General features: G+C 29.5%; 60 protein-coding genes (1 of these 60 only partly in view). 32 read left to right on the top strand and 28 right to left on the bottom strand.

All coding sequences use genetic code 11. The features are described 5' to 3' along the window. Both EV195_RS07385 and EV195_RS07380 read left to right on the top strand, forming a co-directional pair. Positions 1–661 carry the 3' portion of an SDR family NAD(P)-dependent oxidoreductase gene (locus tag EV195_RS07385; protein WP_132794292.1) on the top strand. The gene continues 20 nt to the left of window position 1, outside the view, so the window shows 661 of its 681 coding nt (coding positions 21–681); the start codon falls outside the window, past its left edge; its stop codon occupies positions 659–661. A 1-nt stretch (position 662) separates the two neighbouring features. Further along, positions 663–1,196 (top strand): CIA30 family protein, encoded by a 534-nt coding sequence (locus EV195_RS07380; protein WP_243693087.1) that lies wholly within the window; start codon positions 663–665, stop codon positions 1,194–1,196. 13 nt (positions 1,197–1,209) lie between these two features. On the opposite strand, the gene EV195_RS07375 is transcribed toward EV195_RS07380, so the two are convergent. Then, positions 1,210–3,219, bottom strand: a complete 2,010-nt coding sequence (locus EV195_RS07375) for a sensor histidine kinase (protein ID WP_132794291.1) — start codon at positions 3,217–3,219, stop codon at positions 1,210–1,212. Positions 3,220–3,467: 248 nt separating this feature from the next. Here EV195_RS07375 and EV195_RS07370 point away from each other — a divergent pair, with 248 nt between their 5' ends. Then, positions 3,468–3,923: a thioredoxin family protein gene (locus tag EV195_RS07370; protein WP_132794290.1), complete on the top strand. Its 456-nt coding sequence runs from the start codon at positions 3,468–3,470 to the stop codon at positions 3,921–3,923. A 52-nt stretch (positions 3,924–3,975) separates the two neighbouring features. On the opposite strand, the gene EV195_RS07365 is transcribed toward EV195_RS07370, so the two are convergent. The 4 genes from EV195_RS07365 to EV195_RS07350 all read right to left on the bottom strand — a co-directional run bounded on the left by EV195_RS07365 (position 3,976) and on the right by EV195_RS07350 (position 7,341). Further along, positions 3,976–5,073 (bottom strand): OmpA family protein, encoded by a 1,098-nt coding sequence (locus tag EV195_RS07365; RefSeq protein WP_132794289.1) that lies wholly within the window; start codon positions 5,071–5,073, stop codon positions 3,976–3,978. Between the two features lie 176 nt (positions 5,074–5,249). Further along, entirely contained in the window at positions 5,250–5,831 is a 582-nt protein-coding gene (locus EV195_RS07360; RefSeq protein WP_132794288.1) for a Crp/Fnr family transcriptional regulator, read from the bottom strand. 2 nt (positions 5,832–5,833) lie between these two features. Next, positions 5,834–6,520 carry a LytR/AlgR family response regulator transcription factor gene (locus tag EV195_RS07355; RefSeq protein WP_132794287.1) on the bottom strand — a complete coding sequence of 229 codons (687 nt, stop codon included), beginning with the start codon at positions 6,518–6,520 and terminating at the stop codon, positions 5,834–5,836. Next, positions 6,517–7,341 carry a sensor histidine kinase gene (locus tag EV195_RS07350; RefSeq protein WP_132794286.1) on the bottom strand — a complete coding sequence of 275 codons (825 nt, stop codon included), beginning with the start codon at positions 7,339–7,341 and terminating at the stop codon, positions 6,517–6,519. The genes EV195_RS07355 and EV195_RS07350 overlap by 4 nt, the downstream gene beginning before the upstream one ends. Before the next feature lie 193 nt (positions 7,342–7,534). Between EV195_RS07350 and EV195_RS07345 the strand changes: the two genes are divergently transcribed. After that, complete coding sequence (locus EV195_RS07345) at positions 7,535–8,707, top strand: metallophosphoesterase (RefSeq protein WP_132794285.1); 1,173 nt, start codon at positions 7,535–7,537, stop codon at positions 8,705–8,707. A 40-nt stretch (positions 8,708–8,747) separates the two neighbouring features. On the opposite strand, the gene EV195_RS07340 is transcribed toward EV195_RS07345, so the two are convergent. Further along, positions 8,748–10,085, bottom strand: a complete 1,338-nt coding sequence (locus EV195_RS07340) for an alkaline phosphatase D family protein (protein ID WP_132794284.1) — start codon at positions 10,083–10,085, stop codon at positions 8,748–8,750. 179 nt (positions 10,086–10,264) lie between these two features. Between EV195_RS07340 and EV195_RS07335 the strand changes: the two genes are divergently transcribed. Then, positions 10,265–11,113 (top strand): dienelactone hydrolase family protein, encoded by an 849-nt coding sequence (locus EV195_RS07335; RefSeq protein ID WP_132794283.1) that lies wholly within the window; start codon positions 10,265–10,267, stop codon positions 11,111–11,113. An 89-nt stretch (positions 11,114–11,202) separates the two neighbouring features. Here EV195_RS07335 and EV195_RS07330 read toward each other — a convergent pair whose 3' ends face one another. Both EV195_RS07330 and EV195_RS07325 read right to left on the bottom strand, forming a co-directional pair. Beyond that, positions 11,203–12,201: an Ig-like domain-containing protein gene (locus EV195_RS07330; RefSeq protein ID WP_132794282.1), complete on the bottom strand. Its 999-nt coding sequence runs from the start codon at positions 12,199–12,201 to the stop codon at positions 11,203–11,205. Positions 12,202–12,261: 60 nt separating this feature from the next. Then, positions 12,262–13,359, bottom strand: a complete 1,098-nt coding sequence (locus EV195_RS07325; protein ID WP_132794281.1) for a hypothetical protein — start codon at positions 13,357–13,359, stop codon at positions 12,262–12,264. A 168-nt stretch (positions 13,360–13,527) separates the two neighbouring features. Here EV195_RS07325 and EV195_RS07320 point away from each other — a divergent pair, with 168 nt between their 5' ends. Further along, positions 13,528–14,655 carry a methionine aminotransferase gene (locus EV195_RS07320; RefSeq protein ID WP_132794280.1) on the top strand — a complete coding sequence of 376 codons (1,128 nt, stop codon included), beginning with the start codon at positions 13,528–13,530 and terminating at the stop codon, positions 14,653–14,655. A 16-nt stretch (positions 14,656–14,671) separates the two neighbouring features. Here the strand turns inward: EV195_RS07320 and moaA are convergent, their stop codons facing one another. From moaA to EV195_RS07280, 8 genes are all read right to left on the bottom strand, one after another. Beyond that, the gene (gene moaA / locus EV195_RS07315; protein WP_132794279.1) at positions 14,672–15,676 is read right to left on the bottom strand and encodes a GTP 3',8-cyclase MoaA; all 1,005 of its coding nucleotides are present in this window, start codon (positions 15,674–15,676) and stop codon (positions 14,672–14,674) included. 3 nt (positions 15,677–15,679) lie between these two features. Beyond that, positions 15,680–16,585 carry a bifunctional molybdenum cofactor biosynthesis protein MoaC/MoaB gene (gene moaCB / locus EV195_RS07310; RefSeq protein ID WP_132794357.1) on the bottom strand — a complete coding sequence of 302 codons (906 nt, stop codon included), beginning with the start codon at positions 16,583–16,585 and terminating at the stop codon, positions 15,680–15,682. Then, a complete protein-coding gene (locus EV195_RS07305; RefSeq protein WP_132794278.1) occupies positions 16,585–17,022 on the bottom strand; it encodes a molybdenum cofactor biosynthesis protein MoaE in 438 nt (145 codons plus the stop codon). The genes moaCB and EV195_RS07305 overlap by 1 nt, the downstream gene beginning before the upstream one ends. A gap of 74 nt (positions 17,023–17,096) precedes the next feature. Continuing rightward, positions 17,097–17,330, bottom strand: coding sequence for a MoaD/ThiS family protein (locus tag EV195_RS07300; protein WP_132794277.1), 234 nt, complete (start codon positions 17,328–17,330; stop codon positions 17,097–17,099). A gap of 4 nt (positions 17,331–17,334) precedes the next feature. Further along, positions 17,335–18,081, bottom strand: a complete 747-nt coding sequence (locus EV195_RS07295; RefSeq protein ID WP_132794276.1) for a sulfite exporter TauE/SafE family protein — start codon at positions 18,079–18,081, stop codon at positions 17,335–17,337. After that, positions 18,081–19,253, bottom strand: coding sequence for a molybdopterin molybdotransferase MoeA (locus tag EV195_RS07290; RefSeq protein WP_132794275.1), 1,173 nt, complete (start codon positions 19,251–19,253; stop codon positions 18,081–18,083). Before EV195_RS07290 ends, EV195_RS07295 begins: the two co-directional genes overlap by 1 nt. Then, complete coding sequence (locus EV195_RS07285) at positions 19,250–19,837, bottom strand: nucleotidyltransferase family protein (protein WP_165915700.1); 588 nt, start codon at positions 19,835–19,837, stop codon at positions 19,250–19,252. The genes EV195_RS07290 and EV195_RS07285 overlap by 4 nt, the downstream gene beginning before the upstream one ends. A gap of 1 nt (position 19,838) precedes the next feature. After that, positions 19,839–20,855 (bottom strand): XdhC family protein, encoded by a 1,017-nt coding sequence (locus tag EV195_RS07280; RefSeq protein WP_132794273.1) that lies wholly within the window; start codon positions 20,853–20,855, stop codon positions 19,839–19,841. Between the two features lie 292 nt (positions 20,856–21,147). Between EV195_RS07280 and EV195_RS07275 the strand changes: the two genes are divergently transcribed. The 4 genes from EV195_RS07275 to gwsS all read left to right on the top strand — a co-directional run bounded on the left by EV195_RS07275 (position 21,148) and on the right by gwsS (position 23,712). Continuing rightward, the gene (locus tag EV195_RS07275; RefSeq protein WP_132794272.1) at positions 21,148–21,369 is read left to right on the top strand and encodes a hypothetical protein; all 222 of its coding nucleotides are present in this window, start codon (positions 21,148–21,150) and stop codon (positions 21,367–21,369) included. Between the two features lie 65 nt (positions 21,370–21,434). After that, positions 21,435–22,409, top strand: coding sequence for a grasp-with-spasm system ATP-grasp peptide maturase (gene gwsG, locus EV195_RS07270; RefSeq protein WP_132794271.1), 975 nt, complete (start codon positions 21,435–21,437; stop codon positions 22,407–22,409). A gap of 6 nt (positions 22,410–22,415) precedes the next feature. After that, positions 22,416–22,646: a hypothetical protein gene (locus EV195_RS07265; protein ID WP_132794270.1), complete on the top strand. Its 231-nt coding sequence runs from the start codon at positions 22,416–22,418 to the stop codon at positions 22,644–22,646. Further along, positions 22,627–23,712: a grasp-with-spasm system SPASM domain peptide maturase gene (gene gwsS / locus EV195_RS07260; RefSeq protein ID WP_132794269.1), complete on the top strand. Its 1,086-nt coding sequence runs from the start codon at positions 22,627–22,629 to the stop codon at positions 23,710–23,712. The genes EV195_RS07265 and gwsS overlap by 20 nt, the downstream gene beginning before the upstream one ends. A 286-nt stretch (positions 23,713–23,998) precedes the next feature. Here gwsS and EV195_RS07250 read toward each other — a convergent pair whose 3' ends face one another. The 3 genes from EV195_RS07250 to EV195_RS16890 form a co-directional block, all read right to left on the bottom strand. Continuing rightward, positions 23,999–24,502 carry a Dps family protein gene (locus tag EV195_RS07250; RefSeq protein WP_132794267.1) on the bottom strand — a complete coding sequence of 168 codons (504 nt, stop codon included), beginning with the start codon at positions 24,500–24,502 and terminating at the stop codon, positions 23,999–24,001. A 110-nt stretch (positions 24,503–24,612) separates the two neighbouring features. Continuing rightward, entirely contained in the window at positions 24,613–24,759 is a 147-nt protein-coding gene (locus EV195_RS16660; protein WP_165915699.1) for a hypothetical protein, read from the bottom strand. Positions 24,760–24,984: 225 nt separating this feature from the next. Continuing rightward, on the bottom strand, positions 24,985–25,116 hold the full coding sequence (locus EV195_RS16890; RefSeq protein ID WP_262708527.1) for a hypothetical protein: 132 nt from the start codon (positions 25,114–25,116) through the stop codon (positions 24,985–24,987). A gap of 254 nt (positions 25,117–25,370) precedes the next feature. Here EV195_RS16890 and EV195_RS16655 point away from each other — a divergent pair, with 254 nt between their 5' ends. Continuing rightward, complete coding sequence (locus EV195_RS16655; protein ID WP_165915698.1) at positions 25,371–25,532, top strand: hypothetical protein; 162 nt, start codon at positions 25,371–25,373, stop codon at positions 25,530–25,532. A 15-nt stretch (positions 25,533–25,547) separates the two neighbouring features. Here EV195_RS16655 and EV195_RS07245 read toward each other — a convergent pair whose 3' ends face one another. The 3 genes from EV195_RS07245 to EV195_RS07235 form a co-directional block, all read right to left on the bottom strand. Next, on the bottom strand, positions 25,548–26,585 hold the full coding sequence (locus tag EV195_RS07245; RefSeq protein ID WP_132794266.1) for a response regulator transcription factor: 1,038 nt from the start codon (positions 26,583–26,585) through the stop codon (positions 25,548–25,550). Positions 26,586–26,681: 96 nt separating this feature from the next. Then, positions 26,682–27,650 (bottom strand): succinylglutamate desuccinylase/aspartoacylase family protein, encoded by a 969-nt coding sequence (locus tag EV195_RS07240; RefSeq protein WP_132794265.1) that lies wholly within the window; start codon positions 27,648–27,650, stop codon positions 26,682–26,684. Beyond that, positions 27,650–29,062, bottom strand: a complete 1,413-nt coding sequence (locus EV195_RS07235) for an ATP-grasp domain-containing protein (protein ID WP_207899777.1) — start codon at positions 29,060–29,062, stop codon at positions 27,650–27,652. The genes EV195_RS07240 and EV195_RS07235 overlap by 1 nt, the downstream gene beginning before the upstream one ends. Before the next feature lie 194 nt (positions 29,063–29,256). Here EV195_RS07235 and EV195_RS07230 point away from each other — a divergent pair, with 194 nt between their 5' ends. The 20 genes from EV195_RS07230 to EV195_RS07135 all read left to right on the top strand — a co-directional run bounded on the left by EV195_RS07230 (position 29,257) and on the right by EV195_RS07135 (position 48,887). Beyond that, on the top strand, positions 29,257–29,883 hold the full coding sequence (locus EV195_RS07230) for a hypothetical protein (protein WP_132794263.1): 627 nt from the start codon (positions 29,257–29,259) through the stop codon (positions 29,881–29,883). A gap of 255 nt (positions 29,884–30,138) precedes the next feature. Continuing rightward, entirely contained in the window at positions 30,139–30,468 is a 330-nt protein-coding gene (locus EV195_RS07225) for a hypothetical protein (protein ID WP_132794262.1), read from the top strand. A gap of 73 nt (positions 30,469–30,541) precedes the next feature. Further along, a complete protein-coding gene (locus tag EV195_RS07220) occupies positions 30,542–31,033 on the top strand; it encodes a mechanosensitive ion channel domain-containing protein (RefSeq protein WP_132794261.1) in 492 nt (163 codons plus the stop codon). Positions 31,034–31,450: 417 nt separating this feature from the next. Continuing rightward, complete coding sequence (locus EV195_RS07215; protein ID WP_132794260.1) at positions 31,451–32,842, top strand: arginine decarboxylase; 1,392 nt, start codon at positions 31,451–31,453, stop codon at positions 32,840–32,842. 10 nt (positions 32,843–32,852) lie between these two features. Continuing rightward, positions 32,853–33,788 carry an agmatinase gene (speB, locus tag EV195_RS07210; RefSeq protein WP_132794259.1) on the top strand — a complete coding sequence of 312 codons (936 nt, stop codon included), beginning with the start codon at positions 32,853–32,855 and terminating at the stop codon, positions 33,786–33,788. A 50-nt stretch (positions 33,789–33,838) separates the two neighbouring features. Beyond that, positions 33,839–34,552, top strand: a complete 714-nt coding sequence (locus EV195_RS07205) for an RMD1 family protein (protein ID WP_165915697.1) — start codon at positions 33,839–33,841, stop codon at positions 34,550–34,552. A gap of 45 nt (positions 34,553–34,597) precedes the next feature. Next, on the top strand, positions 34,598–35,575 hold the full coding sequence (locus tag EV195_RS07200) for a deoxyhypusine synthase family protein (protein WP_132794257.1): 978 nt from the start codon (positions 34,598–34,600) through the stop codon (positions 35,573–35,575). A 4-nt stretch (positions 35,576–35,579) separates the two neighbouring features. Beyond that, the gene (locus EV195_RS07195; protein WP_132794256.1) at positions 35,580–35,876 is read left to right on the top strand and encodes a hypothetical protein; all 297 of its coding nucleotides are present in this window, start codon (positions 35,580–35,582) and stop codon (positions 35,874–35,876) included. Between the two features lie 10 nt (positions 35,877–35,886). Beyond that, positions 35,887–36,147, top strand: coding sequence for a hypothetical protein (locus EV195_RS07190; RefSeq protein ID WP_132794255.1), 261 nt, complete (start codon positions 35,887–35,889; stop codon positions 36,145–36,147). Continuing rightward, a complete protein-coding gene (locus EV195_RS07185) occupies positions 36,148–36,558 on the top strand; it encodes a VOC family protein (protein WP_132794254.1) in 411 nt (136 codons plus the stop codon). It begins immediately after the preceding gene. 17 nt (positions 36,559–36,575) lie between these two features. Next, positions 36,576–37,001, top strand: a complete 426-nt coding sequence (locus EV195_RS07180) for a TerB family tellurite resistance protein (protein ID WP_132794253.1) — start codon at positions 36,576–36,578, stop codon at positions 36,999–37,001. A 2-nt stretch (positions 37,002–37,003) separates the two neighbouring features. Then, positions 37,004–37,834: a universal stress protein gene (locus EV195_RS07175; RefSeq protein WP_132794252.1), complete on the top strand. Its 831-nt coding sequence runs from the start codon at positions 37,004–37,006 to the stop codon at positions 37,832–37,834. Continuing rightward, a complete protein-coding gene (locus tag EV195_RS07170) occupies positions 37,835–38,233 on the top strand; it encodes a hypothetical protein (protein WP_132794251.1) in 399 nt (132 codons plus the stop codon). Between the two features lie 10 nt (positions 38,234–38,243). After that, positions 38,244–39,299 carry a magnesium/cobalt transporter CorA gene (corA, locus tag EV195_RS07165; RefSeq protein ID WP_132794250.1) on the top strand — a complete coding sequence of 352 codons (1,056 nt, stop codon included), beginning with the start codon at positions 38,244–38,246 and terminating at the stop codon, positions 39,297–39,299. 120 nt (positions 39,300–39,419) lie between these two features. Next, complete coding sequence (locus tag EV195_RS07160) at positions 39,420–41,195, top strand: helix-turn-helix domain-containing protein (protein ID WP_243693086.1); 1,776 nt, start codon at positions 39,420–39,422, stop codon at positions 41,193–41,195. Positions 41,196–41,286: 91 nt separating this feature from the next. Then, the gene (locus tag EV195_RS07155; protein ID WP_132794249.1) at positions 41,287–41,931 is read left to right on the top strand and encodes a hypothetical protein; all 645 of its coding nucleotides are present in this window, start codon (positions 41,287–41,289) and stop codon (positions 41,929–41,931) included. 98 nt (positions 41,932–42,029) lie between these two features. Beyond that, complete coding sequence (locus EV195_RS07150) at positions 42,030–43,163, top strand: serine hydrolase domain-containing protein (protein ID WP_132794248.1); 1,134 nt, start codon at positions 42,030–42,032, stop codon at positions 43,161–43,163. A gap of 168 nt (positions 43,164–43,331) precedes the next feature. Next, entirely contained in the window at positions 43,332–43,931 is a 600-nt protein-coding gene (locus tag EV195_RS07145; protein ID WP_132794247.1) for a DUF6642 family protein, read from the top strand. An 82-nt stretch (positions 43,932–44,013) separates the two neighbouring features. Further along, a complete protein-coding gene (locus EV195_RS07140; protein WP_132794246.1) occupies positions 44,014–45,342 on the top strand; it encodes a DEAD/DEAH box helicase in 1,329 nt (442 codons plus the stop codon). 326 nt (positions 45,343–45,668) lie between these two features. Continuing rightward, positions 45,669–48,887 carry an AsmA-like C-terminal region-containing protein gene (locus EV195_RS07135; RefSeq protein ID WP_132794245.1) on the top strand — a complete coding sequence of 1,073 codons (3,219 nt, stop codon included), beginning with the start codon at positions 45,669–45,671 and terminating at the stop codon, positions 48,885–48,887. Between the two features lie 227 nt (positions 48,888–49,114). Here EV195_RS07135 and EV195_RS07130 read toward each other — a convergent pair whose 3' ends face one another. From EV195_RS07130 to EV195_RS07105, 6 genes are all read right to left on the bottom strand, one after another. Next, positions 49,115–52,189: an efflux RND transporter permease subunit gene (locus tag EV195_RS07130; RefSeq protein ID WP_132794244.1), complete on the bottom strand. Its 3,075-nt coding sequence runs from the start codon at positions 52,187–52,189 to the stop codon at positions 49,115–49,117. An 11-nt stretch (positions 52,190–52,200) separates the two neighbouring features. Then, positions 52,201–53,688 (bottom strand): efflux RND transporter periplasmic adaptor subunit, encoded by a 1,488-nt coding sequence (locus EV195_RS07125; protein ID WP_207899776.1) that lies wholly within the window; start codon positions 53,686–53,688, stop codon positions 52,201–52,203. Between the two features lie 18 nt (positions 53,689–53,706). Then, complete coding sequence (locus EV195_RS07120) at positions 53,707–54,186, bottom strand: hypothetical protein (RefSeq protein WP_132794242.1); 480 nt, start codon at positions 54,184–54,186, stop codon at positions 53,707–53,709. Between the two features lie 20 nt (positions 54,187–54,206). Beyond that, a complete protein-coding gene (locus EV195_RS07115; RefSeq protein ID WP_132794241.1) occupies positions 54,207–55,394 on the bottom strand; it encodes a TolC family protein in 1,188 nt (395 codons plus the stop codon). 59 nt (positions 55,395–55,453) lie between these two features. Then, positions 55,454–55,924: a hypothetical protein gene (locus tag EV195_RS07110; protein WP_132794240.1), complete on the bottom strand. Its 471-nt coding sequence runs from the start codon at positions 55,922–55,924 to the stop codon at positions 55,454–55,456. A 365-nt stretch (positions 55,925–56,289) separates the two neighbouring features. Then, positions 56,290–56,664 (bottom strand): rhodanese-like domain-containing protein, encoded by a 375-nt coding sequence (locus EV195_RS07105; protein WP_132794239.1) that lies wholly within the window; start codon positions 56,662–56,664, stop codon positions 56,290–56,292. Positions 56,665–56,737: 73 nt separating this feature from the next. On the opposite strand from EV195_RS07105, the gene rlmF reads away from it, so the two are divergent. After that, entirely contained in the window at positions 56,738–57,604 is an 867-nt protein-coding gene (rlmF, locus tag EV195_RS07100) for a 23S rRNA (adenine(1618)-N(6))-methyltransferase RlmF (protein WP_132794238.1), read from the top strand. Positions 57,605–57,671: the final 67 nt, after the last annotated feature.

Genomic DNA, 57,671 nt, shown 5'->3' with positions numbered 1-57,671 from the left:
AGGAGGTAGTAAAGGAATTGGAAATGCTATTGTTAATCAATTAAAAGACACTCATAAAATCATTAATTTTAGTAGGAGTGAAGTGGATTCACATCCAAATATAACTCATTATTCTGTAGACATTACAAAAGATGAATTACCTGATTTAAATGAAGATATTCATGGATTGGTGTATTGTCCTGGAAGCATTAATTTAAAGCCAGTTAACAGACTTTCGTTAGACGATTTTAGAAATGATTTTGAAATTAACGTAATTGGTGCGGTAAAAGTGATTCAAAAGTATATTAATCAATTAAAAAATAATGATGCAAGTGTAGTGTTATTTAGTACTGTAGCAACAAAACTAGGAATGCCGTTTCATGCAAGTGTCGCTGCCAGTAAATCGGCTGTTGAAGGTTTAACAAAATCGTTAGCCGGAGAATTTGCAACAAAAGTTCGTTTTAATTGTATAGCTCCAACAGTAACGGATACTTCTTTAGCGGAAAAGTTATTGAGAAATGAAAAGCTGAAAGAAAATATGGAAAACCGCCATCCTTTAAAAAAATATTTAAAAGCAGATGAAGTGGCGAGTTTAGCTTCTTATTTATTGTCAGATGCTTCTACTGCAATTTCAGGACAAGTATTTCCTATTGACGCAGGTATTGTTAGTTTGAAGCTTTAGTATGAAGTACTTTATAAGCCTTCTGTTTATTTTAGTAATGATGCAAAGTAAATCTATAATTTACTCGTTTTCCAAATCAAGTGATGTCAATCAATGGTATATTACCAATGATGATGTTATGGGAGGTATTTCTAACTCCAAAATCTCTTTAGATGAAAACGGGAATGGAAAATTTCATGGAAATGTGTCAACCGAAAACAATGGAGGTTTTGCAATGGTTAGATTGCCTATTCATATTGAACTGAATAATAATTCTAAAAAGATAGTATTAAAAGTAAAAGGAGATAACAAGAAATATCAGTTTAGATTAAAATCACAAAGAAATCAAAGATATTGGTACGTGCAGAGTTTTATTACATCGATTGACTGGGAAACTATTGAACTACCTCTTTCTGATTTTTATCCTTCTTTTCGAGGAAATAAACTCAATATTGAAAACTTCAACTCGAATACAATTCATGAAATTGCTGTTTTAATTAGTAATAAAAAAGATGAGAGTTTTCAACTATTAATCAAATCTATTGAGGTATTATAAGAGTTGAATTGCATTAAATTTTCCAACTAAACTTAATTGTAGTGCCTTGTCCTTTTTCAGATTCAACAGAGATAAAACCGTTGTTTTGAGAAACAAGCTTTTGGACAATAGTTAGACCAATTCCAGTACTGTTTTCGTCGTCTTTATCTAATCTACTAAACATTTCAAATATTTTAGAATGATACTTACTATCAATACCAGGACCATTATCACTTACCGAAAATAGGTATTCATTATCCGTAATTAAGGCTGTAATTTCAATGATGGTTTTTTCCTTATCATTATACTTAATTGCATTGCTTATAAGATTTTGAAACACATGCTCTAATTCAATTTTATTAGCATACACTTGAATATCTTCGTCTGGTATGGTTATTATATTTTGTTTAGAGTGATTAAGTATATCTATTACGTCTTTTAACAAACCATTTAAGCTGAATAGTTCTTTAGATTTGTTTCCTTTAGCAACTTTAGAATATTCTAAAAGACCATTAATCAATGCATCCATTTTAGTAACTCTGTTTTTCAACAAATCAAAGTGTTTTTTAGCATTATCATCCATTACCAACTCTAAGTCTTCTTCAATAAATGTAATTAGCGTATGCATAGCAACTAAAGGAGCTTTTAGGTCGTGAGAAACAATATGATTAAAACTATCCAATTCGGCATTGTAACTCTCTAACTGCTTTAAATTTTCTTTCAGTTCTGTATTTACTTTAGTCAGTTCTTTGGATTGTAAAGAAATCTCTAGTCCTTGGTTTATGGCTAATTCTCTTGATGTTGCCAATTGTTTAAATGAAGTAGAGAAACGATACATTAAAAGCATTGACAATAACAAAAACACTATTATATAACCAAAATTCACATAAATAATAGTGTTTTCTATTTTTCCAAGAAAAACGAATATGTGTAAGAAAAAGACAATGGTTCCTAATAACATACTTACTAGTAATAATATGGAATCATGTTTTTTTTCCTTTATAGATTTAGCAATGATGAAGAATACATACAGAATATTAATAATCATAAATACCAAAAAAGGAACTACAAACTTTGTAAAATAGGGAGCAGGAAGTACAATTACTAAAAACGCTAATAGATAGAATGAATAGCGTAATAATTTAGGATACAATTTATGAGAATAACCTTTAAAGATTTTATCAAAAAATAAACTAGCAGCAGTTCCTGCATAAAACAGAGAGATATATTCTATTTTAGTTATAAATGCCCAACTTATAGTAGGAAATAAATCAGTAAAAGGTGCATAACGACTACTTAATGCCATATAGGACAAACAAAGACAGGCAAATCCTAAGTGTAATATAGCTTTATCTTTATTCCAATAAAAAAAGAAAAACAATAGAAAAAAGATTCCTATAAACCCTAAGCAGCCAATAAAGAGCATGTCTGCTATTATTTTTTTTCTTCCTTTACTGTTTAAATAAGTTGTTTTTCCTAGTCGTAAAGGTTTATCCATTCCTGCTTTTGTGTGATAAAAATTAGCTACTTGAATTACGATTTCAAAGTTTGATTCATGGATATCTAAAGGAATTGTTTGCGAAAATCTTCTATGTAAAGTAGTAGATTTTGTAGTACCTATTTTTCCGATTTCAGCTATTAACTTTCCATTTATCCATGTTTTTGAAGACGAATAGGCAGCAGGAATAAAAATAGAAATACTAGGTCTGTCTAATGGCAACGAAAACTGAAGTCTGTAGGTTGCATACCCAAAAGTAGGAAGTTTCTTGTTTTTTAGAGAAAAGTTTGTCCAGCTTTTTGTTTCTACAATTGTGTCTGGAATTGTTGTTATAGTAAATTCTTCAGGAGCTATAAATTTATTCCAATAAAATTCCCATCCCGAATTCAATAAGATTTCAGAATCATCAGTAATAGAACTATTATGAAGATTTATTTTACCTTGATTATCATTGAATGTATTTAAACCAAAACTTGAAGAATAGTATAAAAACAAATAACTAAAGCAAAGAATAAACTTCAAAAAATGATTGTTTAATCTGTTCATTGGGGAAAATTATGTATAAACAATTATGTTTTTTGCGTTTAGTTTACCAATGTAATTAATATTAATGACTTTTAGAAATATGTTTTTATTCAATATACTTTTACAGAATATTATGTTAATACTATTAAGAATATAAGTTCAGTAAGAGTTAAATGACGATTTGATTTGATTACCAATTTTATATACTTATAAAGTGTTATGTCATTTGGTATTATTTTTGTTACTTTAAAATCTCTAATATTAGCTATATGAGAAAAATAGTATTACTAACGTTTTTTGTCTTTACTAATTTATTGATAGCTCAAGAAAGTATTGATTCAATTGCTAAAAAAAGTATTTGGTCTTTAACTTATAAAGATGCTTTACAACTATCAAAAAAAGAAAAGAAACCATTGTTAGTATATTTCAAAGGTTCCGATTGGTGTGGGCCATGTAAAAAGTTAGATCAAGAGCTTTTTAGTACTGAAAAATTTAAACATTTTTCTGATAACTATTTTATATTATATGAAGCAGACATTCCTTTTAACCAAGATTTGGTTACAAAAGAAAGGCTAGAATTAAATAAAAAATTGGCTAAAAAATTTAAGGTTTCATCTTATCCAACTTTATTGGTTTTAAACCATAAGCAAAAGATTTTAGGAGTTAAAAAAGGACTAATTTTAACCGAATATTATTATCCTTTTTTTGAAAATTATATCAAATAAAAAAACCGTTGTTAAAACAACGGTTTTTTTATGACATTTTAGAGCTCACTAATTATTTTTGATTGATTACTCTAAACTCCGTTCTTCTATTTACTCTATGCTCAGCTTCTGTACAAGTAATACCGTCTGAACATCTATTCTTTAATCTAGATTCTCCATAACCTTTAGCTACTAATTGGCTATCATTAACTCCTTTTGAAATTAAATAATTTGCTACAGCTTGTGCTCTTCTTTCAGATAAATCTAAGTTAGCAGCTTTAGAACCTCTTGAATCTGTATGTGAAGCTAATTCAACCTGAACCCCATCTTTTAATACTGGTAATAATCTTGAATCAATTAATCTTTTAGCAGCAGAAGTAAGAGTAGCACTTCCTAAATTCCAGTTTATTGGTAATGGATTATATGTTAATAATTCACACTCAACTTCTTTCCATGTTGTTAACCCTCCTTTATTAACAAGTACTTCCTTAGTTACGTTTTTATATTTAGCAGGAATAGTAACTTCTTCTTTATAAGCATCTTTTACTAAAACAGTTTTTGTAATTTCTTTATAAACAGCCGGAATTTCTACTGTACGAGTTGTAGGTGGTTTTACCATTACTCTTTTAGTATACGTCTTTTGATACCCAGGAACAGCTACTTTTTCTGTATCAGCGTCGCTATTTAATTTAGTGATAGGAATTGTTACGAAACTCGCAGGAGTTGGTTTATAACACCAGTATCTACAATCATTTGGATCACTAGACTCACAATCTGGAGCTTTTTCGCTCATTTCCCAACGTGCTGAAGCTGCCTTTGTTTCTATGGTTTCTTCATCTGGTCTAAAAGTAGCATTGATTACTCTTAATCTATTAGCTTCTTCTTTTGCTGTGTAACTTACTTCTTTGTTTTCCCATACTGCAGGAACTACTTCTAGACGTTGCCCAGCTTCTTTTACAATAACTCTTTCCGTTACGGTTTTATACTGAGCAGGGTAGGTTACTATTTTTTTATAAGCGGGAGCTATTTCAATGGTTACATCTTCGTTTTTCCAAACTTCTGGAGTTTTACAACGAACATAACACTTTCCTGGTTCTGGGTTTTCTGGTAAATCTTGTGAATACGATGTAAGACTTCCTATTAAGATTGCCCCAAACATTAATTTTTTCATGATGAATTTTAATTTAATTAATAAAATTTTAACTTTTCTAAAAAATATGACACGCAATGTTGTTATAGGTCACAGTAATTAGAATAAAAATTCATTTATTAATAAGAGTGATATAAGTTGTTGTAAGTTAATTTTTCATCATAAGTTTATTTGAAAACTCAAAAAAAAAGAAATCTTTATTTTATATTTTTTCTAATCCTACTCATGTGTCTAGAAGAAATTCCTAAAAAAGAAGCTAAATATTTTACCGGTACTTTTTGTAATAAATCAGGTTCTTGTTTCAGCAATTTAGCATATCGCTGTTCTGGAGAGTTCGTTAGTAAATCAACTCTATAATCATCAATTTTAAAAATTTGATTTTCAAGTAAATTATAATAAAACCTATGAAAAGCACTGTTATTTTTCATTAAACGCTGAAAATTATTATTATCTATAACTTTAAGCTCACAATCACTTAAAGCTCTTATACTTTTATTTGAAGGCGTATTATTTAAAAAGCTTTTTAAGGAAGAAGTACTTGAGTTTTTAAGTGCTAAGTAGGTAGTTTTTTCTTCTTCATTTACTTCGATAGTATGCTGTAAAACACCTTTGTGTAAATAGCAAAAATGCTCACAAATATTGCCCTGTTTAACTAAGTAATAGTTTCTTTTAAGAGTTTTTGTTTGAAAAGAAGCTGCAATTTCAGGTATAAATTCTACAAGAGAATCATCCTTAATAATATCAACTAAATACGATTTAAAATGAATATCAATCTCCATAATTACAACAATTTAGTTAATGCGTTTTTATACATTTTTCCAATAGGTACAATATAATCTTCAATACTAATTCTATTTCCTTCTATTGCCTTAATATGTTTCTTTGAAACTATAAATGATTTATGAACTTGGTAGAAATTGTTTGTTGAAAGACGTTCTAAAAAATCAGAGATTTTTTCGCGTACTTGTATTTCTTCATTAGAAGTAATTATTTTACAGTAGTTTCCTGTTGCTTCAATAAATAGGATTTCATCAAAGTTAATTTGAATGAGTTTTTTATTCGATTTAACAAAGAAGCTATCAGAATGCTTGCGTTCTTCTTGTTCATTTTCTAAGTTGACTTTGATATCAATTTTATTAACAGCTTTTAAAAAACGATCAAATCCAAAAGGTTTTAATAAATAGTCAACAATATTCAGTTCATATCCTTCTAAAGCATGTTCTTGATATGCCGTAGTCACAATTACTTTAGGAGGATGTTGAAGAGTTTTTAAAAAATCAAAACCTTTTAATTTAGGCATATTTAAATCCAGAAATACTAAATCAACTTTATTATTTCTAATACATTCTAAAGCTTCAATAGCATCATAACAACTCTGCACTAATGAAAAATTGGGTAAAGCATCACAATATCCTCTAATAATATCATGTGCTACAGATTCATCATCGATAATTATATATTTTATCATAGCTTTAGTAATAATTTGGTTGTGTACACATCATTAGTAATACGTTCAGTAAACTCGTGCTTTTTTGGATAAATTAGTTCTAATCTTCTTTTTAAGTTGAATAAACCAATACCATTTTCCGTTTTTAACTCAGTGTCGAAATTATTCTCAATACAAAATTTTATGATGTGGTTTTTTTCTGTCAAATTAATAGTAACATAGGCATTATCACGCAATACTTCTACACCATGTTTAAACGCGTTTTCAACTAAAATAATGAACAGTAACGGGGTTAATTTTAGATTTAAACTCTGAACATCCACGTTGAAATTAATATGAATCTTTTTATGATAACGCATTTTATGTAACTCTAAAAAGCTTTGAATAAAATCTATTTCCTGTTCTAAAGTTACCAACTCTTTTTGTCCTTCATATATACTATAACGCATCATATCGGAAAGCTGAAGAATTAATCGTTTAGCCTTTTCACGATCACTATCTACCAAACCATATAAGTTGTTTAGCATATTAAAGAAAAAATGAGGATTCACTTGAGATTGTAGATGTAGTAATTCTGTTTTCTTTTTCTCGTTTTTAAGATTCATTAAAAATCTAATATTAGCTATAAGCCAATAAATAAAATAGCCAGATAAAACAACAACTAGTAATAGGTAGTAAATTAAAACTAAAACTTCAAATATAGAGTTAGCTCCTACATTAATTCTAACGGAGTTTTTATTAGTTATTACTATACTATAACTTAAATACATTAATGGAATAACAATAGAAACTCCTACAATAAAAACAATTGTTTTTTTATATGTATTAAACAGATTTAACATTGACGAAAAGTAATGATTTATTCATTGTAATTAAAGTTTTAGTGATAAACAGATGAATACTGATGATGAACATTTACTTTCTGCTTTTTTAATGGATTTTCTTACATTTAACATCATTGCTATTGCTTTTGTCACAATAATTTCTTGTCTTTTTTCATCCATTATACATTTGAATGAAATTAAACCTAATCAAATGAAAAAAAGAGTAGTTAGATACTTAAAACATGTAATTGTAACGTTATTATTATTGTTAATTACAGGAGCGTCAACATTACATTATTTAAACGGATCTTTAAATTATGGTCAAAATCCTATTGCATATGCATTGGATAATGAAGGACCATATGTATTTTATGAAAATGATAGCATTGTAAGCATCAATTATTTAAAAGGAACTAGAACAAATGGTTTTTTTGTGAAATCAGATTCATGTAATATTAAAAAGAAGACCTCTTTAAGTTGTTATTTTCCATTAGATAGTTCGAGCTTTAAATTTGAATTAAATCATACTATAAAGCCGCCTAAATCAACGTATAACACAGGAAAAAAAGTACTTGCTATTTCCGATATAGAAAGTGGTTTTAAAACGTTCAGAGATTTTTTAATCAGAAACAATGTAATTAATGAAAAACTTGAATGGATATTTAATGACAACCATTTAGTATTAGTGGGCGATTTTGTAGATAGAGGAAACTCTACAACTCAAGTATTATGGTTTATATACATGCTTGAACAAAAAGCTAAGCAACATGGCGGAAATGTTCATTTTATAATTGGAAATCATGAGTTATATAATTTACAAGGACAATATAAATCATCAGAAAAAAAATATTATGCCATAGCCAGTATTTTAGGTAAACTACCGTATCAATTATATAATAATAACTCTTTTTTAGGTAGGTGGTTAGCTAGTAAAAATAGTATAGAACGTATCAATGGAACATTATTTACACACGGAGGAATTCATCCTGAAATTGCAAAAACAAGTATTTCAATAGATGAAATAAATGCGATTAATAGAAAACATTATTTCAAACCGTATTTTCCTAAGCCTAAAAAAACAGTAGAACAGTTAATTACTTCTAATAAAAAAGGAGTTTGTTGGTATCGTGGATATTTTAAAAATGAATTAACACAAGATGAAGTAGAGAAGGGGCTCAATAATTTTAAAGCGAAAAGTATTGTAGTAGGTCATACATTACAATCGAAAGTAAAAAAACTATATAAAGGGAAAGTATATGCTATTGATGTTGTACATCCTAAAGACTATATAAATAGTTGGCCTAATCGAAAATCGGAAGGATTATTAATTGAAGGAGAAAAGTATTACCGAGTATTTCATAATGGAAAAGTAGAACAGCTATAATTAAAAAAGCGAACCTGTTTTGGTTCGCTTTTTTTGATTCTTATCGTCTCTTATATTTTAAGTCGTTGGCTTTAATATTTTTAGTCCATAATTCCTTACCATCTTTATCTACAATTTGAATGGTAAGTACACGTTCTTTTCGTGGGCCACTCACTTTTAACATTCCAAAATTATGTTGTCCTACTAAAGTTTCTTCTAATTTATAAACATTTGATTCTTCTTTACTAGCATGTGCACCAGCAGTTAAAGACGAACAAGTAAGATCGTAAATAGGAGGTACTCTATCATTCTCTTGTATCTTACTTAACACAGTATGATGCCTGTCTCCATCTAGAAAAACGACTCCTTCTATTTTAGCTTCACGTATTTTTTGAATTACATAATTACGTTCATTCTGATAAGTAGCATTATTCTCATACATAGCTTCAGAACTTATGAACTGACTACCAATAGCAATAAACTTAAATGGAGCTCTACTAGAAGACAGCGTATTTATTAACCAATCAATTTGGTCTTTCCCTAACATTTGTCGTTCTACAGTGTGATTATTATTAGCGGTTCTGTAATAGCGGTTGTCTAATAAAAAGAAATCTAAATCTGCCCATTGAAAAAAGCCTGTAATTCCGCCTTTATCAATCACATCATAATTAGGATTTCCCCAGAAAAGTTTAAAAACTTCTGAGGCTGTTTTCTTTAACCAATAACTACCATCAGAATCATTAGGACCGTAATCATGATCATCCCAAATAGCATAATGATGTGTTGAAGCCAATAATGGTTGTAATTCAGGTAAAGAACGTGTGTGTGTGTATCTATGTAAAAAACCTGTTCTAGAATTCCAATCTATTTCTCGTAAATAGGTATTATCACCTAACCATAGCATAAAGTCTGGTCTTTTTGAATGTATTGACTGGAAAATTTCATATTCACTACCATATGGTTTTCCTGGTCTATCGAACTCTGGCTCGTTAACATAATTACAACTTCCCACCGCGAAATTTACTTCAGGAGGGTCAGTTCTCCATTGCCATAATGTTTGTGATTGAAACTCCATGGGATAGTCTCTTTTCACTTTTCTTCCATCAATATACACTTCATATGTATATTTTTTTCCAGGTGAAATTTCATCAGCAATTAATCGGGCTACATATCCATATTTTTTTTCAGTTGTATATTTTTCAGTCTTAAATCGCTTTTTAGGATTAGCTTTATCAAAATATACGAAATGTACTTCAGCAGCTTTCGTTGTTTGTACCCAAAGTAAAGCCTCTTTCATAGTTGAATAACCAACCATTGGTCCAGATTGTAACAAATCTTGTCCGAAGCTCATAAAACTAATACAAAACAAGATAACCGCATACAATAACTTCTTTATCATTTTTATAAGTTTAAATAGTTTTTTTGTTTTCAAACAAATATACTAGTACTTTCTTAACTAATGTTTTTATAATCTATAGAAATCATTAATTAGCGATTAATTACTCCTAGGATTAGTAATAATTATTGAATGTGTTCCTTACAATTAGTATCTTTATCTTTCATATAAAATTAACCATAATGAAACTATTAAAAACAATCTTAGTACTCATTTGTACGTTAGCATTTGTATTTTCTTGTAAAACAGAAAAAGCTTCTAAAACCGAAGAAAAACCTGTTGTTGAAGACTTACCTGTAAAGGTTAAAGGAGAAGAAGTTACTTATGCAACAGACTCTACAAAAATGAAAGGGTACATAGCTTTTGATGAAAATAATAAAGGAAAGCGTCCAGGAATAATTATTGTACACGAATGGTGGGGACATAATGACTACGTTAGAAAACGTGCTGATATGCTTGCTGAATTAGGATATACAGCAATTGCTATTGATATGTACGGTGATGGAAAACAAGCAGGACATCCTGATGACGCTGGAAAATTTGCTAAAAATGTAATGTCTAATTTACCTGTAGCAAAAGCTAGATTTAATGCGGCTGTGGATTTATTAAAAAAACACGAATCTGTTGATGCTGGAAAAATTGCTGCTATTGGATATTGTTTTGGAGGTAGTGTGGCTTTAACTATGGCTAATAGCGGACAAGATTTGGCTGCTGTTGCTGCTTTTCATAGTGGAGTACAACTTCCTGTAATGCCTAATGAGGATTTAAAAGCCAGAGTATTAGTTTGTAATGGTGCTGAAGATCCGTTTGTAAGTCTAGAATCGGTTAAGGCATTTACATCGGCATTAGATTCTTTAGGGAAAAAGTACGAGTACATCGCTTACCCTGGCGCTACACATAGTTTTACATCTAAAGAAGCAGATGAAAATGGTAAAAAGTTTAATTTACCACTAGCATATAATGCTGAAGCAGATCAAAAATCTTGGGAAAGCTTACAACAATTATTAAATGATGTTTTTAAAGGAGAGTAAATAAAATCCATTAAATAACTGATAAAAAAATACGATTACTATCTACTGTAATCGTATTTTTTATTTGATACATGTTTGTATTCAATATGTTAATTTAGAGAAAAAGAAAGTTCTAAAATTGGTGTTTTTACTTCTTTTCGAACATCTCTATCAAATAAACGTTCTAAATTATTTCCAGCCACATCTTCTATTAATTTATTACAATGAATAGTGTAGTAAGTTCTTTTCCAGTTATTATCAGGAGTGAAAACAATTCTTTCTTCATTCGTGCTAATAGAGAAAACTCCTTGAATCTGTTTTCCTTTTTCATCGACGATAACTACATTATTGTATAGACTTCCATAATCTAAGGTATCATTTAAATTGATTACAAGCGAATTTTGGGTATTAGCTTTGGGAAGTTCAAGTTTCCATTTTGTGATATCCGGACTTTCTCTATCATTTTCAATCACTTCAAAAGAATAATTAAAATCAGCATTCATAGAAATTCCTTCAATATCTTTTAAGCTATTAGAAATGAGCAACGTATAAGATTCTCCATTTTGTAAAACTTCTCCGAGTCGTTTATTAGGACCTAAATCTCTTTTTTGTCGGCCAGGTTCAATCCATAATGTTAGAAGTTTACCATCTTCAGAAAGCAAAGGAGTTTCTAATGGTAATAAAGCTCTATCAACTTTTTTACCTGTTTTATTATTGATTAATGAAATATGATTGTAAATGTTAGTAGCGTTTACAGGCTTAGAAAATTCGACATACCATTTCAAAAAATTAGAAGGTAAAGTAGCAGTTCTAGGATATACATCTACTATTTGTAATTGTTTATAATTAGGATTTAGAGGTATCTTGAAAACAAAAATTTCATTTTCGAAAACAGCCGTATACATTTCATTTACCTGAAAAGCTAGTAGTGGAGTAAATCTTATCGATTTATCAGTTCTTGAGATACTTCCTAGTAAAGCTTTTTTATTTGAAACTTCAGCAGTGCTTTTATAAGCTCCTTTATAAACGTTAAGTTCTTTGCTTGAACTAGTAGTTGTAACCTGTACAAACTCTTTTGTAAAAGAAAACTTTGGAGATTGAGAAGACATCTCCAAAGTTGATATTATTAATAGTATAAGCAATAAATGCTTCAAAATGTTATGCTTTAATTATAACCAACGATTGTTACTAGTTTTTAATGATAGTTTACCATTTGCTTCTCGTTGAATAAAAACAAACTCTTTATCATTAAGCTTATCTAATTGTTGCACATTCACGAAAGGTAAGTTTATAAAATTAACACCATCTGTTCCTGCACGTTCTTTTACTCTAGTTGTTAGTGAACTACTGAAAGACTCAATATCAGAAACTTTAAACTTCATTAATGCTCTGTTAGAGTTTGCCATTAATAGATAACGTTCACCATCTTTCGACATTTCAATTATATCTAAAGGAGTATTCCAGTTTCCTAACTCTGCTACTGTTCTACCTTTTGTATGAGAACCCGGAGTTAAACTATTCATTGGAAAAACAACTAAAGGAGTACATGTATAACTAGCAATAATATGTGGTTGATTGTTAATTGTAGTAGTCATAAAGGTTTTAATAGGAGCATGCGTTTCATATTGTCCATGCGCAGCATGATAAATCTCTAAAGAACTGTCTTGTTGTTTATCAGTGAATGGAAAAGGAATTGCTCTAAAAGTAGAAGCAAACTCAGCATTATTTAAACCAGAAACCATTAACTGGCCATTAGCATATTGAATATCTGTAATAGCTAATTTTCGCAAAGGCTTTCCTCTTTTATCTTTAGCATCTGCCTTTACAACGTTTTGAACATTTACTTTAGAAAAAGAAACTTGGTTAAGCGGAATATTCTCTAAGGTGTTATTATTTACTAAAAATAAAAACGATTTTCCAGAACTGTGTTGAGCTGCTACATAAGTATTTTGATTTGCTGGATTTACAACCAAATCAATAATTTGTAATTGGTCGCTATCAGCTCCTAAAAGTTGCGTTAAAAGTGCTTCAATATCTTCAATGTAAAGTTTTTCGTTAACTGCTTTTTTAGCAGTACTCATATCAATAGCAACTATTTGAGAGTTTTTGCTATCACCTAAAAATAATATTCCTTTTGGTCCAAAGGTCATTGTATTTATAGAACCAATTTCAGGATTACCTGTAGTAAAGTTTTTAGTAAGTGAGTTATTAGCAATAATAGGTAGGTAGAATAACCCTATGATTAGCGTAAGTATTAGTTTTCTCATGATTAGATTGTTTCTTTCAAATTTAAAAATTATAAGACTTTATATTCGTGAAAGAAATGTTAACGTTTTGAAATACATTAGATTAAAAAAATAGTAGCGTTCAAATCAATAAGGCGTAGTTTTTAGAATCAAAATCCTATTTTCGTATATCAAGATTTTATACCAAATATGTCTAAACTACCGAACACTTCTGCAAGTATTTTTTCTGTAATGTCGCAATTGGCTAATGAGCATAAGGCGATTAACTTATCACAAGGTTTTCCAAATTTTCCAGTAGATGGGAGGTTACTAGAAATAACTAATCGATTATTAATTGAGAATATTCATCAGTATACTCCAATGGTTGGTTTACCTTCTTTGTTGGAGAAAATTACCACTTTAACTTATAAAAATTACCAAAGAATTATAGATTCAGCTTCTGAATTATTAATTACCACTGGAGCAACACAAGGAATTTTTACTACGATTAACACACTGATTAAAAGTGGTGATGAGGTTATCATTTTAGATCCAAGTTATGATAGTTACGAGCCATCTGTTTTGGTAGCAGGAGGGAATCCTGTACGCGTTTCTTTAAATGATGATTATTCTCCGAATTTCAATAGAATTGAAGAGGCTATTAGTCATAAAACTAAAATGATTGTTGTAAATAATCCGCACAATCCAACTGGTAAAATTTGGAGTGAAGAGGATTATCAAAACTTAGAAACGATTCTAGATAAGCATTCTCAAATAGTTTTGTTAAGTGATGAGGTGTATGAATACATTTCATTTAAACACCAGCATATTTCAGTAAACACTCGCCCAAAATTAAGAGAAAAAGCCATTATAGCTTCTTCCTTCGGAAAATCATTACATGTAACAGGTTGGAAAGTAGGTTATTTAATTGCACCTAAACACTTGATGAAAGAGATTAAAAAAGTACATCAATTTTTAGTGTTTAGTGTAAATAGTATTTCGCAACATGTAATTTCAGAATATTTGAATGTGGTTGATTTTGATGAAATATCAAAGATGTATGCAAAGAAGAGAACACTTTTTCAAGATGCTTTAAGAGAAAGTAAATTTGAAATACTACCTTCTGAAGGCACCTATTTTCAGGTAGTAAACTATGGAGAAATAAGTAAGAAGAATGATACAGAATTTGCCAAAGAATTAATTACGAAGCATGGTGTAGCTGCTATTCCTATTTCTGTATTTTATGAAGATGCTACAGATAAACACATGCTTAGGTTTTGTTTCGCAAAAACAGATGAAACTTTGTTGGCTGCTGCAGAAAAATTATGTGCTATCTAATACAAAACTTTATAATTTAACCTCCAATAGTAATCATACTGCGATTATCATGATTCGTAAGGTTTTTAAAATCATTAATTGAAGTCATGCCAGAACGAACTGCCTTCTTTTTTTGAATAGCTGCTTGAATAATTGGTTCAATTTGTTGGTTTTCTCTAAACGGAGTTAACAAATCTGTTTCTGTAGTAGAAAACAAACAGTTTTTTAATTTTCCATTGGCTGTTAAACGAATTCTATTACAACTATCACAAAAAGGATTGGTTACGGTACTAATAATTCCAAAAGTTCCTGTAAAGCCTTTTATTTTAAAATTTCGAGCTGTAAAATTCTTTTCATTAGTCAACATGGTAACATTAGAAGGTAAATAATATTCTTCAACTTTGTCTAAAATATCTTTGTAAGATACTATTTTACAGGTATCCCAATTATTCCCATCAAAAGGCATAAACTCGATAAAACGAACTGTAATATGTTCGTTTTTAGTAAAATTTATAAAGTCAATTATCTCATCATCATTAAATCCTTTAATCAAAACAACATTTAGTTTCACATTAAAATTATGATTAAGAAGTAGCTTAATATTATCATAGGCTTTGTTGAATTGATCCCTTTTGGTTATGGTATTAAACTTAGCAGGAATTAAGGTATCTAAACTAACATTTATCGCTTTTAGATTGCTTTTTTTAAACGTTTCAATATGTCTATCAACTAAAATAGCATTGGTAGTTAACGATAAATGAACTGGTAATTTAGATAAAGCTGTTATAATTTCTGGAAAATCTTTTCGTAACAAGGGTTCACCGCCTGTAAGTCTGATTTTAGTTACTCCATTTTTAACAAATAACTGTGCAATATCCATAACTTCTTGTGTTGTCATTAATTGCTTTTTTGGACTTAAAACAACGCCATTTTCAGGCATGCAATACGTACATCTTAGATTACACTTTTCAGTTAGTGAAATGCGTAAATAGCTATGATGTCTTCCAAAACTATCTGTTAATATGTTTGATGATTCTTGCATTAATTAATGTCTCGCTCCAGTTAGTACTTTAAAACTATGAAATAAATGCGGTAAAACAGCGTCTAACGATTCAGCCACACCTTTACTTGATCCAGGCAATGCCATTATGATACTATTTTGAAATGTTCCTACAACACTTCTTGACAACATGGCAAAAGGCATTCTATCTTGTCCGTATCTTCGAATAGTCTCTTCAACTCCAGACAAACGTTTTTCTATAAGTGGAAGAACAGCTTCTGGAGTAACATCTTTTGGAGAAATACCGGTTCCTCCAGTAATAATGATAAGATTATTTGTTTTAACTAATTCTTTAACAGTATTTTGAATACTGGAAATATCATCAGGAATAATTATGCTTTCATTAGTAGTTATTTGAAATTGAGCAAGCTTATTTTTAATCACTTCTCCAGATGTATCTTTTCCAACTCCTTGTGAAATGGAATCAGAGCAAACAATAACAGCAGCATTAATACCTGAAGCATCAGCAATCGGGTATGAACTTTTTCCTCCTTTTTTTTCTAGTAACTTAATATTTTCAATCTCTACACCTTTATCAATAGGTTTTAACATGTCATACATGTTTAGCGCTACAACACTTGCACCATGCATTGCCTCAACTTCAACGCCCGTTTTATAGATAGTTTTTACCGTAACTTTTATTTGTATACTCAATTCATAAATTTCATATGCAACTCCAGTAAACTCTATTGGCATTGGGTGACAATCGGGTAGGAGCTCAGGTGTTTTTTTTACAGCTAATAAACCAGCTGCTTTACTCATTGAAAAAACATCTCCTTTAGGAACGGTGCCATTTTGAATTGCGGTTATTGTTTTCTCACTACTTACTTTTACAATAGCTTGAGCCGTAGCAATTCTTAACGTATTTGATTTATGCGTGATATCAACCATTATATATTCTTTTTCCATTGATGAGTTCCTTCTTCAAATAACTCTTTACCAAAAATAGGAACTTCACTTTTAACTCTGTTTACAATATATTCAGTTGCTTCATATACTTGAGGTCGGTGAGGAGCTGATACAAATACAAAAAAACAAACACCGCCTGTTTGTACAGTTCCTAAACTATGATAAATGTGCATGCAAGTAAGATTATACTTTTCAAAAGTTTCCTCTCTTATTGTATGCAATTTTTCATTTGCCATTTCTTCATAGCGTGAAAATTCAATTGCAGCTACTGTCTTATCATCAACAATATCTTTCCTTACTTGGCCTAAAAATATATTGTGTGCACCAATTTCAGTTTTAGTTTGGTGTTTTGCTATCGCATTTGCTATAAAATCTGAGGTAATTTCTCCCTGAATAAATACTGATTTCTTTTTGCTCATTTATGTTGATTCAACAATTAGTTATGAACTAATGTGTTTATTATTTTGGTTGATTATCTTGGTTATATTAAAAACTATCCGCCTGCAAAAGGAGATAGTATAGCTATTTCATCTGTTTCCTTAAACTCTAAATCAGTTTCTTTTGATACTAAGTTATGATTTACAGCTATATGAATATCATTTGATTCGATACCATAAGTATCTTTAAGAAAAGATAGTAGTTTGAATAAACTTTTCTTTTCTAATGAAATATGTTGTGATGTTGTATTTGTTCTTTCTGCTATTTCTCCGAAATATTTAACTTCCATACATCTAAATTAAAAATAATTTCACAGAAGCAATTGTTAAAACTCCCGCTAATACATATTTTAAAACCGTAACATTAAATTTCTGACTTCCATACAAGGCTCCTAAACTTCCACCAATAATGGCTACTGGAATAAAATACCACGCTTCGCTAGGAATTACTCCTCCTTTAAAATGAAAACCAATAATTCCTGCAATAGAATTCACAAAAATAAATAAAGCCGATACTGCTGCTGCTTGTTTCATGGTTCCCCAACCTAAGAGAAGGATTACAGGACTTAAAATGATTCCTCCACCAATTCCTATCATACCAGAAAACAAGCCTATAAAAGCTCCAATTAATAATGAAAGTACTAGATTATTCTCTTTTATAATTGTCAATTCTTTTCCAAAAACATTTAACATTCGTAAAATAGCAACTATTAAAAAAACACCTAAAATTTGTTTATAGAGTGTAGCATTTACAGAAATATAGCCGCCAACAAATGCCATAGGAATTGATGAAATGGCAAATGGATAAAAGAGTTTCCACTTGAAATGGTCATTCTTTCTAAAAAACCAAAATGAAATTCCCGAAACAAAAATGTTCAGTAACAAAGCTGTTGGTTTCATTACTATAGTTGGAAATGCAAACAAAGCCATTAAGGCCAAATATCCGCTAGCACCCCCATGTCCGACACTTGCATATAAAAAAGCTACAATGGCTAAAACGATTAAAAATAGAACGAGAATATTCGTTTGAAGAAATTCCATTAATTCAATTTTATATATTCGATAATTTCTCCTTTTTTTATCAAAGTTACATCATCAGGTACGACTAATAAAGCATTACAAATTGCGAAAGATTTCAACATGGAAGAAGCTTGTCCATCTAATAATGTTGCTTCACCATTTTCTACATTTCCTTTTAAAAATAAGGTCTTACCATGTATATTTTTAATATCAGAAGTAGCTACTGCAGTACTTTTAGGTAAATAAGGATTTTCTACTCCTAAAGATGTTCTTACTAAAGGAAGTACATATACATAAAAACAGCTTAAACTAGAAGCAGGATTTCCTGGTAATGCAAAAACTTTAGTGTTTTCTTTTGAGCCAAACCACAGAGGTTTCCCAGGTTTTTGATTTACTTTATAAAAAATTTCATTTACATCATTATCAATCAGTGCTTTTTGAACAAAATCATAATCACCAACCGAAATTCCACCAGAAATTAAGATGATGTCTGATTTTTTAAGATGTTTACTAATTGCTTTATAAGTTGCTTTGTACGTATCTTTTACTTTAGCTGTAGTTACTTTGTTAATTCCTAATCGTTTTAAAGCTAGTTTTAACGTAATTGAATTACTATCATATACTTGGCCTTCTTGTAGTTGATTTCCAACCTCTTGTAATTCGTTTCCTGTTACTAAAATACTAACTCTAGGTTTTTTATAAACATTAACCTCAGGAATTCCTAATCCAGCTAAAAAACCAATGGCAGCTTCATTTAACAAAGTACCTTTTTTTAATGCGATTTCTCCTTTTTGTATTTGATTACCAATAGGACGAACATTTGCGCCTTTTTCTGGTATTTTATTTATGATGAGTTGATTACCTTTACGAGTGGTATGTTCTTGCATTACAACGGTATCGGCATCATTAGGAATTCGAGAACCAGTAAATATTCTGATTGCTTTGTTTACACTTATTTCAAAATTTTCTGAGCTTCCAGCCGGAACTTCTCCTTTTATTTTAAACTCAGTATTCTCAGAATGAATAAAAGCATATCCATCCATAGAAGATTGTTTAAACGGCGGCATATTTATAGGAGATATTATATCTTCTGCTAAAACAGCTCCTAAAACCTTTTCTATAGGCTTTTTTTTAGCTGGCATTTTATCAGAAGTATTTTCAATAAGTTTTATTGCTTTAGTTACTGAAATCATAATTTCTTTGTAATCAATTTATTGTAATCTGTTATTGTATCTACATCAAACAAATCAACATCATCTTTCATTGTAAAAATAGGAAAATCATTACTGTTTAGAAGTTTTGATGCACCATTATCTCCTTCTAATTCTACTAAATTTTTAAAGTATTTTTTAGGGAATAGGGCAGGAACACCATTTCTACCATGATAGTTTGAAGTTATAATATGATTCTTTTTCTTATGTCCAATTTCTATTAAGTGTTTTAAATATTCAGAGGAAACATTTGGTTGATCCCCTAATACAATAATAACAGCATCAAATGCTAATTTTGAAATAACACCAATTCCGCAAGTGATACTTGTTGATAAACCTTTCTCATAATCATTATTTAAAATGGTAGCTATAGAATAATTTTGAATAGATTCTTTCACCGTAGTTGCATTAGCACCAAGTACACAAAAAACATGGTTATTTGGAATTTGAATAACATTTTCAATTACTTTTCCGAGTAATGTTGTGTTTCCTAGAGCGAGTAATTGTTTAGATTCTCCCATGCGTGAAGAAGATCCAGCAGCTAAAATTAGCGTAGCTATTTTCATGTTACTTTGCATGAATTTTACCAGTAAGAGTTCGAAGAGAAACAGGTGTTTTTTTTCTAGTTTCTGCAAGAATCTCTGAGATAATAGAAATAGCTATTTCTTCAGGGGTAATGGCCCCTATATTCAATCCAGCAGGACTGTATATTGTGTCTAAAAATTCCTCTGATAAATCTGGAGCATAATGAAATAATTCATTTTGTAACTGTTCTCTACGTTTTGCAGAACCTAATATCCCAATATAAAAAGGTTTTAAAGGTTCTAACTTTAAAAGATATTTTAAGTCTTTTACATAATTATGATTCATTAAAACTACTGCTGTATCGTTATCAATTGTTAACTCAGCTAATTCGGGTGATACACCAATAACTGAATTTGCTCCAGGAAAATCGGATATTAGTTTAGGATCTTTTTCAGAGGTAATTACATCAACTTCCCAACCAAGTAAACTCGCTGACATGCATAATTTTACAGCGTCATGTTCTCCACCAATTATCAACAACCTGAAACATGGTTGTAGTTTTTGATTAAATGTTAAATGACTTTCAAAAGTAGATTTGTTAAAAGTAGGAGAGAAGGTATATTCAGAATTTGTGAATCTAATTAGTGAACCAATATTTGCGGTGTAATCATCTTCTTTGAGGTAAGAAGATTCAATTTCAAACGAATCTCTGTTTTTTAAACACAATTCAAAATCATTTAAAAAATCATCTGAAATATTGAAAGGTTCTAATAGAATATATAGAATACCTTCACAGCCTAAACGATAACGTCCATCATACGTCATAACTTTTGCTACATCAGATTCAAAGACCGATTGAGCTCTTCGTTGCACTTCTTTCTCAACACATCCACCGCTAACAGCTCCAACCATTTTTCCGTCAGAAGATAGTAACATTCTAACACCTGGTTTCCTGTAAGACGAACCTTCTAAAGCTACAATGGTAGCTAGTACATTTTTAATTCCTTTTTCTTGATTGCTTTTTGCATGGTAAATAATGTCTTTGAATTCGTGAGTCAAAATAAAAATGGTTAATTAAACCCTTAAAATACATAATTATTGAATAATAAATAATGAAGTATTTGTTAATCTTTATTTCTTTTTTCAAAAGAAAAATCTGCTGGTATCATATCTGATTTACAAAAGGTTAATAATCAAAAGATAGTATTTAATCCTTTAAGAAGTAAAAAAATCTTATTACCATAGTAACAATTTTATTCCAAATGATACTTCCTATAAAGTTATTCAATTTAACAAAGGCGGATACTGAAAAGCCAAAATAGAGTAGGTAGAATATTAAATTTAAATTATTATGTCATTAGAAAAGTTTTCTGGAAAAAAAATTGAAAAAGAATCTTTATCAAGTCTTTATGGAGGACAATTGTTTAATACTGATACAAATTGTAGTACAGCTGCTACCAACAGTATGGGGTGGGATAAAGATACTGACTCAGGTGGTACTTCAACAGATACAGATAAGGAAATTGAAGATACCAATTTTTCTGGAGGATCAGGAGGTACTAACATCGAATAGAGTAGTCTTTAAAAACAAATAAATAATAAGCTAGTTAAACTAGCTTATTATTAAAAATAACAAGCATGAAGCTCATATTTTCTATACAAGGTGATTATACAACAACAATCGTATGTAAATGGCTAAGATTTTATAATAAAGCCTTTTTAAGAATAAATGGAGACAAAAACGAAGCTCAGTTTAACGAATTAAATGCTCCAAATAACCAGATTTATTTTACGGTAAATGGAGAAAAACATGATTTAAATAAATCAGATGCTATATGGTATAGAAAATCAGGATTAGGTTTGCGCCATTTTAAAGCTAATTACATGGTTAATGATAAAGATATTTTACTTGAAGAGGGATACGAATTAAGAAATATAGTAAAAGCCGAGAACAAGACCTTACTAAACTTTATCCATAATAAACTCGAACAAAAAAGAAGTATTGGCAAAAAGTATAATGCGGATTTAAATAAACTAGAAGTACTTGATAAAGCAAGTAAAATAGGTCTCTCTGTTCCTAAAACTTTTATAGTTACAAACAAAAGTCAACTTCAAAAAATAATTAACAAAGAAGGAGAATTAATAACTAAATCTATAAAAGACAACTTATATCATTTTAATGAAAAACATGGATATTATACATACACCGAAAAAGTTAGTTTAGATAATATAAATGAATTTCCCGAGAATTTTTCGCCTACATTATTTCAAAACTTAGTAGAAAAACGTTACGAGTTAAGAGTCTTCTACTTAGAAGGAAAATTTTATTCTATGTGTGTGTTTTCTCAAAATGATAAACAAACTGAATTAGATTTTAGAAAGTACAATAATGCTAAACCAAATAGAAACCTAAGTTTTAAACTTCCGGAAACAGTAGAATTAAAACTTAAAAAACTTTATGAAGAATTAGATTTAGATACTGGTTCAGCTGATATTATGGTGGATAAAAACGGTAACTATATTTTTTTAGAAATCAATCCAGTCGGACAATTCACTATGGTTTCTACCCCATGTAATTATTACCTAGAAAGAGAAGTGGCTAAAATACTTTAGGTTCAAATGGAATTAACAATAAAAAAACTTGAGTTCGATAACTCATCAACTAAAAATCTACCTCTGTGGTATAATTTCATTTTGTATAACGAAATGTTAACAGATGAGCAAGAATTAATAGATGGTATAGAAAATAAAGAATTAGGAGGATATCATTTATATGGAAAATTTAATAAACCTATTTCTAAAATGATTGATTACTCTAACATGAATTTTGATGATGAAAATGAAAAATAATTACTTTTTACTATATACTGATTGCGTTATTGTAAGTGGAATAAAAGAATGCTTAATACATGATTTAACTCGTAAGGACATTTATAAATTTCCTCAAGGGTATTATCATATTCTTCAAAAATTAAAGAAGCAAAAGATATCAGAAATAGAAAGCATATTGAGTTCAGATGATGTATCTAATTTTAAATTATTGCTTAACTTTTTAGTTGAAAATGAACTTGGTGAATATGTTGATGATATTTCACTATTTCCAGAAATGAGTACTGAATGGGATAGCCCACATCAAATTACGAATGCAATTATTGACTACAATGAGTCATCTTATGATTTAAATGATATATTCTGTCAGTTGGCACAATTAAATTGTCAACACATTGAATTTAGATCTTATTCAAAAACAGATTGTAATTTTGTGTCTGACATTATTTCTGTAGCAAATAAGTATTATTTAAATTCAATTGAACTTATTTTAAGGTATGAAGATGAAAATTTAATTGATGAAATGCTTTCGATAATGGAAAGTAATTACATAGTAGAACGAATTACTTTTTATAATGCTCCAAATAATAAAGTAAGAAAAATTAAACGCCATAATGAAAGTATTGGCTATATAGTATCTACAGAACAAGATGTAGTTTCTAATAAATCTTGTGGAATCATTAATTTTAAAAACTTTAATGTATCAGGAATTAAAGAGTATACAGAAGCTAAAAATTATAATTCTTGTTTAAATAGAAAAGTCTCAATTGACATTGATGGGAAAATTAAAAATTGTCCATCTATGTTGAAAGATTATGGACATATAAATTCGGTTGCCCTAACCGAAGTTGTAAACAATAATGAATTTCAAAAGTTATGGTTTATTAATAAAGATAAGATTTCTGTTTGCAAATCATGTGAATACCGTTATATATGCACCGATTGTCGGGCTTTTGTAGAAAATCCAAAAGATTTATATAGTAAGCCCTTAAAATGTGGTTATAATCCTGAAACTAATGAATGGGAAAAATGGTCTACAAATCCTCTTAAAGAAAGAGCAAAAAAATATTATGAATTAGTATTATAAATTCATTTTAAATTTTATTTCTAAATATAAAAAAATCTTACACTGTAAGTGTAAGATTTACTATTAAATGTACAAATGACAATCATCGTACATTTTGACTTCTCCGTAATACGTTTCTCTGTATTTATGGAGCGTGCCGACGGGAAAGAACAGAAAATATTTTTTGATATAAGTTACTCTAGCCATCAGTCTCCCCATTTTTGGTGAAAATATGTTTTCAGTTTTAGTTTTTCTTTTAATGTGAAACAACTTCATTTATTCTATTTTAATTAATTACTAAGTTATGTTATGAAAGAACAATATCTGCTCTTAATTGTTCTACCTTGTTCTTTGTCCATGCGTTTAGCATCCAACTTGTTTTTTCAAGATCTTTAATATATCCACCAATCATATCAATTGTTCCTTCATCATTCACTTTAGTAGCTTTCTTAATAACTAAATTCATTTGGTGTAATAATGTTTTGTGATCTTCTAATAAGATAAAAATCATGTCTTTATCTGTTTGAAATGGAGAGTTTTCAGATATAGTAGCTATTTTCAAGTATCTACTAAACCTACTTACTGGATGAAATTGTAATGTTAGAATTCGTTCAGCTATTTCATCAATTTTTACTCTAGCATCTTTGTACATTTCTTCAAATTTTCCGTGTAATTCAAAGAAATTTTCACCTACAATATTCCAGTGAAAGTTTCTTAATTTTTGATAGTAAATGTGGTAGTCTGCCAATAATTGATTTAATTCTTTAGCTACGATTAAATTTTCTTCTTTATTTCTTGTTAAATAGTCCATGTTTATATGTTTTATGTTAATAGATATGTTTTTTATAAAAAGTTTTGTGCTCAACTAGAGCACAAAACTTATTGTACACTTAGTACACTTTCAATGGTAAACATGAACCACTAGAAGATATTATTTGGTAGTAATAACTTCGATTGAATATTATTTTCATCTACTACTGTTAATACAATGCCTCTGTTATCAGTAAGCTTTGTTTCTCCAGTAAAATCGATGGAATTATCTAAAGTTGCGATTTCATACGTCTCCATGTTTGGCAAATTAGTTGATTGCGTTAATAATGGAGTTTCTTTATTTAATTTGTATGAAGTAATGTAAGCTTGGTCGTAATGGTTGTCGTTATCGACATCTGTCGTTACAATTTTTGTTACCTCAGGAGAAGTATTAACTCTGTCCTGATTTAATTTGTAACGGTCTTTTTCATCAAATTTTACATTCTGTTCTTTTAATGTAACAATTTTTACCTTTTTTGTAGTTCACTTATTGTTTTCTAAGACTTTCATTTTTCCTTCAGTTGAAGTTTTGATAAAGTCTGTTTGATTTACGTTTTGTTGGGCAAATAGTGCTCCAAATCCGAATACGGTTGCGGTTAAAATTAATTTTTTCATGTTGTATATGTTTTTAAATTACAAGCAAATTCTTTTTAGATGCTTACTATTTAACATCTGCAATTCGTGTGTTAAACAAATACACTACAAAAGTATGAAGAAGATGTTCTTTACTTTAACTCATTTAATTGAATGCTTAACTCATTTCAAAAAGTATTAAGTTAAGTGTGTAAAATTTGAAATGAGTCAATCTTATTATTTGGTGAGCTAACTATTTTGTTAATAGTTAACTATTTTTATATAAAGTATAAAAAATGAGACGATTAAACGGAAAAATAAAGATTCGAAGAAAAAGGTCAAAGCCTTTTAAACAAAGAAATTATTCAACAAGTAATATTATAACAACTATTGGTATAGTTGCCATGGCTGGGTTTGTAATATTAGCTATAGTACTAGAATGTTCAGATAAATATTAAAAGGTAACCTCAAAATCAAGCTATTTTTATGTTTGATTCTTTTTTATTATTTAAAAACTCACTAGGAGATAAGCCGTATTTTCTTTTGAAAATTTTTGAAAAATAACTTCTACTGCTAAATCCTATTGCATATACAACTTGAGAGATATTATAATCAGTACTATTTAATAAATCTCTAGCTTTTTCTAATCTAACATGTCTTAAATACTCAATAACTGTTCTTGAAAAAAGAAGCTTAAAACCTTCTTGTAACTTGGCTTGCGTTACACCTAATTCAAGAGCCATATCTTCAACATTATAATCTTCAGATACATTTTTTGATATTTTAGAAGCTAACTTCCTTATAAGATTTATTTCTTTTTTAGTTAAGTCGGTATCTAATTCCTTATTCTTCTTTACATCTTTGTTATGCTGTTGCATGTGTTCAGATAAAATCTGGTAAATAATACCTTCTTTCATCAAAATTCTAATCATCCCTTTTTGTTTGATAGAATTAAGTCGCTTTACTAAGTTCGAAAGTTTAAGGTTATAAGATCCAAAATAAGCAAACGTGTTTTCATGCTGTTTATCATGAAAAATATCATACAATTTTTGATTTAATACAGAAGCGTCATTAAGTCTTTTTCTGATAAATTCTTTACGACTTATTTGAATTAAATTAATATGTACTTTAATGTTTTTTTCAAAATACCCATAATTATAACCTCCATTTTTACTCGTAATAATTACAGGTTGAAATTGATCTAACTTTCTTTTTTGATCTTCTAATTCAAATCGATGAAGTGAATGTCCTTCTAGAGTATATACAAAATGAATTGGATTGAACATAGAAGTATCCATTACCAAGGAAATATCATCAAAAAAAGTGATATTATATTCTAATAAACTGCCTCCCCATTCAAAATTAATGAATGTTATGGTACCAAAAGCTTCTTTATTATTGATAGTAAGCATATATTCTCCCCATCTTTCAGTTATTTCGCCTCCAAGTACATCTTGAATTTGTCTTACAGTACCTTCAGTATCAGTAGCAGTTATGTGAATTTCTTTCATTCTTTAGTTTAATACTAAATCAAATGTAATTTTAATTTAGTTAATGTTCATTCAATTTCTTCTATACAATATATATATCTTAAAATATTGTGTTGATTACAAAATTCCTAAATGAATTATTCTACTTCCTGTTTGTCCAACTGGGTTTATACTTTTACCAATCACAATACCATCTTCTGGAGCAAAATATTCTTTTAATACTCTTCCAAAAACGTCTTTAACAGTGGCAATTAGGTCACCTTTTTGTATCCTTTGAGTTAATTGAGAATGAACCTGTAAGATACCTCCAACATGACTATAAATCCAATAAGATTTCTTACATATGATAGCTTTATCATCAGCTTCTTCAATTTCAGTTTCATACATGTCTAAAAAAGCCAAGGTATTATAAACACCAGTTAAACCTGAGCGAATCATCCCTTTTTGGAATTTATCTGGATCACCAACTTCAACAGTAATGGCATCAATACCTAAATCAGCCGCCGCACCTCTCAGCGTTCCATCTTTTGGAGGTGCATTTAATATGATTTGTGGATTTTGGATTAACGCTAGCTGTTTCGCAATTTTAGAAGATAAATCTGCTCTTACATAATAAGAGTTTATTCTTCCAAAGCTTGCCGTGTGTAAATCAATTAGATAGTCAAAGTTTTTAACGATTCTATTTATAACTCTATTGGCATATACTTGACTTCTATTTCCGTTTTCGTTTCCTGGCATAATTCTATTCAAATCAGCACCATCAGTAAAACGGCGTTCACTTACTAAAATAGAAGGAACATTAACTACTGGAATTCCAATAATGGTTCCAGATAACTTTGTTAAATCGATTGATTTAAACAATTTTTGAATAACAGGCATACCATTAAGCTCATTTCCATGCACAACCGCAGTTACCCCAAGTACAGGACCGTCTTTAGTACCTTTTCCAATAATTACAGGAATTAAAATAGGTTGTCCGACACCGTTAGAAACAATATGTAACCATCTATACGATAGTGTGTTTTTCTCATAAGAATCTAACTTGATTTTTTTGATAATCGGAATTTTTTTAAACTTCTTAGCCATTACAGAATCTCTTTGATTAATAGTTCATCGTCATTCAACGATTTAAATAATTTCTTTTTAAATCCACCTTTACTATTAATTAATTTTATAGCCATTTTATCGATTGCAATAGAAGTCAATACCGTTTGAATATAAGCTTCTACTAAATCGTCTAGTCCAATTCCTAAGTTATTGAACTCTTTTCTTTCCATTAATAATAATCTACTTGTATCAGATCCCCAACCACCTTTTTCATTTTTAAAAGATAGGTTAGTACCTAAAATATCCCATGAAGCTTTACCATCATCTAGGGTATCTTTTAAAGGTGATTTAGCTCTACGAGAATAAATAGATATTGGTTTATATCCATCTTTAGTACCGTGAATCATCATTCTAAAATCAAGTACAAAAGACTGTCCTTTTGCGTTTGGAACTGTACCTACATGATAAAATTTTCCTTCAGAAGTTGTTGAGCTCCAGTTATAATTTCCAACTAAACTTTGTACAATAAATTTATCATAATCAAAATCTAACTCCATAAAATCAGCTAATTCTTTCTCATTAACAATAGTGTATACTCCTTGACCAGCATTGCTATAAGGGTTTTTTACTACTGCTTTTCCTCCCATATTGCTAACCCATAATGGAATTTCATTTTTATTTACATCCCAAATGGTATGTGGTGTAAGAATTTTCAAGTTTTTATGCATTAGTTCGGCATTGTAAAATGAGTAGGCTTTAGAAGCAATCATTTTATTTCTTCCTCCAGCTAAGCAAACAATTGTTGGGTTTACAATTTTAGTTTTTGAGCTAATTGGTAATCTATTCCAAGGTTTTTGAGTTAAATAACGAAAAACTAACCCTAATTTTATCCATTCACCATCTACTTTTAATTGAATGTATTCACCAGATACATCAACATGGCTTTTATCTAAATGATTATAATAAGGAACTAAGTACACATTTTTGCCTAGCATATCTGCCATAGCATGAGCATAACCCGAAGCTTCCATATAATTTTTGTCATAAATAACAGCTACTGCATCAGTAACATTTTTTTTTAACATTGGCTTTATGGTTAGTTCCATGAATTTACGATAACCACCTTGCTCTTCAAATTCGTTAAGTAGTGGCATCGATTTTTGCCCTGATGGACAAGAATTATTTTCTATAATTACCATTTGTCGTTTACCTTTCTCAGTAGTAACGTGTAATAAATCGGCTCCAGATAAGTGGTAATATTGAGGTTTATATTTTAAAATTTCAATTAAATCTGCAGAATTTACTTTAGGATTTAAATGACAATAACGTTTCACTATTCGATCAGTAGATAAGTTTAAAAAGTAGCTTACCATTGGGTGTATCGTTGCATTCAGTGATTTTTCATACCAATGATTTTCAGCTTCAAAGGTACCAGGAAACACTATTTTCATTTTTTCTGACATCTTGTATCTATCTTTTTTGTTTGTTATATCAATATTACATCAAAAAATGATTTGATTTTAAAAAAATGAAATTTATTTTTCAGCTTTTAATACCAAAAACAATGTGACTTTTTTCATTAGATATTGTCTAAAATACATAATCAAAAAAAATATAATTAAACAGATACAAAATTTAATATTTTATGAAATCTACAATAAAAAAAGTAATGCTGTTCGTACTAAGTATTTTTATGTCAAACAGCTTATTAGCTCAGGAGAAAAGTGAAAAATTAGAAGGTTATTATATAGGCTACAAAGATAATCACTATACTTTTTCTTATAAAGAAGTTGCTACTGGTAAAAAGGAAACTATTCGTTTTCAATATGCAACTCCTGAAGTTATTGAAACATTTAGTTTAAAAAATGATTTTTTTGAAGGTGTATTCTTTGAAGTAACGTATTTTACTTCAAATGTAGATGGTAAATATACTTACAGAATAGTAGATTTAAAAGAACGTAAAGTGCCTAAAGTAGAGAGCGAATTAACAGACCAAAGTTCTTCAAAAACGGTAAAGCCTGAAAAATTGGAAGCTTACTTTATGGGATTCAAAAACAATAAGTATGCTTTCTCTTTTACAGAACAAGCAACAGGTAAAAAGGAAACCATATATTTTAATGAAGTTTCAGAGAGAGTTTCAAAAAATTACGACTTGCAACAAGAGTTTTTTGAAGGCGTTCATTTTGAGGTTACCTATATTACCGATACTGTAAAAGGAAATTTAGTCTACATAATAGTAGATGTTAGAGAAATACAAGAAGAGGAGGACTAAATTCAACCACTATTTCGCTTAAAATACCACATTTTAGTAGTAGAAATATTAGTTGAAAAAATATGTTATCAATTCATATATTTATTATTTTTGATTAATACTTGAGCATAAAAATAAAGCCTATGTAATATCATTTTTTCTTTAATGCCACGAGCAAAATTATAGAATAGTTTTTGCTAAAAGAACCTTGGACTTGTAGTGGCAAATATCCAAGAGCAGAGAATAAATACTGTTTATATTAAAATTTAAAGAAAAATGAAATCACAAATTATAAAATCAATATTATTAATTGTTTTAGTACTAGGCTTACAATCTCATTCATATATCGCATCTACAATTAAAAGCGTAAAAGTTACTGCTATGTTTGATGGATTTAATGAAGAGGGATATAATTTTTCATATGAAACGGATGATGATTATGTAACGATAACCTTTGATAAGGTTAAAGAAGATTTAGTAAAAAAATTTGATTTAAAAGGCGACACTTATGTAGGTGAAAAATTTGAAGTAACTTACTCTGTGTCTACAACTGAAGATGATGACGAAATTTATACTTTAGAATCATTAAAGTTAATTGAAGAATAATTAAAAAAACTTACAATATAATCATAACCTCATTCTATATTTAGAATGAGGTTTTATATTAACTAATAAACTGATGTATACTACTATTATTAAAATTTCAATACTATTATTTGTGTTGCTACTAGCAATTAACATTACCAAAAGATTAACTAAGTCATACATCATTAGAAATTCTATTGAACCGCATAGAAGAAAACTAATTTTAAACCTATTTTACCTTTTATATATCCTATCTTCTTTCTTAGCATTGTTGCTAATTTTAGGAATTGATTTTAAACAATTTGGTGTTGTTGCTTCTTCAATTTTAGCTGTAGTCGGTGTAGGATTCTTTGCTCAATGGTCAATGCTATCAAATTTAACAGCAAGTGTAATTTTGTTTTTTTACCATCCTATGAGAATAGGAGATACAATCAGAATATTAGATAAAGATTTTGATTTAACAGGCGAGGTAAAAAACATCACTGGTTTTTATGTTTTACTTTATCTTTCCGAAACAAAAAAGTATGTTACGGTACCAAATATTATTATATTATACAAGGGAATTGAACTAAAAGATAAGGTTTAATTGTTTGATTTACAGTTTTTTATTTTTTTTTGTAAAAAAACGCAAAAAAAATATTTGTATAAAAAAAAAGTATATATTTACCACATCTTATGAGTAAGTCAAATGTTACGTTTAACTTATTTCGTTAGTAACTTTTCTTTGAAGACAGAGGGTTACTTCGTGTTTTGGAAACGCAGCGAAAAAATTAAGGTGTCTTCTTTTCTACTAAGCATTTTTATGCCGCTCAACTTTTATAAACTGAGTGGTGAATGCGTGGCTTTAAGAGTCTAAACACCCTTTTTTATTTAAAAATAAGTATAGATATTTGTAGTAGTTGATCTATTATTAATTATCTGAATTTTTTTCAAATTATGCCTTTTAATACTATTTTGGTGTAGTTTGATAATGGGATTATTTTCCTAAATTTTAACTAAAAAAATGAATATTAAATACAAAGACTTTATAGAGCAAACTTTTGATTTTCCACAACAAGAGTTCAAAGTAGAAAATAACGAATTATTATTTCATGATATTGATTTAATGCAATTAGTAGAAACATATGGTGCACCATTAAAGTTTACTTATTTGCCGAAAATATCTGAAAACATTTTAAACGCTAAAAAATGGTTTCATGATGCAATTAAGAAAACAAACTATGATGGTAAATATCATTATTGTTATTGTACTAAAAGTTCTCATTTTAAATATGTATTAGATGAGGCTTTAAAAAACGATATACATATTGAAACTTCTTCTGCGTTTGATATTGATATTGTGAAGTCCTTAAAATCATCTGGTAAAATTAAAGACGATGCGTATGTATTATGTAATGGATTTAAACGTGACCAATACATTGCTAACATTGTTAGTTTAATAGAAGGAGGGCATACCAACTGTATTCCTATTATAGACAACTATGAGGAGTTAGATTTAATTTTAGATGAAACTAGTAGTAAGTTTAATATTGGTATTCGTATCGCATCTGAAGAAGAACCAAAATTTGAATTTTATACAAGTAGATTAGGAATTGGTTATAAAAATATCGTAAATTTCTACAAGAAAGAGATAGCAGCAAATCCACAGGTAGATTTAAAAATGTTACACTTTTTTATCAATACTGGAATTAGAGATACTGCTTATTATTGGAACGAACTTACTAAGTGTTTAAAAGTATATATTGAGTTAAAAAAGATATGTCCTACTTTAAATTGCTTAAACATTGGTGGTGGTTTTCCAATTAAAAACTCTTTAGCGTTTAATTATGACTATCAGTACATGGTAGAGGAAATTATCACTCAAATAAAAATAGCTTGTGATGAAGCTGGAGTAGATACTCCTGATATTTTTACTGAGTTTGGTAGTTATACTGTAGGAGAGGCTGGTGGAGCTGTTTACGAAGTTTTATATCAAAAGAAACAAAATGATCGTGAAAAATGGAATATGATTAACTCATCATTCATTACAACACTTCCAGATAGTTGGGCTATTAATAAACGTTTTATTATGCTTCCAATTAACCGCTGGAGTGATGAATATGAAAGAGTGTTATTAGGTGGACTTACTTGTGATAGTGATGATTATTACAATTCTGAACAGCACACAAATGCCATCTATTTACCAAAATATAGTAAACAAAAAACTTTATATATTGGATTTTTCAATACTGGTGCATACCAAGAAACAATTGGTGGTTTTGGAGGATTACAACACTGTTTAATTCCAACTCCAAAGCACATTTTAATAGATAAAAACGAAAACGGAGATTTAACAACACAATTATTTAAAGAACAACAAAAAAGCGAAGAATTCTTATCAATTCTTGGTTACTAAAAATTTAAAAATGGACAAAAGAAATTATGCTGGTATTCCAGATCAATATGCAAAATTAGAAAACTCAAAAATTGTAATTATTCCTGTACCATATGATGGAACTAGTACATGGCAAAAAGGAGCAGATAAAGGGCCTGAGGCTTTTTTAGACGCTTCAGAAAACATGGAATTATACGATATTGAAACAAATAGTGAAGTATATAAAGAAGGAGTGTATTTAGCAGAAACTGTTACAGAAAACAGTTCTCCTGAAGCAGTAGTAAAAACTGTTCATGAAACAACAAAAAAATACATCAATAAAAATAAGTTTGTAACCATTATTGGTGGAGAACACTCTATTTCTATTGGAACTATTAAAGCATTTGATGAGTGCTTTAACAATTTAACTGTTTTACAAATAGATGCGCATGCAGATTTAAGAAAAGAGTACGAAGGAACTCCCTACAATCACGCTTGTGCAATGTACGAGGCTAGTTTAAATACGAACTTAGTACAGGTTGGTATCAGAAGTATGGATAAGTCTGAGAGAAATTCAATGAACTTAGACAAAGTATTTTTCGCTCATGATATGGCTGTTAATGAAGATTGGATGGATGATGTAATTGATCAATTAACAGATAATGTTTTCATTACATTTGATTTAGATGCTTTAGACCCATCAATTATGCCTAGTACGGGAACTCCAGAGCCAGGAGGATTATTCTGGTATGAAACGTTAGAGTTTTTAAAAATGGTGTTTGAGCGTAAAAATGTAGTGGGATTTGATCTTGTTGAATTATGTCCTAACGAAATTGAAAAATCTTCTGATTTCTTAACCGCTAAGCTTTTTTATAAAATGTTAAGTTATAAATTCGCTAGCCAAGAGGAAGAAGACGAAGATGCTTTCTCTGATGATTACCAATCAGGATCTAAAATTAAAGACGACGAATACGACGAAGAGTATTAATGAAGGCTAATGTTATAGCATATCACTTAGAAAAAAGACTGGATCTAAATGTGATCAGAACATTGTTTCCTAACCTTTCTATTGTTAAAAGAGAACATACATTTCTTTTATATGAAATAGAAGATGATAGTTACTTATATATTAAGGATTATGGAAGCATTGTTTTCTTTAATTGTAGTGAAGAGTTTAAGAATGTCACTATTAGTTCTATTGCAAGTAAAGAGATACAACCAGAAAGTTTGCCTTCTGAAAGCTACAGTCTTTCAATAGGAAGTGAAACAGATGTTGATTTTAATACCATAAAAGTAAAAGAACTAAATGTTGATACTATTCATGTAGTTTGTTTAAATTTAGGACAATCAGTTGCCTTAATGAATTATGTGGATAAAACATCTGATTTACATGATAAGACTTTAGTATATTCTAAGCAATTAGAGCATACTGGAAATTTTAAATTAACAAAAAAGCAAATGAGAAAATTCATTGGCAAAACTATGAATCTGAAAAATAATATTGCGGAAGATTTATTTGTCTTTGAAGCTCCAGAAGTAGCATGGAATGTAAAAGAACTTTCTCTTTTAGATTATAAACTGAGAGATGAGTTAGATGTTGTAAAAAGGCATCAAGGAATAGAGAATAGTTTAAATGTAATTAAAGAAAATTTAGATTTATTCCGAGATATTCTAAATCACAAATACAGTAGTATGCTAGAATGGATTATTATCATTTTAATTCTACTAGAAGTAGTACAAATTTTTTTCTAACAACCACAATTTTTAAATAATAAAACAAAAAAGAACAAACAAAAAATGAATACGAATACACATCCAATTTCAGAATTCATTGAAAAATATTTTCTTCACTTTAATGCTGCAGCATTAGTTGATGCAGCTAAAGGGTATGAAGCGCAACTTGATAAGGGATCTAAAATGTTAGTGTCACTTGCAGGAGCAATGAGTACAGCTGAACTAGGAAAAATATTTGCAGATATTATTAGAGCAGAGAAAGTGCATATTATTTCATGTACTGGTGCCAACTTAGAAGAGGACATCATGAATTTAGTAGCACACTCACATTACAAACGTGTTCCTAATTATAGAGATTTAACTCCTCAAGATGAGTGGGATTTATTATTAAAAGGATTAAACCGTGTTACGGATACTTGTATTCCTGAAGAAGAAGCTTTTAGACGTTTACAAAAGCACATTTTCAAGATTTGGAAAGATGCTGAAGAAAGTGGTGAGCGCTATTTTCCTCATGAATTTATGTATAAGCTATTACTATCTGGAGTATTAGAAGAGTATTATGAGATCGATTTAAAAGATTCGTGGATGTATGCTGCGGCAGAGAAAAATTTACCAATGGTAGTTCCAGGTTGGGAAGATTCTACTATGGGAAATATTTTTGCTTCTTACGTGTTAAAAGGTGAGTTAAAAGCCTCTACAATGAAATCTGGAATTGAATACATGACATTCTTAGCAGATTGGTATACTGATAATTCAGAAAAAGGAATCGGATTTTTCCAAATTGGTGGAGGAATTGCAGGTGATTTCCCTATATGTGTAGTGCCAATGTTATACCAAGATATGGAAAGAGAAGATACTCCTTTCTGGAGCTATTTCTGTCAAATTTCTGATTCAACCACTAGTTATGGTTCGTATTCAGGAGCTGTTCCTAATGAAAAAATAACTTGGGGTAAATTAGATATCGATACACCAAAATACATCATTGAAAGTGATGCCACGATTGTTGCACCATTAATTTTTGCTTACTTATTAAAAATGTAACTTTATGAAACGAGTAATAGTAACATATGAAAAATTAACTACTGATATATTAGATTTATTAGTAGAAAAATATCCTGACGGATATGACTATGAAGACATTATCTCTTTTAAAAATGCTAAAGGAGAAACTGTTAAAGCGGTTCAAGTAAATACAGAGGATACTATTTATTTAGTTAAAATAAGCTCTAAGTTAGAAAAGAAAATGGAAGATCATGCCGATGATTATGATGATAATGATGATGGGTACGATTTTGATAATGAAAGCTTACCAGATTTCGACGAGGATAATTTTTCTGAGTAATTGAGTAATAATGAAATATTATAATTCTGATCACACGGTTTCTGTTGAAGGAATCTTCAGAAACTATGAAAATGGCTATTACAAATTTGAATTATTAAATGGAGACTTTGTAGACTTTGAACAAATTAATAATAAAGTCTTACATTTATATGACTTAAAGTCAAAAGAGTTTGTTGGTAAAAAGTTTTCAATAGAATATATTGAAATTATCGACGATTTGGATGATGATGATTTTGTAGCTTTCAAATTAAACAATTTAACACTCTTATAAATGAATGTAAATTTTCACATTTCGTTACCATGCAAAAGCATTGAAGAAACTATCAAATTTTACACTGAAAACCTAGATATAAAAAAGGGTAGGAGCACAGATACGTGGGTTGACTTTAATTTATTTGGAAGTCAAATTACTTTTGTACTAGCTGAAGAATTTAGCTTTCAATATCCTTTTTATCTTTTAGAAAATGAAGAGTTACCAACTTTTCATTTTGGCGTAATTTTAGATAGTTACGAATGGGAAAAATTACATGATAAAATAAACCGATGGTCTGTAGATACCATCACCCAAAAAACCTTTTTTGTTGATAAAAATGGTGAGCAAAATTCATTCTTTGTCGAAGATCCAAATGGTTACCACATTGAGTTCAAAACGTTCAAAGAGCACAATGAAATTTTCTTATAATTCTTAAATACATCATTATGAGTATAATCGACCTTTTTGAATCTAGTATTCACAGAAATAATATGGCTCATTTTTCAGCATTAGTAAATATTGCTTTAGTAGATGGTGAATTAAACACAAACGAGAAAGACATTATCAGTCGTTTCGTTAAAAAATTAGATATCAACGAAGAGGAATATAAAGAGGTAATTAAAAACCCTTCAAAATACCCAGTAATTCCTCAAAATACTATTGACGAACGCTTAGAGCGTTTATTAGATTTATTTAAAATTATCTTTTCTGATCATAATATCGATGATCAAGAAAGTAACTTGATTTTACGTTATGCTATTCAATTAGGCTTTAAAGAAGAAGATGCTAAGTCGATTATATCAAAATCGACGAAAGTTTTCTCTGCGAATATCGATTTTGAAGCATACAAGAAAATACTTTCAATAGTATAGCCATGAAAAACATTTTAATACCTTACGATTTCTCTGAAGCGGCTATTAACGCCCTTAATTACACGAAAAAAATCTTTGAAGGAAACAAGATAAATGTTTTCTTACTAGACGTGTACATTGGTGAACGTTCTTATTTGTTAAGCGAAGAGCATAATCAAGAATGGTTTAGCCAGATGGACGACGATATCGAAGATGAATTGTCGTATTTAGTAGGTATTCTAAATGAAGAAGAAAATGGTTTTACCTATCATTCAATTGTAGATTCTAATTCGCTTACAAATGCGGTTAAAGAGGCTATTAAAAAGGAAAAAATAGATTTGGTTATTAGTGGTACCAAAGGAGCTAAAAGTTTAGCACAAACTTTTATGGGAACTAATACTATTAAAATTATCAATAGTATTGATACTACACCGGTATTAGTAGTTCCTACCAGTTACAAATACAAGCCTATTGATCGAGTTATTTTTTCTACTAATTTCAAAAAAACGTATACAAAAGAAGAACTAGAAACTTTAATTGCTATCTGTAAAATGAAGCAATGTGAAGTAGAAGTTGTTAATTTATCTGTAGAAGAAGCTTTAACTGATAATCAAAAGAATCATAAAAATATTCTGAGAGACTTATTAGGAGAAGTAAATAGTAGCTTTAAAAAGCTAGATTGGAATGATTCTGAAACCAAAACGATTCAAACGCATATAGAAGCTTCACATGGGCAATTATTAGTTTTTATCAATCACCATTATAGTTTTTTTAATAAATTATTGAATGAAAACGTTATTAAAAAAATAACCTTTAGCAGTAGTATACCACTATTAATTTTACCCGAATTATAAATGAAAACACATAAGCTCACAAAACCTTTTTACATAGCCATTACACATCTTTTTTACGCATTTTCTATGATTGACAAGAGAATGACGGTTCAAGAAAAAAAAGAAATTGTAGGCTCGGTAAAAGAAGAGTGGGCTACTAATGAGTTTGGTTTTGACAGTGAAGAGCTTATTTATGAAACCATGAGAGATTTGATAAAAGAAAATCTTTCTGCGGATAAAGCTTACGAAAACTTTAAAGCGTATTTCATTGTAAACAAAGAGCTTTTTACCAGACAGATTAACTTAGATTTGTTAGATGCTTGTCATAAAATATGTAATGCTGTAAACGGTAAAAATAAATCGGAATTAATCTTGCTAACCAAACTTCATAAATTAGTACACGAAAGTACACATAAATAAAAATTGCTGAATGAGATTTGTAGTTCATCAAAAAAACAAAAGTGAAATACCTGGTAAACCTATTTTTATAGGAACCAAAAAGCAAGATACCATTCACATTACATTAATGGCTTATGATGATGAACGATTTGTGGAAGTTACTATTGAAACCATTGAGGATATATTAAAATATACCGAGCAATACAAAAATGTATGGGTTAATATAGATGGAATTCATGATGTAGCACCAATTAAGAAAATCTGTACCTTATTTAATATTCATCCTTTAATTGCGGAAGATATTGCCAATACAGGATTGCGTTCAAAATCTGATATTGACGATGATTTTATTTTTACGGTGATTAAAATGATGTTTTTAGGCAAGTATCAACGACTTCATGCAGAGCAAGTTTCTATGTACTTAACCAAAAACATACTTTTTACCTTTCAAGAACAACGTGGTGATGTTTTTGACCCAATACGAGAACGATTAAGAAATAAAAAGGGTAGGATTAGAGCAAATAATTTAAGTTACTTAAAATACTGTTTATTAGATACTATTGTAGATAATTATCATTTATTAGTGGAGATTTTCGGTGAGAATGTTGAAGAATTAGAAGATCGAATTTTATCCAACCCAAATAAAGATATTTTAGAGAGTATCAATAAAAATAAAATAGAGCTTAATTACTTTAAAAAGAATATTCGCCCGGCCAGAGAAGCAATTAGTAATTTTAAAAATTATAAAACTCCGTTAATTACCAAAAGAGAGCAGCATTTCTTTAACGATTTAAACGAGTTAATTGGCAGAGTTTACGAAGCTTTAGAAAACTACAAAAGTATGCTTAGCGAGCAATTAACGGTGTATTCTACACATGTAAATTACAAGCTGAATGAAATCATGAAGCTGCTCACTATTTTTTCAGTAGTATTTATCCCAATTACCTTTATTGCGGGTATTTATGGAACCAACTTCGAATTTATCCCAGAGTTAAAACTTAAATACGGTTATTTTATCATGTGGGGCTTTATTATTGCTGTGGCTTTATCTATGTTGTTGTTTTTCAGAAAGAAGAAGTGGTTTTAAAATAGTTGAAAACTACTTGTGTTTAAAGTTTATAAACTACATTTTTTATTGATTATCTAAATCAGAGTATAATTTTTTATGTTTTCAATCTTTTCTATATTTGATTAAACAATAAATACTTTGATTAACCATAAGTCTATTGCCGTATTGCCCTTTATCAATATGAGTAACGATATTGATAATGAATACTTCTGTGACGGTATTACTGAAGAAATTATTAATGCATTATCCAAAGTACATCAACTAAAAGTTATTGCCAGAACTTCTTCATTTGCTTTTAAAAATAAAGGTATTGATATTAGAGAAATCGGTAAACAATTAGGCGTAAATACGGTTCTAGAAGGAAGTATTAAGAAATCTCAAAAAAGGATTAGGATTAATACGCAATTAATTGATGTACAAGACGGAACACATTATTGGACTAAAAAATTTGATAGAGAATTAATAGATATTTTCGATTTACAAGATGAAATTAGTCTAACCATTGCAGATGAAATTCGAAATAATTTTGGACATTTTGAAATTCAAGAGCAATTAATAAAGCAACCTACAGCTAATGTAGATGCCTATCAATTATTTTTAAAAGGACGTTCTCTACAATTAAAATGGACTCCTGAGAGTTTAAATTTAGCGATAGGGTTTTATAATAAAGCTATTGAGCTAGATAAGAATTATGCGAAAGCGTACTATGCTAACTTACAGTGTTATGGTTTATTAGGTATGTGGGGTTACATGCCTTACGAAGAATCGATTGATTTAGCTATTAATAATTTATTAATTGCGAAAGAGTTAGATACTTCATTACCAGAATATCCATTATCCTTTGTTGGTAAGTTTTTTTGGCAAGAATGGGACTTTAAAAATGCCTATATCCACATTAAAAAAGTTTTAGAAATAAACCCAAATCACATTGACGGCTTGGAAGCTATGGCAGAATTGTTTATTGCTCTTGGTTTTTTTGACGAAGCATTAATATATGCAAACAAACTGTTAGATGTCGATCCTCTTTCTGCTAATAATCATTACACGTTAGCTCACATTTATTATTATCAACAAAAATTTGAAGCAGCACTTGATGCTATAAATTATGCTTTAACTTTAAATCCACAATTAGAATTAGCGCATCATTTAAAATGCTTTTGTCTGATATGGTTAAATAAGAAGGACTCTTTTGAAAAGTTCATAGAAAACACATCATTAATAGAAGAGAAGAAACTATTGTTTGCTATAATCAATGAAAGGGATGTTGATGTATCTCAACAACTTATTAATAAGTGGACTCAGCAAAATAGAGAAAATATGCTAGTTCCTTATGATCTGTTTATTCTAGCTAATTCTACCTATAAAGAAACAGGATTTATTCATTTAAAAGAAATGATAGATAAAAAAAGGGGACAAGTAATAAACTTTAGGCAAGAACCTTTTTTAAAACCTTTACAACATATAAATGGTTTCGAAAATCTACATCATGCTAATTTATATATCAAAGACATTTCTCAATCTAAAAAATTAGTAGAAAAAGCAGTCTCAACTATTTTAGATAATCATCTTATAGAAACTTTGAAAGATAAATTACTAACGTATTTTAATGAAGAAGAACCTTATTTAAATCCGCAACTAAGTTTAAAAATAGTAGCAGATGTACTAGAGTTAAATACCAATAAAGTATCATACTTAATAAATAAAGCGTTTAATCTTAATTTCAATGACTTTGTTAACTCTTATCGACTCAATCATTTCAAAACCATTGCTTTAAATCCTAAAAACGCTCATCTTACCATTCTTGGATTAGCTTATGATAGCGGCTTTAACTCCAAAAGTGTTTTCAATACGTATTTTAAAAAGTCTGAAAATAGTACTCCAAGAGTTTGGTTAAAAACAACATTCAATAAATAACAATAAGTTGGTTTGAAATTATAATTCAGAACGCTTGCCATAAGAATGTTATGAATCTTTGTGTCGTAAATTATTTAAAAGACACATTGAAATGAAAAAAACAGTATGTATTGTATTAATACTTTGTACTCTAAACGTTTTTACACAAAACAGTGAGAAATCATTAAAAGTTACCAATCAAAATCTTAACTATAGAGTTAGTTTTCCAGCCATTATTTTAGGTAATATAGGTAAAGGAGGAGAAAGAACAAATACCGAGCATATAGAGTTTCATGTAAAACGTGAATTAGATGCTAAAAACATTATCGGAATAAAATTCGCTACTTGGAGGTTATTTCAGCCAATGGGAATTCAATGGTGGGACGGACTTTTGGATAAGATAGATTCTGAAAGCGAGTTTTACCCAGGTTATTTGCGAGAAACAGGAATAGGCGTTTCGTATCAGAGAATGCTTTGGAAAGGATTATTTGCTGCCGTAGAAGTATTGCCACAGTATAAAACGTATACGGATTTAAATCATAAAAAAATTGCGAATGGTTTTAAGCTTTACACCTCATATCACATAGGTTATCATATCGCTTTTGGAAAAAAGAAACGAATATTTATAGAACCACAAATTCATTGTCAAAATTGGATGTTTGATACAAATACACCCGCTGAATTTAAACAGTTAGATGCCAAATGGAAATCGTATTTTTTATTTGAACCGAATTTATACATAGGAATAAGACTCTAAAAACAAAAACTAAGAAAAACCATTGCACTATATGCATCTACGCTTGTACTTAAGATGTTACTTTAAAAGTGCTTCACTATATTTAAAAAATGATTTTTATGAAAAAAAACATATTTCTATACTTATTACTACTTGTTTCAATTCCTAATTATGGACAACAAGGATTAAATGAGGAAATTAATAAACTCTTAAAGGAAGAATTAGAAAAACAGTCAATTAAAAATGCTTTTCTGAAAGTATATTCTAAATCTAAAGCGATTGATATTAATATAATTGAGAGTAAGAATAATAAAGAGGTTCTTAGTAAGAATACACCTTTTTACACGGCTAGTATAACCAAAATGTTAACCGCAACAGCTATAGGTATTTTAAAAGATAAGCACATGTTAAATTTTGAAGATAAAATAGCGGATTATCTACCCGAAACTTTACTTAATGGGTTGCATGTTTTAGACAATAAAGAGTATTCAAAAAATTTAACTATTGCACAGTTATTACAGCATACATCGGGTTTGCCAGACTATTTTACAGATGAAACCAATGATGGTAGTCCAAATATTATTAATCAATTACTCATTGATACCGATAAGTCTTGGTCTGCTGAAGAGTTAATTCAGTTTACAAAAGAAAAGATGAAACCTCATTTTATTCCTGGAGAATGTTATCATTACACAGATACAGAATATGTGCTTTTAGGGTTACTAATTGAAAAAGTAAGTAAAGTTTCATTAGCAGAATTCTTTAAACAGCATATATTTCAGCCTTTAGAAATGAATAATTCTTATATCAATCTAAAATCATCACCTGTAAATAGTACACCACCAATAGCTAAATTTTATGTAGATACTACTGAGTTATCATCAATTAAAAGTTTAAGTGCCGATTGGGGAGGAGGCGGTTTAGTATCTACAGCTGAAGATCTTATTCGATTTTTTGAAGCTTATAATAATCATAAAATCCTAGAAAAAAACACACTATTAACAATGCGTAATTGGGTTTTTGAAACTAAAGGAATGGAATATGGTTATGGAATTAGAAAAGTGTCATTCAATAAAATTTATGATAACAATACTGATTTACACGTTATTGGTCATAATGGAAGTACAGCATCGTTTTTATGGTATTGTCCTGAATTAGATACCTATGTAGCAGGAACTTTAAATCAATTAGAGGCTTCGAAAAGCTCGTTAAACTTAGTTTATAAAGTACTTGAATCAATAAAAAACCATTAGTTGTATGTATTTATAATTTAAGATGCAAAGATACGGTTCTAAAGGAATTAATATACAAGGCAAAAGTTTAGTAATAACAATAGAGTAGAAGGATCTAGTGCACTAAATACTATGCAGATTATAAGCTTTGTATTATTTTTGCATGATTTCTTTTTAAATCCCTCAAATTTGTTAGCAAAAAGACCTCAATTACCACAAAACTCATTAGCAACTCCAGATTATTTTATATTCTGTTTGGAAGCAGTTCAAGATATTGAAATAGAAAATGTTACACCAACTCAGCAAAAACTAGAGGAGTTAACAATGGATTTTGGTATTGCGAGTATTTATAAAACCTGTGATACTATTGAAGGCTTAGAAGAAAGTTTAAACACCTTAGTTTTAGACGATCATCATTTTAAAAATTATGAGATTATTTATTTAGTGATGACTGGTGAAGCAAATAGTGTTTGTTTAAATGGTTATTTGTATAATTTACAAGAGATTGCGGAGATTTTTGAAGGACGATTAAACGACAAAATCTTGCATTTTGCAAACTCTAAAGTATTGGATTTAACCCAAGACGAAGCACAATATTTCCTAGATATTACTGGTGCAAAAGCAATTTCCGGCTATGGAAACGTGTTTAATGGAGTTGCTAGCTCAAACTTAGATAAAGTATTCTTTAATTTATTTAATGAAGACGACAATATGTTTGAAGTTGTAGAAGAATTACACCGTAAACACTACAAGTTGTGTAAACTCCTTGACTTTAGGTTGTATTATTGATTTATTAAATCAAATTCAAGTTATCCTCCAATAAACCGTTGTAACTACGATAACACTACGTACCTTTACAAAAAATATTTTCATGTCTAAAAGTTTTACCGACTTAGGAATTAATCCTGAACTTCAACAAAGTTTAACAAACTTAAAAATCTCTGTGCCAACAGATATACAAGAAAAAACGATTCCTATCATCCTAACGCAACATCAAGATGTAGTTGCATTGGCTAAAACAGGAACCGGTAAAACCGCTGCTTTTGGATTACCGCTATTACAGTTAATTGACACAAATAACCCGAACATTCAAGCAGTAATTTTAGCACCAACTAGAGAATTAGGTCAACAAATACACGCAAATTTAACGGCTTTTGCATCGCAAATACCAAATATATCTATTGCATCCATTTGTGGTGGAATTCCTATAAAACCACAGATTGAACGCTTAAAAAACGATGCACATATTGTTGTTGCTACTCCAGGTCGTTTAGCCGATTTGGTAAAACGTGAAGCCATTAATATTAAAAACATCGCTTATTTTATTTTAGACGAAGCCGATGAAATGGTGAGTACTTTAAAAGAAGGATTGGATAGTATTATTAAAGAAATTCCTAAGAAAAGAAGAACGTTATTGTTTACAGCAACATTGTCTGGAGCTATAAAACAACTGATTAATAATTACATGGCTAAAGATGTTATTCAAATTGAAGCCGATATGGAAACTGTCGGACATCAAGGAATAAAACATCAATATGTAGTGGTACAACCGATAGAAAAGCTAGAAGTATTATTACATTTTTTAGCATCAAAAGAAGGAGAGAGAGGAATTATTTTTTGTAAAACGAAAGCAGCTGTAAATAAATTAGCCAAAAACTTAGCGATTAATAAATTCTCTTCTGGTGCAATTCATGGAAGTTTAACACAAGGGATTCGCGATAGAATAATGGAACAATTTAGAGAAGGACATATCAATATTTTAGTAGCTACTGATTTGGCGGCTCGTGGTATCGACGTAAAAGAAGTTTCCTTTGTTGTTAATTATCATTTACCCGATACGTACGAAGCTTATGTACACAGAAGCGGACGAACAGCTAGAGCAGGAGCAAAGGGACTTTCGTTAAGTATTATACAGGAAGAAGAAGTTGAAGATATTCCTGACTTTGAAGCAGAATTAGGCATTATGTTTCGTCAATTTAAAAAAGCAGATGCACAAAGTATCGAAGAAAATAATACGTTCTTGTGGGCAAAGAAGATATTTAAAACGAAACCTAACAGAACAATTTCAGAAGAATTTAAAGAAAAAGTTAAAACTGTTTTTCATCATTTAACTAAGGATGAGTTAGTCGAAAAAATGTTAGCACATCACCTTGCAGAAGTGAATAAAGATAAACTGAAACAAGATTCTAAAAAGAAGTAGTTTATTTTCATACTTTACATATAATCTTTTTAAGAAGTTTTCGTACTACTATTTTCAATATCTTTAAGCTTATTTGAAAAAGTTAAAAAATGACCATATAAATTTTGGTTGTTTTTAGTAATGAATATCCGTTTTAAGTCATAAATAACGTTTTGGCGTCATTCCGAATTTATTTCGGAATCTCATAACGCTGTTAAGCAAATATTTATGATGAGAACCTGAAATAAATTCAGGTTGACATTTCTTTTTTAATATATATTGCAGGTATTCAATTTTAGTTTAAAGATTTATAAATAAGCGTGTACGACTATAATCATAAGAGTATTATGAAATTTAAAGCCTTTAAAAAAAGAAAATTCTGGTTGCGATTTATTGCCTCTGTAATACTTGTGCCATTATTATTTCTCATTGTTACGGTGTTATATATCAATACTAAACAGAATAGTATAATTAAAGATCATATAGCTGAGCTTAACAAAACCCACGAAGGTTTTATTGATATAGGTGATACGCATTTATCACTCTTTAGTAATTTTCCAAATATTTCTTTTAAAGTAGATGATTTAAAAATAAAGGAAACTAAAAGTGAAAACTCACCGGTTATTTTGGACGTAAAAGATATTTACGTAGGCTTTAATTTGTGGGATATTTTGGATGGAAATTATACCATTAAATCATTAATTGTAGAAGAAGGTTTTTTTGATATTGTAATTCATGAAGATAAAAGTCTTAACCTTTTAAACGCACTAAAACCTTTTGATGAAACAGAAAGTGAAGAGCCTATAGATTTTAAACTTAAAAAAGTCAAATTACACAATTTAGATATTCACAAAAAAGATGAAGGTCAAAATACAGACTTAGAAACATTTATTTATGACGCTGATGGTGGTTTCAATATTGATAATGAAGTTATTTCAGGACATATTGATACTAAGTTTGAAATGAATTTAATTAGTAACGGCGATACTACCTATGTAAAACACAAACATTTCGATCTTCATACAGATATTAGTCTTGATAAAGATACTGGATTGCTTACCATTGAACCTTCTGGAGTTACTATGGAACATGGTGATTTTGAATTAGAAGGAAAAATAGACACAAAAAATGATCTTGATCTTGATCTAATAATAAAAGGAGCGAAGCCTAATTTTGATATGCTTATCGCCTTTGCTCCAGAAGATCTTATACCCGTTTTAGAGCGTTATAATAACGCCGGAAAAATTTATTTTAATGCAGTAGTTCAAGGACCTACATTGAATCAACAAGTACCTTTTTTTGATGTAAATTTCGGAGTAAGTGAAGCTTTTTTAGAAAACACCAACAAAGGTAAACGAGTTAAAAATATTGGTTTTAAAGGGCATTTTACGAATGGTAAAGAACGAAGTTCTCGTACAACAACATTCTCCCTAGAAAATATGACTGCCAAACTAGGAAAAGGAAAAATTCTAGGAAATGTCGTAATCAATAATTTTGATGAACCAGAAATAGACATGCGATTAAATGCAGACTTCAATCTTGAATTTGTAACTGATTTTTTAAACTTAAGTGACGTAGATATTGCATCTGGGAATGTTTCCTTAAAAATGAATTTTCATGATATTATAGATATTGATAATCCAGAACAAGCACTCAGTAAATTAAACCAGGCATATTATAGTGAGTTAAAAATTGACAGCCTCAGTTTATCGTCCAAAGATCTTCCTGCGCCATTAAAAAAACTGAATGCGCATGTAGTAATGAATGGTAAAAAAGCGACTATCAATCAATTTGATATGCTTTTAGGTAACTCTGATATTTCAATAACTGGATATTTGTCAGATCTTCCTGCTATTGTGCATCATACAGACACACTAGTCGTTACGCATTTAGATATTAAATCGGACCTATTAGATATTGCTGAACTTACCCGGTTTTCTGCGACAGATAGCATAAAAAAAGGTATAGACGAGCAAATTAAAGATTTAACTGCTGGATTTTCATTCAAATCTTCAGCAAAGGCTTTTACCGAAAGTAAATATTTACCGAAAGGTGAGTTCTTTGTAGACAGTCTTAATGCGAAACTAAAGCATTATCCTCATAAACTTCATGATTTTCATGTAGATGTATTAATTGATAACAAAGATCTTAAAATCAAAGATTTTACGGGTTATATTGACGATTCTGATTTTCATTTTAACGGATTGGTACACGATTATGGTTTTTGGATGCAAAAAGAATTGAATGGTGATGTAGATTTAGATATCACTTTAAAGTCTGATGTATTGCGTTTGGAAGACATTTTCTCGTATCAAGGTGAAAATTATGTTCCGGAAGAATATAGACATGAAGAATTTAAAAAACTGGAATTACACGTGAATTCTAGTATGCATTATAAAGCATCAGCACTACATTCTATAGATTTAGAATTAGACAAACTGAATACCAAAATGCAGCTACATCCATTACGATTTGAACGCTTTACAGGTGATTTTCATTATGAAGATGATCATCTTGTTGTGAAAGATTTTATAGGTAAAATAGGGAGGACTTCTTTTAATATTGGCTTGAATTATTATTTAGGAGATGATGACGCAATTAAAAAACGAGACAATTACCTTAGTTTCAAAGCCAATTATATTGATTACGATCAACTGTTTCCTCCTGATAAACCAACCGAAAAGGCAACCATAACTGTAAAATCAAAAACTGCAGATGTTCCAACCCACGCAGATGCTTTTAATTTGTATGAGTTACCATTTACAGATATGAAATTTGATGTTGATGTAGATTATTTTATGTATCAACGGATTTATTTAGAAGATATAAAAGCAAAATTACGTACTACGCAGAATCATTACATTTATGTAGATACTTTACATATGAATGCCGCTGGAGGTAATTTTAATATGTCTGGATACTTTAACGGTAGTAATCCGAAGAAAATTTACCTGAAACCTAAAATAAAAACGACTAAAATTGATTTGGATAAGTTCTTATTTAAGTTTGAAAATTTTGGACAAGATCATTTGGTTTCTGATAATTTAAAAGGACATGTTTCGGCTACAATAGATGGAAAAATTAGAATCTATCCTGATTTAGTGCCAGATTTAGATCAATCTGAAATTCACATGGATGTAAAGGTTTTTAATGGAAAATTGCAGAATTATGAACCTATGAAATTGTTGTCTAGTTATATGGGCGATAAAAACCTGAACAATATCAAATTTGATACGATTCAAAATCATATTGATATTAATAACGGACGCATAACAATTCCAAATATGACGATTGAATCCACATTAGGACACATGGAATTATCTGGAACACAAGATTTGAATAATAATATTGAATATTACTTAAGAATTCCTTGGAAAACTGTTAGGAAAGCAGTTTGGTATAAATTATTTAAGAACAAAAAAAATAGTGGAACTAAAGAAGAAGAGGATGAAATTATAGAAGTTGATCCTACCAAGAAAGTTAAATACTTAAACTTAAAACTACATGGAACTGTGGATGATTTTAAGGTTTCCATGAAGAAGAAACCAAAAAGGAAGAAAAAGTAAGTTTTACATGTGTTAGTGATAATTTAAAAAGTGAAAAATAAATCACAAAAACTCTAAATAAAGCCTTATTAGTATTGGAGTTCTCAAAATTTTTAAAAAATGACAACTATACCTAACTTGGGATTTTAATAATTTAAAAAATGACAATTTATTTCCTATAAAAATAGAAAAAAAGAGCTTTCACTACAAATCGAAAGCTCTTCTTTTTATTTAAAATTTGAGTGAATTTATCTTTTCCTCAGAGAATACACACAAGGTATTACAAATAAATTTAAAAGGGTAGCAGACAATAAACCTCCCAAAATAACAATTGCCATTGGACTTTGGATTTCATTTCCTGGTTGATCTCCTTTTAGCGCTAAAGGAATTAATGCCAAACCAGTTGTAAATGCTGTCATCAAAATTGGGTTTAATCTATCAATTGCTCCTTGTTTTAATAATTCTAATCCGTGTAAACCTACTTTTTTTAGGTCTTCATATCTTGAAACTAGTAGTATTCCATTTCTAGTGGCGATACCAAAAAGACTTATAAATCCTATTGTAGCAGCAATATTTATTATTCCAGAAGTGAAATAAACAATCATTATTCCACCTATTAATGCTAGCGGTAAATTTAATAATACAATGAAAGCTAAATTCAAATTATCAAACTCATAATACAATAACCATAATATTAAAAGGATAGCAAGGATAGCTGTTATAAGAAGTAGTTGAGATGCTTTAGCTTCGCTTTCAAATTGTCCTCCATATTCAATTCTGTAATCTTCAGGTAAATTTACAGCGCCGTTTATACTTTTTTTAATATCATTTACCACAGAACGTAAATCACGACCTTGAACATTTGCAGTAACAACAATTTTACGTTGTACATTTTCTCTACTAACGCTGCTAGGACTGCTTACTGATTGAATTGAGGCTAATTCACTAAGAATAACTTTTTTCCCATTTGGTAGGGAAATTAAAGCATCTGATATTGCTTTTTGTGAATTTCTATAAGCTTTATCATATCTAACAGTTAAATCGAAAAATTTTTGACCTTCATAAATATCTCCGGCAGATTCACCTGTAAAAGCTATATCCATTTGTTCCAGTAAATCTTTAATAGTCATACCATACGCAGCAAGTATTTGTCGTTTAGGTGTTATACGAATTTGTGGAACTTCAATTTGTTGATCAACAGCAGCATCAGCAATACCATCGATATTTTTTATGTTTCGTTCAATTGATTTTCCTAAATCAAATAGTGTAGGTAAATCCTCACCAAATATTTTTATTGCGATATTGGCACGAGTACCTGATAACATATGATCAATTCGATGACCTATTGGTTGTCCTAAAGTAACATTTACACCAGGAACTAAACTTAATTTATTTCTTACTTTCTCGTAAAATTGTTCTTTAGATTTTCCATTCAGATTAAAGGGAACGTCAATTTCCGCAGCATTTACACCTTGTGCATGCTCATCTAATTCAGCTCTACCAGTTCTTCTGGTAACTACAGTTATTTCAGGCATACTCAAAAGTAATTCTTCTGCCATTTTCCCATTTTTATTGCTTTCTTCTAAAGACATTCCTGGAATACCAACCATACTAATTACTAATGAACCTTCATTAAACTCTGGTAAAAAACTTCGTCCTAGTTGTGAAAGTGTTAATAAAGAGCCTAAAAAAACAATTACTGTTACAGTTAAAACTAATTTAGGAACTTTTAATACCGTTCTCAATGCTCTTGAATAATGCTTTTGAATCCATTTTTCAACACGAGTACCTTCAGCCTGTTTGGTTAATACTTTCTCTGATTTAAGTAAATAAGAACATAAAACAGGAGTTAAGGTTACAGCCACAATTAATGATGTTAACACAGAAGTAATAAAGGCAATACCCAAAGGTTTTAATAATCGACCTTCCATACCGCTTAAAAAGAAAAGTGGTATAAAAGAAACTATAATAATTAATGTAGCAATTATTATCGAACTTCTAATTTCTATTGAAGCATCTTTAACTACTTGTAATACAGAAACTCTATTTTCTTTTGGCTTTTTTATATTCTCTCTAAGTCTTTTATAAACATTTTCAACATCGATAATAGCATCGTCAACTAATGCTCCAATAGCAATAGCCATTCCTCCTAAACTCATTGTGTTTATGGTATATCCTAATATTTGCAGAACAATAATTGAAACCAATAAAGAAATAGGAATTGCTAGGAGAGAAATGACTGTGGTTCTCCCATTCATTAAGAAAATGAATAATACTACTAACACAAAAAAGGCACCTTCTAATAATGTGTTTTGTAAGTTATTAATCGATGCTTTTATAAAATCTGCTTGTCTAAATATTTGACTTTCTATTGTTATTCCTTTTGGTAATGAAGTTTTTAAGTCTGTAATAGCATCATCTAATTTCTGAGTTAATTGTAAAGTGTTTACATCTGGTTGTTTAGAAATCGTCATGATAACAGATGATTTAGCATTTAACGAACCATCACCAATTTTATCAGCGGCACCAATAACCACCTTTGCAACATCTTTTACTTTAATAGTTTGTCCCTTAATTTGTTTAACGACTGCTTCTTCTAAATCATTTAAATTATAGATTCTTCCGCTACCTTTGATGATATATTCATTTCCATATTCATTAAATATTCCTCCTGGAGTATTCAAATTACTTTCTTTAACTTTTTCTAAAAGTTCTTGAATACTAATACCGTATTGACTTAGCTTATTAGGATTTGCTAATACCTGATATTGTTTATAATCTCCGCCAATAACTATAACATTAGCAATACCACCAATGGATTTTATTCGTGGACTAATTGTCCAATCAGCAATTGTTCTGACTTCCATTGATGATAAACTATCGGATTGAATTCCAAGTAACATTATTTCTCCCATAATAGAAGAAATAGGAGCGAGGGTTGGTGTTCCAACTTCTTTTGGAAGTTTTTCACGTACCATTGGTATTCGTTCGCTTACAATTTGCCTGGCTTTATAAATATCTGTGCCCCATTCAAATTCCACCCAAACAATCGAAATTCCAGCCGCGGATGAAGAACGTATTCTTCTGACATTTGGAGAACCGTTCATAGCAGTTTCTAATTGATAACTTACTAGTTTTTCAACTTCTTCAGATTCCATACCATGTGCTTCCGTAAGAATAGTAACCGTAGGTGCAGTTAAATCTGGAAAAACATCTACATTCATTTTCTTAGCTAAATACACTCCTGCTAAGCTTAAAAATGCTGTAGCCAATAACACCATTAATCTGTTTTGAAGTGAAAATGATAAAATTTTATTTAACATACTAAGAACATTTAATGTGCATGACCATGCGCTGGAGCTTCACCAGACATTGATGCTGTTTTTACTTGATAAGCTCCTTTAGAAACGACATATTCTCCTATTCTAAGACCCGATAAAATTTCTGTTTCATTACCATTTTGTTTGCCAATGGTAACTTGTCTTTTTTCAAAACTTTCACCAGATGATTGAACTATCACTGTATAGTTACCATAATCTTCTAATAAAGCAGCAGTAGGTATCATTAGGCCTTTTTTTGATTTACCTATAGATACAATTACTGGTGTAACACTTCCAATAGGCATATTTACAACATCATTTATTTTAGTATAAATATGTAGCATAGGTTTTTCCTTGGAAATCGTTTTATCTACTGACAAAACTTCTCCTTCTGTACTTTTAATATTAGACCAATTGTTAGCATCAGTTTTATACGATATGTCTTTAATATCCTGTAGTTCTTTAAAGTAATTCGGACTTACTTGAATTTTTAATAAACTAGACTTAGAATCTGTAATTGAAAAAAGTACATCTCCTTCGGAAACATATGTTCCATTTTTTACAGTTAAAGATTGAATGTATCCATTAAAAGGAGCTTTTATAATTTTTCCTTTAGAAGAGTAACCTTTGGCTAGGTTTTGATAATTTTCTCTTGCAATTTTATAATCACGTTCAACTTGTTCAAAATCTGATTTTGCAATAATTTTAGATTCAAAAAGCTCTTTTTTTCGATTGTAATTAGTTTCTGATTGTTGTAAAATTGCTCTAGCATTTTGTACTTCTACAGATAAGTTATTAGCTGTAAAATCCTGACTAGAGATGGTCAAAATAGTTTCGCCTTTTTTTAGGTAAGTTCCTTCAGTTATTGATTTTGAATAACTAATTTTTCCATTTGTACTAGCCACTAAAGTTTGAACATCAGTAGGAGCAGCTTCCCATATACCAAAAGTTGTAATTGTTTCGTAAACTTCTTTTTTGACTACAGGATTGGTTTGAAACCCCATCTTCCAAGCTTGTTCTTTCAAAAACGAAATCCCTCCAGTTTCATCACCAGTTCCCAAAGCTTCTATGGCAATTGCTTTTGAGTTGTAAACAATTACATCTTCAATTATTATTTGGTCTTTATATTCAGGTGTTTCAAGATTAAAAACTAATTGAAAGTTTCCTTGAGATTTTGGCGTAATTATAGGCGTAAATATACCAGGAGAGGAGGGAGCAGAAACTGTATGAGTTGCTACAATTGTACCCTTTTTAAGTAAATTTACAGTTACTTTTCCTTCAGTAATTGGGCGATGTTTTTCTAACTTAGTAAAATGAGCTGTAAACTTGCTTGGCTCGTTAATTACTAATGCAGGAAACTCAACGAATAATTCAGTATTATTTGTCCAAATAGTTTCACTTTTAGTAGGGAACTCTTCCGAAGCTTCATCAACCTCAGAAATCTTTTTTGTATTGCATGAAAATACAAACAAACAACACAAAATTATAACCATATTTTTCATTTGTAGATTGATTGTTTGTTATTGAATTTTACCAATAATAATATAGTTTCCTTTAGTAGATAAAGTCACTTTTACATCACTATCTGAAGAGTTTTTCCAATACCATCCGTGCGAACCTTTAAACGGCATTGTTTCAGTACCTTGTTCTCCTGCAGATGTTCCTTTTGAATAACTTTTAAAGTAACCTTCTGGGAATTTATCTTTTTCTTCAGGATCTCCGTGAAAATCAAAAATTAAAGGAGCTGTTGAAGACCATTTATAAGTTAAATTTTCTCCGCTATTAATTTTAAATTTATATTCTAAAGCGCTTCCTGCTTTAACAGTAATTGTAGTTTCATTTTCTTGTACTTCGACTACATTGTTTTTTTGCTGTTCTGTTTCTACTTGTTTAGTTTCATTTGTAGTTTCTTTATTAACATCTTTTGTCTCGTTTTTACAGCCAACAAAAGTGAAAACTGCTAATGCAACTATGACTAAAATTGATTTGATTTTTTTCATGATAGTATATTTTAATATGGTTATAAAGTGTGTTTGTAAATTTCTGTTTTTAAAAGTTGTAACTCAAGTTCCATTTCTAGCATTTCATCAATAGCTTTGTGATAAAAATCTAACTCATGATGATAGTCTATAAACGAAATTTCTCCTAGTTCATAAGCTTTGTCAAGCAGCTTTTCACTATCTAACTCGGTAAGTGTTGTTTTATATTCTATATACTTTTTGTATAATCCTGAATACTTGTTATATAGATGAAAATAATTTGCTTGTGATTCTGAAAATTTAGAAGATTTGTTTTCAAATAATGATTGATGGTACTGTTTAGCGGCTTTTACTTTATTTTTATGTTTCCATAACGGAATAGTAAGTCCACCTAAAAACCCAGAAACTCTATTTCCAGAAACTCCTTGATTATTATACCCAAGTGTTATTTTTGGAAGTGATGCTCGTTTTTCAACTGTTATTTGTTGTAAAGAGGAATTTTCTGCTGAACTATAAATTTGAAGTGAAGCATCTTTTTTTAGTTTACTGTTCCATAAAGAACTAAAGTCATCTATTAAGTAATCATCAAGATAATCACTTTTATCAAGTGTTATAGCTTTATCTCCATTTAGAGAAGATAATTCCTTTAATAAAGAGTTTATCTCAAGTTCAGTTTTTTTTACTTGAAACTTTACTTGCATCCAAGCTATTTTTACTTTATTCAGTTCTAAAATCCCAATTTGTTCTTTATTATATAATTCTAAAACCTGATGATATACTTTCTTACTTTTTAAATGTCTTTTCTCTTGTAATTCCTGTATTTTTCTTAAATAAATTACTTTTACAAGTAGCTTATTTGCTTTTAGTAAAACATTTTGCTTTAGTTCATTATATTTTATATCAAATTCTTCTGACTTTAAATTAATCCATTCCTTCCTAGCCCCATATAATGAGGGAAAATCGAAAGACTGAGTTACTTCAAACTCGGTATAGTTAGAAGAATTCTCTTGAGATGAAAATGGTAAAAAATATCCAATAACAGTAGGGTCAGATAAGTTATTTGAACTTTTAATTTTAAGCTTTTCACTATTCTTAAAAGATTTAAAAGCTTTTAGTTCTATGTTATTTAATTCTATTTGATGTAAAATATCGTTGAAATAATTATTCTGTGAATTCAAACATAAATAGAATAGACACACACATAAAGTGAGCGTTATATGTTTATTCATTGTATTATGATATAAGGTTAAACAATTTATATAGCCTTTAATTAGACTAGAAACAATGTTTATCCTAATACAGGAGGACCCCTTAATTCTATTCCTTCCAAATAGCTTTCATAAAAAACATCTGGAGGAGTATAAAAGTTATAATTATTATCTTTTGATAGACTTATGTCTAAGTTATAATTCAAATTTTCCTTTGAACAACATGATTTATTATCAGAGGATACATCCTTTTTAATTAAATTAAAAGTACTTATTAAATTATCCTGAGAATATGTATTACCATGAGTGTGGAACTCTAAAAAAGTGTTTAAAAGGCTTTTAGCTTCTTTCTTATTGGAATTATCGGAGTGGTTATGTTGATGCTCGTTATTGTGACTATGACCATGACCATGAGAAGAATCTGAATGATGATGAGCAATTTTTATATCTGATTCATGATCGTCATGGCAATGAGGTATTGATTGGTGAATCAATATCAAGCTAAAAATAGCTAATAAGAAATATGCTTTTATTTGATTTGCTCTTTGCATTAATAACAAATGTAAAGAATTAATTTGCTAAAATTGCCAATTGAACCTTTTTTTCAATATTAAAGTTTAGTATTTTACCTTGATTATTTCTGGTTATAAAAATTATTCATCTTTTAAATCCAAATTGAGTCATTTTTTAAATTATCATTAACATTACATAATGACTAATTATAGATGCCAATTTGTAGTTCTAAAGTTTCTTGAGAATCGCGTATTTAAAAAAAGTTTAATATTATGCAGAATATTAAATTTATATGATTAATAAAGACATAATAACTTACTATATGCGAAGTGCAATATTTGTATTATAATTTATATTATGTTAAATAGATAATTTTAAAACCTCAATCTTATCATGAAGTATTCTATTTATTAGAACGATTCCATGCAATAATACCTCCCTGTAAATCGTATATTTTTGTAAAACCAAGCTCTTGTAGTATTCTAGCCGATTTAGCGCTACGGTTTCCGCTTCTACAATACAAATACACCGGTTTATCTTTTTCTAAAGAATTTATATCCGATTTAAAACTGTCTGAGAAATAGTTCACATTAATGGCTTTGTCTATACGGCCAGCAGAAAATTCTTCAGGTGTACGTACATCAACTAATTGAACAGTCTCTTTATCAAGAACTGCTTTTAACTCATTTGAAGTAATTAGGTTAACTCCTAAACTTTGTTGTGAATTACAACCCACCATAATAATGCAACCTACTAAAAGAATAATTCTATTTAACATAATAATTTGATTTACCTGTTTTCACAAAAATAAAAAATATGTATTAACATTTGTTTTATACTTTTGACACCGAATGCATCCTAGAAACCTACATAACGAGTACTATAATTTTAAAGAATTATCAAAAGTCAATCCTGATTTAGAAAAATTTATTACTAAAAATCAGCATACTAACGAGTTAACCATAGATTTTTCAAATCCGAAAGCTGTTATTGCGCTTAATAAAGCACTATTACTACATCATTATCAGCTACAAAACTGGGAATTGCCAGAAGGTTCCCTCTGCCCCCCTATTCCGAGTCGCGTTGATTATATTCATCATATTTCGGATTTAGTAGCGAATAAAAATCAACCTATTAAAGGCTTAGATATTGGTGTGGGAGCCAATGCAATTTATACCATTTTAGGCGTTCAAGTGTATGATTGGCAAATGGTTGGCTCAGATATAAATTTAAAAAGTTTAAAAGCGGCACAAAAAAATATAGACTTCACTCCTAACTTAACAGAAAAAGCGACAATTGTACATCAAACGGATAATGCGAATATTTTTAAAGGGATTATTCAGCCAAACGATTATTTTCATTTTACACTTTGCAACCCTCCTTTTTATACTTCTGAAGAAGATGCTGCAAAAAATGCCAAGCAAAAGCTTACGAATTTAGGAAAAGAAACTACTGAATTGAATTTTGGTGGGCAATACAATGAATTGTGGTGCAATGGCGGTGAAGCCTTGTTTTTAAAGCGAATGATTAAGCAAAGTGCTGACTTTAAAAGTCAGGTTGGGTATTTTACAAGTTTAGTTTCTAGAAAAGAAAATTTGCCTAAAATAGAAAAGCAACTCAAAAAGTTACAAGCTAATTACCGCATTATTCCTATGGAACATGGTAATAAAAAGACGCGTTTTATTGCTTGGTCTTATACTAAATCGTTTGATAAATAAACAGATTACTTCAGCCGTATTTGGCTTCGTAATGACGTCTAGGTTTATAGTAGTTTCGCGTCATTGC

Source organism: Tenacibaculum skagerrakense (genome assembly GCF_004345825.1).
GTDB classification, from domain to species: domain Bacteria; phylum Bacteroidota; class Bacteroidia; order Flavobacteriales; family Flavobacteriaceae; genus Polaribacter; species Polaribacter skagerrakensis.
Note: the sequence above shows the minus strand (reverse complement) of the source record. Positions and strands in the feature narration are given on the sequence as shown.

What these genes read in the sequence shown, in the direction of transcription:
- EV195_RS07235 (WP_207899777.1), bottom strand. Translation starts at nt 29,062, where the DNA reads ATGAAAATAGTGTTTCCTGGTACCTTTGAAGCTGAAAATCATTGGTAT.
- EV195_RS07250 (WP_132794267.1), bottom strand. Translation starts at nt 24,502, where the DNA reads ATGGACTATTTAACAAGAAATAAAGAAGAAAATTTAATCGTAGCTAAA.
- EV195_RS07180 (WP_132794253.1), top strand. Translation starts at nt 36,576, where the DNA reads ATGAGTATAATCGACCTTTTTGAATCTAGTATTCACAGAAATAATATG.
- EV195_RS07170 (WP_132794251.1), top strand. Translation starts at nt 37,835, where the DNA reads ATGAAAACACATAAGCTCACAAAACCTTTTTACATAGCCATTACACAT.
- EV195_RS07380 (WP_243693087.1), top strand. Translation starts at nt 663, where the DNA reads ATGAAGTACTTTATAAGCCTTCTGTTTATTTTAGTAATGATGCAAAGT.
- EV195_RS07215 (WP_132794260.1), top strand. Translation starts at nt 31,451, where the DNA reads ATGAATATTAAATACAAAGACTTTATAGAGCAAACTTTTGATTTTCCA.
- EV195_RS07150 (WP_132794248.1), top strand. Translation starts at nt 42,030, where the DNA reads ATGAAAAAAAACATATTTCTATACTTATTACTACTTGTTTCAATTCCT.
- EV195_RS07325 (WP_132794281.1), bottom strand. Translation starts at nt 13,359, where the DNA reads ATGAGAAAACTAATACTTACGCTAATCATAGGGTTATTCTACCTACCT.
- EV195_RS07295 (WP_132794276.1), bottom strand. Translation starts at nt 18,081, where the DNA reads ATGGAATTTCTTCAAACGAATATTCTCGTTCTATTTTTAATCGTTTTA.
- EV195_RS07190 (WP_132794255.1), top strand. Translation starts at nt 35,887, where the DNA reads ATGAAATATTATAATTCTGATCACACGGTTTCTGTTGAAGGAATCTTC.
- EV195_RS07355 (WP_132794287.1), bottom strand. Translation starts at nt 6,520, where the DNA reads ATGATAAAATATATAATTATCGATGATGAATCTGTAGCACATGATATT.
- EV195_RS07360 (WP_132794288.1), bottom strand. Translation starts at nt 5,831, where the DNA reads ATGGAGATTGATATTCATTTTAAATCGTATTTAGTTGATATTATTAAG.
- EV195_RS07340 (WP_132794284.1), bottom strand. Translation starts at nt 10,085, where the DNA reads ATGATAAAGAAGTTATTGTATGCGGTTATCTTGTTTTGTATTAGTTTT.
- EV195_RS07370 (WP_132794290.1), top strand. Translation starts at nt 3,468, where the DNA reads ATGAGAAAAATAGTATTACTAACGTTTTTTGTCTTTACTAATTTATTG.
- moaA (WP_132794279.1), bottom strand. Translation starts at nt 15,676, where the DNA reads ATGCAAGAATCATCAAACATATTAACAGATAGTTTTGGAAGACATCAT.
- EV195_RS16655 (WP_165915698.1), top strand. Translation starts at nt 25,371, where the DNA reads ATGAGACGATTAAACGGAAAAATAAAGATTCGAAGAAAAAGGTCAAAG.
- EV195_RS07140 (WP_132794246.1), top strand. Translation starts at nt 44,014, where the DNA reads ATGTCTAAAAGTTTTACCGACTTAGGAATTAATCCTGAACTTCAACAA.
- EV195_RS07245 (WP_132794266.1), bottom strand. Translation starts at nt 26,585, where the DNA reads ATGAAAGAAATTCACATAACTGCTACTGATACTGAAGGTACTGTAAGA.
- EV195_RS07375 (WP_132794291.1), bottom strand. Translation starts at nt 3,219, where the DNA reads ATGAACAGATTAAACAATCATTTTTTGAAGTTTATTCTTTGCTTTAGT.
- EV195_RS07320 (WP_132794280.1), top strand. Translation starts at nt 13,528, where the DNA reads ATGTCTAAACTACCGAACACTTCTGCAAGTATTTTTTCTGTAATGTCG.
- EV195_RS07155 (WP_132794249.1), top strand. Translation starts at nt 41,287, where the DNA reads ATGAAAAAAACAGTATGTATTGTATTAATACTTTGTACTCTAAACGTT.
- EV195_RS07110 (WP_132794240.1), bottom strand. Translation starts at nt 55,924, where the DNA reads ATGCAAAGAGCAAATCAAATAAAAGCATATTTCTTATTAGCTATTTTT.
- EV195_RS07305 (WP_132794278.1), bottom strand. Translation starts at nt 17,022, where the DNA reads ATGAGCAAAAAGAAATCAGTATTTATTCAGGGAGAAATTACCTCAGAT.
- EV195_RS07130 (WP_132794244.1), bottom strand. Translation starts at nt 52,189, where the DNA reads ATGTTAAATAAAATTTTATCATTTTCACTTCAAAACAGATTAATGGTG.
- EV195_RS16660 (WP_165915699.1), bottom strand. Translation starts at nt 24,759, where the DNA reads ATGGAGACGTATGAAATCGCAACTTTAGATAATTCCATCGATTTTACT.
- EV195_RS07220 (WP_132794261.1), top strand. Translation starts at nt 30,542, where the DNA reads ATGTATACTACTATTATTAAAATTTCAATACTATTATTTGTGTTGCTA.
- moaCB (WP_132794357.1), bottom strand. Translation starts at nt 16,585, where the DNA reads ATGGTTGATATCACGCATAAATCAAATACGTTAAGAATTGCTACGGCT.
- EV195_RS07240 (WP_132794265.1), bottom strand. Translation starts at nt 27,650, where the DNA reads ATGGCTAAGAAGTTTAAAAAAATTCCGATTATCAAAAAAATCAAGTTA.
- EV195_RS07195 (WP_132794256.1), top strand. Translation starts at nt 35,580, where the DNA reads ATGAAACGAGTAATAGTAACATATGAAAAATTAACTACTGATATATTA.
- corA (WP_132794250.1), top strand. Translation starts at nt 38,244, where the DNA reads ATGAGATTTGTAGTTCATCAAAAAAACAAAAGTGAAATACCTGGTAAA.
- EV195_RS07175 (WP_132794252.1), top strand. Translation starts at nt 37,004, where the DNA reads ATGAAAAACATTTTAATACCTTACGATTTCTCTGAAGCGGCTATTAAC.
- EV195_RS07290 (WP_132794275.1), bottom strand. Translation starts at nt 19,253, where the DNA reads ATGATTTCAGTAACTAAAGCAATAAAACTTATTGAAAATACTTCTGAT.
- rlmF (WP_132794238.1), top strand. Translation starts at nt 56,738, where the DNA reads ATGCATCCTAGAAACCTACATAACGAGTACTATAATTTTAAAGAATTA.
- EV195_RS16890 (WP_262708527.1), bottom strand. Translation starts at nt 25,116, where the DNA reads ATGAAAAAATTAATTTTAACCGCAACCGTATTCGGATTTGGAGCACTA.
- speB (WP_132794259.1), top strand. Translation starts at nt 32,853, where the DNA reads ATGGACAAAAGAAATTATGCTGGTATTCCAGATCAATATGCAAAATTA.
- EV195_RS07350 (WP_132794286.1), bottom strand. Translation starts at nt 7,341, where the DNA reads ATGTTAAATCTGTTTAATACATATAAAAAAACAATTGTTTTTATTGTA.
- EV195_RS07200 (WP_132794257.1), top strand. Translation starts at nt 34,598, where the DNA reads ATGAATACGAATACACATCCAATTTCAGAATTCATTGAAAAATATTTT.
- gwsS (WP_132794269.1), top strand. Translation starts at nt 22,627, where the DNA reads ATGATGAAAATGAAAAATAATTACTTTTTACTATATACTGATTGCGTT.
- EV195_RS07365 (WP_132794289.1), bottom strand. Translation starts at nt 5,073, where the DNA reads ATGAAAAAATTAATGTTTGGGGCAATCTTAATAGGAAGTCTTACATCG.
- EV195_RS07115 (WP_132794241.1), bottom strand. Translation starts at nt 55,394, where the DNA reads ATGAATAAACATATAACGCTCACTTTATGTGTGTGTCTATTCTATTTA.
- EV195_RS07230 (WP_132794263.1), top strand. Translation starts at nt 29,257, where the DNA reads ATGAAATCTACAATAAAAAAAGTAATGCTGTTCGTACTAAGTATTTTT.
- gwsG (WP_132794271.1), top strand. Translation starts at nt 21,435, where the DNA reads ATGAAGCTCATATTTTCTATACAAGGTGATTATACAACAACAATCGTA.
- EV195_RS07300 (WP_132794277.1), bottom strand. Translation starts at nt 17,330, where the DNA reads ATGGAAGTTAAATATTTCGGAGAAATAGCAGAAAGAACAAATACAACA.
- EV195_RS07335 (WP_132794283.1), top strand. Translation starts at nt 10,265, where the DNA reads ATGAAACTATTAAAAACAATCTTAGTACTCATTTGTACGTTAGCATTT.
- EV195_RS07330 (WP_132794282.1), bottom strand. Translation starts at nt 12,201, where the DNA reads ATGTCTTCTCAATCTCCAAAGTTTTCTTTTACAAAAGAGTTTGTACAG.
- EV195_RS07135 (WP_132794245.1), top strand. Translation starts at nt 45,669, where the DNA reads ATGAAATTTAAAGCCTTTAAAAAAAGAAAATTCTGGTTGCGATTTATT.
- EV195_RS07105 (WP_132794239.1), bottom strand. Translation starts at nt 56,664, where the DNA reads ATGTTAAATAGAATTATTCTTTTAGTAGGTTGCATTATTATGGTGGGT.
- EV195_RS07225 (WP_132794262.1), top strand. Translation starts at nt 30,139, where the DNA reads ATGAAATCACAAATTATAAAATCAATATTATTAATTGTTTTAGTACTA.
- EV195_RS07265 (WP_132794270.1), top strand. Translation starts at nt 22,416, where the DNA reads ATGGAATTAACAATAAAAAAACTTGAGTTCGATAACTCATCAACTAAA.
- EV195_RS07125 (WP_207899776.1), bottom strand. Translation starts at nt 53,688, where the DNA reads ATGAAAAATATGGTTATAATTTTGTGTTGTTTGTTTGTATTTTCATGC.
- EV195_RS07285 (WP_165915700.1), bottom strand. Translation starts at nt 19,837, where the DNA reads ATGAAAATAGCTACGCTAATTTTAGCTGCTGGATCTTCTTCACGCATG.
- EV195_RS07275 (WP_132794272.1), top strand. Translation starts at nt 21,148, where the DNA reads ATGTCATTAGAAAAGTTTTCTGGAAAAAAAATTGAAAAAGAATCTTTA.
- EV195_RS07120 (WP_132794242.1), bottom strand. Translation starts at nt 54,186, where the DNA reads ATGAAAAAAATCAAATCAATTTTAGTCATAGTTGCATTAGCAGTTTTC.
- EV195_RS07185 (WP_132794254.1), top strand. Translation starts at nt 36,148, where the DNA reads ATGAATGTAAATTTTCACATTTCGTTACCATGCAAAAGCATTGAAGAA.
- EV195_RS07345 (WP_132794285.1), top strand. Translation starts at nt 7,535, where the DNA reads ATGAAAAAAAGAGTAGTTAGATACTTAAAACATGTAATTGTAACGTTA.